At 59.3% G+C, this 57,671-nt stretch carries 46 protein-coding genes and 2 tRNA genes (2 of these 48 cut by a window edge); 20 read left to right on the top strand and 28 right to left on the bottom strand.

Annotation, left to right across the window (positions count from 1 at the left end; all coding sequences use genetic code 11):
• From ACR0DO_RS11195 to ACR0DO_RS11175, 5 genes are all read left to right on the top strand, one after another.
• On the top strand, window positions 1-1,165 hold the 3' portion of the coding sequence (locus ACR0DO_RS11195; RefSeq protein ID WP_480558737.1) for a beta-galactosidase. 800 nt of this gene lie to the left of the window's left edge; 1,165 of the gene's 1,965 nt are visible here — the last part of the coding sequence; its start codon lies beyond the left edge, outside the window; the stop codon is at window positions 1,163-1,165.
• Window positions 1,166-1,313: 148 nt separating this feature from the next.
• Entirely contained in the window at window positions 1,314-2,438 is a 1,125-nt protein-coding gene (locus ACR0DO_RS11190) for an extracellular solute-binding protein (protein ID WP_170673858.1), read from the top strand.
• Window positions 2,439-2,556: 118 nt separating this feature from the next.
• A complete protein-coding gene (locus tag ACR0DO_RS11185; RefSeq protein ID WP_480558735.1) occupies window positions 2,557-3,669 on the top strand; it encodes an ABC transporter ATP-binding protein in 1,113 nt (370 codons plus the stop codon).
• Between the two features lie 12 nt (window positions 3,670-3,681).
• Window positions 3,682-4,602, top strand: coding sequence for an ABC transporter permease (locus ACR0DO_RS11180; RefSeq protein WP_170446634.1), 921 nt, complete (start codon window positions 3,682-3,684; stop codon window positions 4,600-4,602).
• The gene (locus ACR0DO_RS11175; RefSeq protein ID WP_480558733.1) at window positions 4,599-5,906 is read left to right on the top strand and encodes an ABC transporter permease; all 1,308 of its coding nucleotides are present in this window, start codon (window positions 4,599-4,601) and stop codon (window positions 5,904-5,906) included. Before ACR0DO_RS11180 ends, ACR0DO_RS11175 begins: the two co-directional genes overlap by 4 nt.
• A 36-nt stretch (window positions 5,907-5,942) precedes the next feature.
• Here the strand turns inward: ACR0DO_RS11175 and ACR0DO_RS11170 are convergent, their stop codons facing one another.
• From ACR0DO_RS11170 to ACR0DO_RS11125, 10 genes are all read right to left on the bottom strand, one after another.
• Window positions 5,943-7,850: a beta-galactosidase gene (locus ACR0DO_RS11170; protein ID WP_480558731.1), complete on the bottom strand. Its 1,908-nt coding sequence runs from the start codon at window positions 7,848-7,850 to the stop codon at window positions 5,943-5,945.
• Entirely contained in the window at window positions 7,847-8,707 is an 861-nt protein-coding gene (locus ACR0DO_RS11165; RefSeq protein ID WP_480558729.1) for an SMP-30/gluconolactonase/LRE family protein, read from the bottom strand. The genes ACR0DO_RS11170 and ACR0DO_RS11165 overlap by 4 nt, the downstream gene beginning before the upstream one ends.
• Window positions 8,704-9,309 (bottom strand): 2-dehydro-3-deoxy-6-phosphogalactonate aldolase, encoded by a 606-nt coding sequence (locus ACR0DO_RS11160; protein ID WP_480558727.1) that lies wholly within the window; start codon window positions 9,307-9,309, stop codon window positions 8,704-8,706. Before ACR0DO_RS11160 ends, ACR0DO_RS11165 begins: the two co-directional genes overlap by 4 nt.
• Entirely contained in the window at window positions 9,306-10,199 is an 894-nt protein-coding gene (locus ACR0DO_RS11155; protein WP_480558725.1) for a 2-dehydro-3-deoxygalactonokinase, read from the bottom strand. The genes ACR0DO_RS11160 and ACR0DO_RS11155 overlap by 4 nt, the downstream gene beginning before the upstream one ends.
• A gap of 4 nt (window positions 10,200-10,203) precedes the next feature.
• On the bottom strand, window positions 10,204-10,971 hold the full coding sequence (locus ACR0DO_RS11150; RefSeq protein WP_480558723.1) for an SDR family NAD(P)-dependent oxidoreductase: 768 nt from the start codon (window positions 10,969-10,971) through the stop codon (window positions 10,204-10,206).
• The gene (locus ACR0DO_RS11145) at window positions 10,971-12,677 is read right to left on the bottom strand and encodes an IlvD/Edd family dehydratase (protein WP_480558721.1); all 1,707 of its coding nucleotides are present in this window, start codon (window positions 12,675-12,677) and stop codon (window positions 10,971-10,973) included. The genes ACR0DO_RS11150 and ACR0DO_RS11145 overlap by 1 nt, the downstream gene beginning before the upstream one ends.
• A 58-nt stretch (window positions 12,678-12,735) precedes the next feature.
• Window positions 12,736-14,076 (bottom strand): alpha-galactosidase, encoded by a 1,341-nt coding sequence (gene melA / locus ACR0DO_RS11140; protein ID WP_480558719.1) that lies wholly within the window; start codon window positions 14,074-14,076, stop codon window positions 12,736-12,738.
• Between the two features lie 23 nt (window positions 14,077-14,099).
• Window positions 14,100-14,948 (bottom strand): carbohydrate ABC transporter permease, encoded by an 849-nt coding sequence (locus ACR0DO_RS11135; protein WP_480558717.1) that lies wholly within the window; start codon window positions 14,946-14,948, stop codon window positions 14,100-14,102.
• A gap of 1 nt (window position 14,949) precedes the next feature.
• Window positions 14,950-15,873 (bottom strand): carbohydrate ABC transporter permease, encoded by a 924-nt coding sequence (locus tag ACR0DO_RS11130; RefSeq protein WP_480558715.1) that lies wholly within the window; start codon window positions 15,871-15,873, stop codon window positions 14,950-14,952.
• Between the two features lie 97 nt (window positions 15,874-15,970).
• On the bottom strand, window positions 15,971-17,230 hold the full coding sequence (locus ACR0DO_RS11125) for an ABC transporter substrate-binding protein (RefSeq protein ID WP_480558713.1): 1,260 nt from the start codon (window positions 17,228-17,230) through the stop codon (window positions 15,971-15,973).
• Between the two features lie 150 nt (window positions 17,231-17,380).
• Between ACR0DO_RS11125 and ACR0DO_RS11120 the strand changes: the two genes are divergently transcribed.
• The 8 genes from ACR0DO_RS11120 (at window position 17,381) to ACR0DO_RS11085 (ending at window position 27,208) form a co-directional block, all read left to right on the top strand.
• Window positions 17,381-18,187: an IclR family transcriptional regulator gene (locus ACR0DO_RS11120; RefSeq protein WP_170446610.1), complete on the top strand. Its 807-nt coding sequence runs from the start codon at window positions 17,381-17,383 to the stop codon at window positions 18,185-18,187.
• A complete protein-coding gene (locus ACR0DO_RS11115) occupies window positions 18,184-19,242 on the top strand; it encodes an ABC transporter ATP-binding protein (RefSeq protein ID WP_480558711.1) in 1,059 nt (352 codons plus the stop codon). Before ACR0DO_RS11120 ends, ACR0DO_RS11115 begins: the two co-directional genes overlap by 4 nt.
• 158 nt (window positions 19,243-19,400) lie before the next feature.
• On the top strand, window positions 19,401-20,360 hold the full coding sequence (locus tag ACR0DO_RS11110) for a dihydrodipicolinate synthase family protein (protein ID WP_480558709.1): 960 nt from the start codon (window positions 19,401-19,403) through the stop codon (window positions 20,358-20,360).
• Window positions 20,351-21,283: a 4-hydroxyproline epimerase gene (locus ACR0DO_RS11105; protein WP_480558707.1), complete on the top strand. Its 933-nt coding sequence runs from the start codon at window positions 20,351-20,353 to the stop codon at window positions 21,281-21,283. Before ACR0DO_RS11110 ends, ACR0DO_RS11105 begins: the two co-directional genes overlap by 10 nt.
• A complete protein-coding gene (locus ACR0DO_RS11100) occupies window positions 21,280-22,518 on the top strand; it encodes an NAD(P)/FAD-dependent oxidoreductase (protein WP_480558705.1) in 1,239 nt (412 codons plus the stop codon). The genes ACR0DO_RS11105 and ACR0DO_RS11100 overlap by 4 nt, the downstream gene beginning before the upstream one ends.
• A 9-nt stretch (window positions 22,519-22,527) precedes the next feature.
• A complete protein-coding gene (locus ACR0DO_RS11095) occupies window positions 22,528-23,553 on the top strand; it encodes a trans-3-hydroxy-L-proline dehydratase (protein ID WP_480558703.1) in 1,026 nt (341 codons plus the stop codon).
• Between the two features lie 73 nt (window positions 23,554-23,626).
• A complete protein-coding gene (locus ACR0DO_RS11090) occupies window positions 23,627-24,748 on the top strand; it encodes a tetratricopeptide repeat protein (protein ID WP_480558701.1) in 1,122 nt (373 codons plus the stop codon).
• A gap of 246 nt (window positions 24,749-24,994) precedes the next feature.
• Window positions 24,995-27,208 (top strand): NADP-dependent isocitrate dehydrogenase, encoded by a 2,214-nt coding sequence (locus ACR0DO_RS11085; protein ID WP_480558699.1) that lies wholly within the window; start codon window positions 24,995-24,997, stop codon window positions 27,206-27,208.
• 293 nt (window positions 27,209-27,501) lie between these two features.
• Here the strand turns inward: ACR0DO_RS11085 and ACR0DO_RS11080 are convergent, their stop codons facing one another.
• From ACR0DO_RS11080 to ACR0DO_RS11025, 12 genes are all read right to left on the bottom strand, one after another.
• On the bottom strand, window positions 27,502-28,611 hold the full coding sequence (locus tag ACR0DO_RS11080; protein WP_170446596.1) for a transporter substrate-binding domain-containing protein: 1,110 nt from the start codon (window positions 28,609-28,611) through the stop codon (window positions 27,502-27,504).
• A gap of 44 nt (window positions 28,612-28,655) precedes the next feature.
• The gene (locus ACR0DO_RS11075; RefSeq protein ID WP_170446594.1) at window positions 28,656-29,918 is read right to left on the bottom strand and encodes a transporter substrate-binding domain-containing protein; all 1,263 of its coding nucleotides are present in this window, start codon (window positions 29,916-29,918) and stop codon (window positions 28,656-28,658) included.
• 22 nt (window positions 29,919-29,940) lie between these two features.
• Window positions 29,941-30,726: a PP2C family protein-serine/threonine phosphatase gene (locus ACR0DO_RS11070; RefSeq protein WP_480558697.1), complete on the bottom strand. Its 786-nt coding sequence runs from the start codon at window positions 30,724-30,726 to the stop codon at window positions 29,941-29,943.
• Window positions 30,727-30,729: 3 nt separating this feature from the next.
• Entirely contained in the window at window positions 30,730-31,746 is a 1,017-nt protein-coding gene (locus ACR0DO_RS11065) for an FHA domain-containing protein (RefSeq protein ID WP_480558695.1), read from the bottom strand.
• A gap of 180 nt (window positions 31,747-31,926) precedes the next feature.
• Window positions 31,927-34,044 (bottom strand): protein kinase domain-containing protein, encoded by a 2,118-nt coding sequence (locus ACR0DO_RS11060; RefSeq protein WP_480558693.1) that lies wholly within the window; start codon window positions 34,042-34,044, stop codon window positions 31,927-31,929.
• A 339-nt stretch (window positions 34,045-34,383) separates the two neighbouring features.
• The gene (locus ACR0DO_RS11055) at window positions 34,384-35,670 is read right to left on the bottom strand and encodes a dynamin family protein (protein ID WP_480558690.1); all 1,287 of its coding nucleotides are present in this window, start codon (window positions 35,668-35,670) and stop codon (window positions 34,384-34,386) included.
• Window positions 35,667-37,709 carry a dynamin family protein gene (locus ACR0DO_RS11050; protein WP_480558688.1) on the bottom strand — a complete coding sequence of 681 codons (2,043 nt, stop codon included), beginning with the start codon at window positions 37,707-37,709 and terminating at the stop codon, window positions 35,667-35,669. The genes ACR0DO_RS11055 and ACR0DO_RS11050 overlap by 4 nt, the downstream gene beginning before the upstream one ends.
• 67 nt (window positions 37,710-37,776) lie before the next feature.
• The gene (locus ACR0DO_RS11045; protein ID WP_480558686.1) at window positions 37,777-38,646 is read right to left on the bottom strand and encodes a hypothetical protein; all 870 of its coding nucleotides are present in this window, start codon (window positions 38,644-38,646) and stop codon (window positions 37,777-37,779) included.
• A gap of 23 nt (window positions 38,647-38,669) precedes the next feature.
• Window positions 38,670-39,071, bottom strand: coding sequence for a hypothetical protein (locus ACR0DO_RS11040; RefSeq protein ID WP_480558684.1), 402 nt, complete (start codon window positions 39,069-39,071; stop codon window positions 38,670-38,672).
• A gap of 22 nt (window positions 39,072-39,093) precedes the next feature.
• Window positions 39,094-40,824, bottom strand: a complete 1,731-nt coding sequence (locus tag ACR0DO_RS11035; protein ID WP_480558682.1) for a dynamin family protein — start codon at window positions 40,822-40,824, stop codon at window positions 39,094-39,096.
• Between the two features lie 8 nt (window positions 40,825-40,832).
• Window positions 40,833-42,842 (bottom strand): dynamin family protein, encoded by a 2,010-nt coding sequence (locus tag ACR0DO_RS11030; RefSeq protein ID WP_480558680.1) that lies wholly within the window; start codon window positions 42,840-42,842, stop codon window positions 40,833-40,835.
• Window positions 42,843-42,844: 2 nt separating this feature from the next.
• A complete protein-coding gene (locus tag ACR0DO_RS11025) occupies window positions 42,845-43,252 on the bottom strand; it encodes a hypothetical protein (protein ID WP_480443092.1) in 408 nt (135 codons plus the stop codon).
• A 740-nt stretch (window positions 43,253-43,992) separates the two neighbouring features.
• On the opposite strand from ACR0DO_RS11025, the gene ACR0DO_RS11020 reads away from it, so the two are divergent.
• Window positions 43,993-44,077: transfer RNA gene (locus ACR0DO_RS11020), tRNA-Leu, on the top strand.
• Window positions 44,078-44,267: 190 nt separating this feature from the next.
• Window positions 44,268-44,465: a hypothetical protein gene (locus ACR0DO_RS11015; protein ID WP_170446574.1), complete on the top strand. Its 198-nt coding sequence runs from the start codon at window positions 44,268-44,270 to the stop codon at window positions 44,463-44,465.
• Window positions 44,466-44,512: 47 nt separating this feature from the next.
• Here ACR0DO_RS11015 and ACR0DO_RS11010 read toward each other — a convergent pair whose 3' ends face one another.
• Both ACR0DO_RS11010 and betI read right to left on the bottom strand, forming a co-directional pair.
• Window positions 44,513-45,616 (bottom strand): Hint domain-containing protein, encoded by a 1,104-nt coding sequence (locus ACR0DO_RS11010; protein ID WP_480558678.1) that lies wholly within the window; start codon window positions 45,614-45,616, stop codon window positions 44,513-44,515.
• Between the two features lie 171 nt (window positions 45,617-45,787).
• Window positions 45,788-46,519, bottom strand: a complete 732-nt coding sequence (gene betI / locus ACR0DO_RS11005) for a transcriptional regulator BetI (protein WP_480558676.1) — start codon at window positions 46,517-46,519, stop codon at window positions 45,788-45,790.
• Between the two features lie 126 nt (window positions 46,520-46,645).
• Between betI and ACR0DO_RS11000 the strand changes: the two genes are divergently transcribed.
• From ACR0DO_RS11000 to ACR0DO_RS10990, 3 genes are read left to right on the top strand one after another with little or no spacing between them, the layout of a single operon-like run.
• The gene (locus tag ACR0DO_RS11000) at window positions 46,646-47,551 is read left to right on the top strand and encodes an ABC transporter substrate-binding protein (RefSeq protein ID WP_480558674.1); all 906 of its coding nucleotides are present in this window, start codon (window positions 46,646-46,648) and stop codon (window positions 47,549-47,551) included.
• 59 nt (window positions 47,552-47,610) lie between these two features.
• On the top strand, window positions 47,611-48,690 hold the full coding sequence (locus ACR0DO_RS10995) for a quaternary amine ABC transporter ATP-binding protein (RefSeq protein WP_480558672.1): 1,080 nt from the start codon (window positions 47,611-47,613) through the stop codon (window positions 48,688-48,690).
• A gap of 4 nt (window positions 48,691-48,694) precedes the next feature.
• Window positions 48,695-50,758, top strand: coding sequence for an ABC transporter permease (locus ACR0DO_RS10990; RefSeq protein WP_480558670.1), 2,064 nt, complete (start codon window positions 48,695-48,697; stop codon window positions 50,756-50,758).
• A 423-nt stretch (window positions 50,759-51,181) separates the two neighbouring features.
• Here ACR0DO_RS10990 and ACR0DO_RS10985 read toward each other — a convergent pair whose 3' ends face one another.
• Entirely contained in the window at window positions 51,182-53,554 is a 2,373-nt protein-coding gene (locus ACR0DO_RS10985) for a 1-deoxy-D-xylulose-5-phosphate synthase N-terminal domain-containing protein (RefSeq protein ID WP_480558668.1), read from the bottom strand.
• 14 nt (window positions 53,555-53,568) lie between these two features.
• Window positions 53,569-54,768: a methionine gamma-lyase gene (locus ACR0DO_RS10980; protein ID WP_480558666.1), complete on the bottom strand. Its 1,200-nt coding sequence runs from the start codon at window positions 54,766-54,768 to the stop codon at window positions 53,569-53,571.
• Window positions 54,769-54,883: 115 nt separating this feature from the next.
• On the opposite strand from ACR0DO_RS10980, the gene ACR0DO_RS10975 reads away from it, so the two are divergent.
• A complete protein-coding gene (locus ACR0DO_RS10975; protein ID WP_170446559.1) occupies window positions 54,884-55,339 on the top strand; it encodes an Lrp/AsnC family transcriptional regulator in 456 nt (151 codons plus the stop codon).
• 385 nt (window positions 55,340-55,724) lie between these two features.
• Here the strand turns inward: ACR0DO_RS10975 and ACR0DO_RS10970 are convergent.
• Together ACR0DO_RS10970 and ACR0DO_RS10965 are read right to left on the bottom strand one after the other, a co-directional pair.
• Window positions 55,725-55,801 (bottom strand) — tRNA-Pro (locus tag ACR0DO_RS10970).
• A 99-nt stretch (window positions 55,802-55,900) separates the two neighbouring features.
• Window positions 55,901-57,016: a THUMP domain-containing class I SAM-dependent RNA methyltransferase gene (locus ACR0DO_RS10965; protein WP_480558664.1), complete on the bottom strand. Its 1,116-nt coding sequence runs from the start codon at window positions 57,014-57,016 to the stop codon at window positions 55,901-55,903.
• Window positions 57,017-57,304: 288 nt separating this feature from the next.
• Here ACR0DO_RS10965 and ACR0DO_RS10960 point away from each other — a divergent pair, with 288 nt between their 5' ends.
• On the top strand, window positions 57,305-57,671 hold the beginning of the coding sequence (locus tag ACR0DO_RS10960; RefSeq protein ID WP_480558662.1) for a Na(+)-translocating NADH-quinone reductase subunit A. 977 nt of this gene lie beyond the right edge of the window; 367 of the gene's 1,344 nt are visible here — the first part of the coding sequence; it begins with the start codon at window positions 57,305-57,307; its stop codon lies off the right edge, out of view.

Below are 57,671 nucleotides of genomic sequence, written 5' to 3'. Positions count from 1 at the left end.
CGACAGCTATCCGCTGGGCAATCTGCTGGGCTCGACCCTGTCTGATGAGGAGAAACACAGGTACCTGCGCACGGGCGCGCCGGACTATCAGGGGTTTCACTGCGATCTCTACCGGTCACAGGGCAGGGGCCGCATGTGGGTGCTGGAGCAGCAACCCGGCCCGGTGGACTGGGCGGAAAAGAACCCATCCCCTGCGGATGGCATGGTTCGGCTGTGGACATGGGCCGCCTATGCGCATGGGGCGCAGGCCGTGATGTTTTTCCGCTGGCGGCAGGCCAAGTTCGCGCAAGAACAGTTTCACACCGCCCTGTTGCGCTCGGATGGCAGCCTTGATCAGGCGGCGCTGGAACTTGCGCAGGTGGTTCAGGACCGGGCGGCATTGCCCCCGGCGGCGCGCCAACGGGCGTCGGTGGCCATCCTGCTGGATTACACGTCCATCTGGGCTGCGGATATTCTGCCACATGATGATGCGTTCCCGAATGCTCACGTATTCCGTGAATGGTATGCCGGGTTACGGTCCCTTGGTGTCGATTTGGATTTTGTCGGGCCAGAGGATGACCTGACCGGCTATGCGCTGATCGTTTTACCGCAAAGCATGATTGTCTCGCCGGGTCTTGCGAAACGGCTGCGGGACAGTCAGGCAAAGCTGCTGATCGGGGCTCGCGCGGGCAGCAAGACCGCCGATATGCACACGCCGCATAACCTTGCCCCCGGACATCTTGCCGATCTGGCCGGTGTCCGGGTTCTGAGGGTCGAATCATTGCCCGATCTGGCCCGGGAATCGGTGCGGCTGCAGGACGGCACCCAGCATGAATTCACCGGTTGGCGCGAAATCATCGAGACCACACATCCGGTAACAGCCCGTTTTTCCAGCGTTTACCGCGATGGCAGCCCGGCAATCGTGCAGTCGGATCGGGCGATGTACCTGGCGATGATCCCGCGCGGGCCATTGTTGCAGGCTGTTCTGGCCGAGGCGCTGAACTGGGCGGGCATCCCCGCAACGGAAAACAACCGGGATATGCGCGTCACGCGCCGGGGTGAGCTGTTTTTTGCCTTCAATTTCAGCGCAACGCTGCAGGTTTTGTCCAGTCCTGAAGAACGTCAATATCTGGTTGGTGGTTCTGAAATCCCGCCCTATGGTGTCTCAGTCTGGGCAGAAACGTGACCTGATCCCGGTTCTGACGGGCGTGATCGCAAACTGGACCTATTAAAACTGGTAACTGTCACTTTTGGACTGACAGCTCTGCATCGAAGGTCTAACCTGCAATTACAAAACAAAAAGAATACAAGTTCCAACAACGGGAGAAACGAAAATGGCTGAACGGAAAACGCTTTCCAGACGCTCTGTCCTGAAAGGCGCAGGTGCTGCGGCGCTGGCGGCACCGCTTTACAGCAAAACTGCGCTGGCGTCCTCGGGTGAGATCAACATTCTGATGTGGTCGGACTACCTGCCGCCCAGCTTCATTCAGGAGTTCGAGACCCTGACCGGGATCAAGGTGAACTATACCGGGATCGGGTCGAACGAAGAAATCATCAACAAGATGAAAGCGACCAAGGGTCAGGGTTTCGACATCGTGTCGCCGACCAACAACCGCTCGTTGCAGTGGGAGCCGCTGGAACTGCTGCAACCCTTCGACATGAACAAGGTTCCGATCGATCTGGTGAACCCGGCGATGGCTGCAATCGGTACGGATGCGTGGAACTTCGGTGACAGCGGCGTGCACTGGCTGCCGCATATCTGGGGCACCGAGGGTATCGCCTATCGCACCGACCTGTGGCTGCCCGAGGGCGACGCACCGTCTTATGGCGATGTTTGGTCCGAGGAAAACGCTGGCAAGACCATGGGCCGCGCGCATTCGATGATGCTGGGTGCGGGCCTCTATATGGAGCGCGCCGGAGAGATGGAGCCTGGCTCGGTCTGGGCCGCGTATGGCGACGAAGAGACCATGCGCAAGGTCTGGGGTCAGATCACCGACTGGTGCATCGAGCGCAAGAACCGGATCAAGCTGATCTGGAACGACGCCGACACTCAGAAGAACGGCCTGCTGAATGAAGGCGTTGTCGTTGGCCAGACGTGGGACGGCCCGCCGCTGGCGCTGAAATCGGCGGGTGAGCCGGTGCACTATCAAGCCCCGATCGAGGGTGCGATGGCGTGGGTCGACGGTATGGCAATGCCGACAGGCGCGGCCAATATCGATCAGGTCTATGCCTTCATCGATTTTGCCTTCCAGGCGAAACCGGCCGGTGTTGCGATTGACAGCCACGGCTACAACTCGCCGGTTCTGGGTGCCGACCAGTATTCCGGTGACACCTACAAAAAGAACTTTGCCGAGGCCTATCCGGGTGACTCGCTGGCGAACCTCAACCCGTGGCCGGCCGAAGCGCCATGGTATGCGGAAACCCGTACCGAGTTCGTCAACAAGTTCAAAAGCGCCTGATTGCTTTGAAACGCTGCCCTCCGCCACAGTGCGGGGGGTCATCCATCCGCGCGCCGTTCCGGCGTGACGGACCCTATTTTGGTGCGGTCGGCAGCCGTGCCTGACGGAGATACCAAAAATGAGTGCAGGGGTCGGTGTAGATCTTGAAAACCTGTGGATCCGTTTCGGTGACTTTGTCGCCGTGCGGGACGCCAATGTGAACATCAACGGGGGCGATTTCTTTTCGTTCCTGGGCCCCTCGGGCTGCGGTAAGACGACGATCCTGCGCGCGGTGTCGGGCTTTCTGGACCCAAGCGAGGGCCGGGTTCTGATCGGTGGCAACGACATGCAGGGCATCGGCCCGAACAAGCGTCCGACCGCTCTGATCTTTCAGAACCTGGCGCTGTTCCCGCTGATGAAAGTGTGGGAGAACATCACGTTCTCCATGGAAATCAAAGGCGCCAGCGCCGCTGAACGCCGTAAGCGTGCGGACGAGTTGCTGGACATGATCGCTCTGCCCGGACAGGGCGACAAGCTGCCCAGTGAACTGTCGGGCGGTCAGCGTCAGCGTGTCGCCATTGCGCGTGCTTTGTGCGCCGAGCCGGATGTGCTGTTGTTGGACGAGCCGCTGTCGGCGCTCGACCTCAAGCTGCGTCAGCACATGCGGACCGAGCTGCGGGAAATTCAGCAGCGGGTTGGCATCACCTTCATCTACATCACCCACGACCAGGGCGAAGCCCTGACCATGTCGGACAACATCGCCGTCATGCGAGCCGGAGTGATTGACCAGATCGCGGACGGCAAAACCATCTACAATGACCCGAATACGGCCTTTGCGGCCTCATTCGTGGGCGAAAACAACGTGTTCCGCGGCAGGATCAAGCAGGTCATGGGCGGTGAGGCGTTGATCGAGACCAACCGCTCGGGCGATCTGGTCGCGCGGGTTTCGACGGCCAATCAGGGCAAGATGAAAGTGGGCGACGACGCCATGATGTTCATCCGCCCCGAAGCCCTGGCCATCGCGCCCGATGGGGCCTCTGGCGACCACTTTGTCACCGCACGGGTGAACCACGAGGAATTCGAAGGCAACGTCTTCAACATCTTCACTGAAGGCGAGGGCGGTAAAGAGATCAAGGTGTCGATCCCGAACCATGGCCAGTCCTTCAAGGATCACACCGGTCAGAACATCACGCTGGAATACGAGACCCACAATGCGGTTCTGGTTCCGGCGGGTGAACTGGCCGCGGAATAAGGGGACGAACACATGCCCCGCTTTCTGAAAGAGTTTTTCAACCGCAACGGCACCGGCATGGGGCTGGCGATATTGGGTCTGGTCCTGTTCTGGACCATCGGCCTGATCATCCTGCCACAGCTGTCGATGCTGGATTTCTCATTCCGTCCGAACCTGCCGCCGCCTGAGATCGGCGGGCCAAAGGACGTCTACACGCTGGAGAACTACAAATACCTGATTTATGGCCCCGAAGGCGGCAGTCAGGACTATAACGCGGTCGATCTGCGGGTGTTTTTCCGCACGCTGCTCGCGGCGGTCTGCGTGACGATCTTCAACCTGATCCTCTGCTATCCGATCGCCTATTATCTGGGTCAGTCCAAGGGCAGCCATATCCGCATCTTTGCGATCATGCTGATCATCCCCTACTGGATCAACGAAATCCTGCGGGCCTTCGCGTTGCGGATCATCTTTGGTGAGACCGGCGTGCTGAACACCCTGTTCATGGGTTTGGGCATCTGGGACACACCGTTTGACTTCATTCGCAACGACATCGCGCTCTATGCGGGTCTGGGCTATGCCTACATCCTGCTGATGATCTTCCCGATCTATAACGTGATCGAAAGCCTGGACGGCAACCAGATCGAGGCCGCACGTGATCTGGGAGCGCCCTGGTGGCGAATTCACTGGCGGGTTGTCATTCCCTATGCCAAGCCGGGCATCAGCTCGGGCTGCACCATGGTCTTCATGCTATCCGCAGGTGCGTTGGCTGCACCGCAGATTCTGGGCGGGCCGTCCAGCTTGTGGTTCACGCAGCTGATCTATCAGCAGTTCAATGACAACAATGACTGGCCGCAGGGGGCCGCCTATGCCATCGTGTTGCTGGTGACCTGTATCCTGTTCGTGCTGGCGATGATGCGCCTGTTCAAGGTGAACATGGGGGATATCGGGAAATGAACAATTCCTTCCTTCGTGTAAGCATCTGGGTCTATCTGGTCATCTTCTTCCTGTACCTGCTGGGCCCGCTGGTGATCATGTCGGTCACGGCGTTCAACTCTTCAGCTTTCCCGAGGATGACGCCGTGGGAATGCCTGACCTTTCAATGGTTCGGAGAGCTGTTTCAGGATCAGCGTATTCTGAACGGCATCAAGAACTCGCTGATCATTGGTGCCGGGACGGTTGTGTTGTCGGTGGCGATGGGATTGGCGGGCGCGCTGATGCTGACGCAGATCTGGCCCAAGCTGCGCGCGACATACTATACGGTGATCATCGCGCCGATCCTGATCCCGGGCGTGGTACTGGGTATCTCGACGCTGGTGTTCTGGGACCGGATCAACCGGATGCTGGGGCTGGGCGCAGACAGTTTCCTGTCCAACGGCATCTTCCTGACGGTGATCGGCCAATCCACCTTTATCGCCAGCTATTGCATGCTGGTGCTGGTGGCGCGGCTGCAGCGTTATGATATAGCCCTGACCGAGGCGGCGCTGGATCTGGGTGCGACCCATGCGCAGGCATTCCGCAAGATCCTGCTGCCCTTCATGCGTCCGGCGATTGCGTCGGCGGCGGTGCTGGCGTTCCTCGCCTCGTTCGAGAACTACAACACCACCACCTTCACCTTTGGTGAATACCCGACGCTGACCATCGAACTGGCGCAAAAGGTGCGGTACGGCATCACGCCCTCGATCTCTGCCTTGGCCTTCATCATCGTGGCGCTGACCGTGTTCTTTGCCTTGCTGAACGAGGCCAAGCTGAAACGTCAGGAGCTGGTTGCCGCCGCGCGCAGGAATGCCACGGTTGAGGAACTGGCGGGCAAGATCAGACTGCCCAGCTTTTTCTCGGGCAACATGGCCGCGGTTCTGGTGGTTGTATTCGCCGTGGCCACGATCACTGTGATCGGCACCGCGACGGCTTACAACCCGGCGCAATGTATCGCCGACGTGCGAGAGCAAAAGCAACTGGAAGCTCAGCAGCGTATCGATGAACTGCGCAAGCAGCGCGAAGAACAGCGCAGACAGCGTGAGGAAGAACGCAAGCAGCGCTTTGAAGGCGTGTTTGAGCCCGGTGATCTGCAACCCGGATCATCCGAGGAGGAAGCAGAGCCAGACACCGGCACCAACAACTCTGGTTTCGGTAACGTGTTTGCACCGAACACCTTGGGTGGTGACGGTGAAGAGGGCGAACCGGAACCAGAAACGCCGCCTGCCGGCAATGGCGGTTTCGGCGGGGCTTTTGACCCAAACAGCTTGCAAAACGATCAGTAAGCTTAATGCCTGACTGAAACCTGCGCGCCCGAAGAGTTACCGCTCTTCGGGCGTGTGTTTTTTCAGGATCAACACATCGCAGGCGCCGATCTCATGCCCGTTCCACGACACGGGGACAGAATTGTAGTTGATCAAAAATACGTGCTTTTCGGTCTCGCGCCGCCGCAATCCTTCGGGCAGCGGATGCAAGGTCAGCCCGACCTCTTGCGCCGCCAGTGCGATCACCCGGTCCCACAGGGCCTCATCCGGGAAACCGGACAGATACCAGACCCCGTTCTCACCCTTCAGGGCAGATGTTCCGTCGGCATAGGTCAGCAGGTCCGGGGTGCTGCCGGACAGGCGATCGATCCAGTGCTGGGCCGCGCCGCCGCCAACGACCTCGCGGCGCACGTTCGGGGGCAGGGTTTCGACCAGGTCGACCTCGCAATCCAGTTCACGCAGGCCGGGGCGCGTTTCCGGAATCTGAAAATCTTGCGTGATGGCTCCGCTGCGGGGACCATAGAGTGTCAACTCGCCCGCGCGCCGTTCTATCTTATCGTCCAACGTGGCCAGGCCGGGTGCGAGGATCAGCTTGTACCCTGCGGTGGCTGGTTCGGACGCCGAGAGGATATCCACCGACAACCCGGCCCGTCGCAGCGCCCGATAAGCCGAGAAGACCAGCCGGAAATAGTTGAACCCGGCCCCTTGCGGCTGTGTGGTCCACGCCCAGTCCGACGCGTAATCGAACAGAATTGCCACGTCTGCCTGTGTCTGGGTGACCGCGCCCAGGTCAGCCAGATCATCGGCGGTCTGACGGGCCTCGGCCAAGGCCGGGGCGGGGGCATTGTTCGGGGTCAGTAGCCCTGCGTGCATCTGTTCCTGCCCGAACGGAGCCTGGCGCCAGCGGAAGTAGCTGACCACCTCGGCCCCATGCGCCACCGCCTCAAGCGACCAAAGGCGCACCATGCCGGGCAGGGGGGCGGGATTGTACGGGGCCCAGTTCACCGGACCGGGCTGTTGCTCCATCACCCACCAGCGACCGCGTCCAACGGCGCGGTAGAGGTCGTGGTGAAAGGCCTGCATGTCCGGGTCGCCCTGCTGCAGGAACGCGGATTTATGTGCCTCGTCGGCCTCAAGCCGGTCCGACAGGAACCCGATCGGATAGCTGTCCCATGTGGCGATATCCAGATCCTGGCCGACCTTGAAATGGTCGAAATCCAGTATCCGCCCCATATAGTTGTGCAACAGCGGCGCATCGGTCAGTGGCCGCAACACATCGACCTGCGCCTTGTTGAACACCGCCACCTGATCCGAGCTGAAGCGGCGAAAGGCCAGAACATGGGCGGGGTTGGGCTCGGTCACCGTCAGGTTAGGCAGGTCGATCTGATCAAAGCTGTCGTATTCCATCGCCCAGAACACATTGCCCCATGCCGCGTTCAGCGCCTCAACCGAGCCATACTGATCCGCCAGCCACCGCCGAAACGCCTGCAAGGCCGTTTGGCTGTAGCTGACCGTCGTTTCGTGGCAGCCGTATTCGTTGTCGATCTGCCACGCGGCTATATGTGGGTTGCGTCCGTAGCGTTCCCCCATGATCCGCGCGATGCGGGTGCACTCCTCGATATAGCCCTGATGGCTAAAGCAATAATGCCTGCGTGACCCGAACTTGCGCTGTTGCCCCTGAGTTTCCACGGCCAGCATGTCAGGGTGTTTGTCCAACATCCAACGTGGTGGCGTTGCCGTTGGCGTGCCCAGCACTACCTTCAATCCCGCAGCCCCCAGCACCTCGATCGCACGGTCCAGCCAGTCGAATTGCAGATCGCCCGGCGTGGGCTCCATCCGGCTCCAGGCAAATTCGCCGATCCGCACCCAGCTCAGACCGGTTTCCACCATGCGGGCGGCATCCTCGGCCCACATCTCTTCGGGCCAGTGTTCGGGGTAGTAGCAGACGCCAAGTTCGGGCTTCATAGAAGGACTCTGTGTTCGGCTTGCCCCTTGCCCGCGCCAGGGGCGGCAAAGGTCATGCCGTTGGTTGGATGTTTGGCCAAAGTCTCTGCATCCAGCCCCTCGCGTGCGGTGGTGCAGAACAAGGTTGTCAGGTCTTCGCCGCCGAATGCGGGGCAGGAAGTATGCGCGGCCTCAAAGACGACCGCCGTCAGGACCTGACCCGCAGGGGTATAGGCGGCCACACGGCTTGCGCCCCATTGGGCGATCCAGATGTTGCCGTCGATGTCAACGACCGCCCCATCCGGGTTCAGCCCATCGATGCGGAAGTCCAGAAAAACCGTGCTTTCGCCCTCGGGCCAGCCGGTTTCCGGGTTCAGAGGCCAGCGCATGACCTGTTTCGTGACCGTATCCGCGTAATAGGCGCAGGATCGATCCGGAGCGAAACAGATCGCATTCGAGATCGTGACGTTTGGCACCAGTTGCCGCAATTCGCCCCGCCAGTACCGATAGATCGCACCTGCGCCGGGTTCGGCGTTTTTGCCCATCGTTCCGATCCAGAACCCGCCCCAGGGGTCTGCACGCCCGTCGTTCGAGCGGGTGATCGGGTTGCCCGCCTCAAGTGGGGAGATCAGTTCTTTCTGCCCGGACTTCAGGCTGAATCGCCAAAGCCCGGATTCAGAGGCGATCAACAGGGTGTCCCGGTCGACCCAGCCTGCAGCCGAGACATGTTCGTCAAAATGCCAGCTTTGATGTTTGCCGTTTTCCCGCGTCATCAGGCGTTTGCCGACGATATCGAACCAGAAAAGCTGTTGCCGCTCAGGGTGCCAAAGCGGCCCCTCGCCCAGCTCGCAGGGGCGGTCGTCGTAGACAATGCTCATCCGGCGGCCTCATCATAGGCGGCCACGATCCGCGCAGCGAGATCTGCGATCTCAGAAATGGCCATGCCGGGCTTGAACAACGCCGATCCGATGCCGAACCCGTCGGCGCCGGCCTTGATCCATTGGTCGAAGTTCTCAGGCCCCGCGCCGCCGACGGCATAGACCAGCGTGCCCTTGGGCAACACCGCGCGCAAGGCGGACAGCCCCGCCGGACCGGCCAGCGCGCCGGGGAACAGTTTCAGGCCGGAGGCTCCGGCTTTGAGGGCCGCAAATGCTTCGGTCGGGGTGAAGATGCCGGGCCAGCTTTCCAGACCCAGCCGATGGGTGTGCGAGATGACATCAGGGTCGCAATTCGGCGACACGATCAGCCTGCCGCCAACGTTGGCCACCGCGTCCACCTGATCCGTGGTCAGAACGGTGCCTGCGCCGATCAGGGCGCGGTCACCGAATTCCGCGGCCAGAATACTAATCGACTCCAGCGGATTGGGTGAGTTCAACGGCACTTCGATTTTGTCGATCCCGGCGTTGATCAGGGCGTGACCGGTGGCGGCGGCATCAGACGGGTGCAGACCGCGCAGAATGGCGATGATGGGGCGGCTCATGCGGTTTGCCTCGTCAGGTTGCGGGCCTGTAGCAGGCCAGCCAATGTGCACTGCGTGCTGTTGGCAGTTTCGACAAACGCGCCCTGCTGTTGCAGGGCCTTGGTGTAGGTGCCGGACAAACCCTCGGCCCCGATGATCGCCAGTTGCTGGCCCAGCCAATAGGGGCGAGTCGCGGCCAGTTCCGCGCCGATCAGAAAGCCGGAAAGCTGTGCCCGTATGATACCGCCATCCTGACCCTGCAACAGATCGGCGGCGCGCAGGCCAAACAGCCGCGCAGCCAGTTGTTCGGGTTTGGACAGGGTATCTGCGGCAGCCTCGGCAAAGGCAGCGTCGTCCCACCCCTGACCAACCGAGTGTTTCAGCACTGAGTGACCGGCCAGCAGATCGAACATCTCTCCGGTCATGAAGGTGCGGAAACTGACGACCTCTCCGGCGCTGACCTGCACCCATTTGGTGTGGGTGCCGGGCAGGCAGATCACCCCGTCCCAGTTGTGATGTGTGGACAGAAAGCCCGCGATCTGGGTCTCCTCGCCACGCATGACATCCGGCGGTGCGGTCTGTTTCAGACCGGGCACCACGAAGGCGCGGATGCGGGGGTCGGTCCCCGGCACACGGAACGGGGCAACCGGCGTGGGTTCGCATGGAACGGCGGAGTAGGGGGCCTCGACCCAGCCTTGACGCGCGCCCACCATGCCGCAGGCGATCACTTCAATCGGAGCGCTGCCCAGCCAGCCTTCGATCAATTCGAACAAAGCGGGTTGGAACCCGTCCTTGTCCACCCGCGCCATGCCTTTGTCCGACTGCGCCTGATCCAACACGGTATCGCCCTGCATCGCCCAGGCCCGCAGATGGGACGTTCCCCAATCGACAGCAATCCATTCTGTATTCATGGCTTTACCCCGTTACGACGACGCCGCCATCGACGGCCATGCATTGCCCGGTCATCGCGCGGCTGGCGTCTGAGGCCAGGAACAAGGTCGGTGCGATCATGTCTTCGGGCGTCAGATGTTCTTTCAGGCATTGGCGATCCATATGCGCGGCCAGATCCTCGGGCGTGGCCCACATGTCCAGCTGTTTTTGGGTTAGAACCCAACCGGGGGCCAGCGCATTGACGCGAATGTTCTGCGGCCCCAACTCGCGGGCCAGAGACCGCGTCATCCCGGTGATTCCGGCATTCGAAGTGGTGTAAATCGGATAGCCCGCATTGCCCATCATATAGCTGATCGAACTGAAATTGACGATCGCCCCGCCTTTGCCCTGCATCTGCCGGGCGGCCTCCTGACAGGCGAAGTAATAGGCCTTTAGGTTCACTTCGACCATCCAGTCCCAGAATTCGGTCGTGGTTTCCTCAAGCGAGTGACGTTTGTCGTTGGCGGCGTTATTGATCAGTACCTTCAGGGGGCCATGCGCCTCGGCGGCCTTTTGCATGGTGGCGTGCAGCAGTTCGGTATCCGTCATGTCGCCCTGCATGAACAGCGGCGCGCGGCCGTGTTTGTCGCGCATCTGCTCGATAAACTCGCTGGCGTCCGAGCGGCCGATGAAGGCGACATTGGCGCCCTGGGCCAGGAATCCATCCGTCAGCGCAGCACCTACGCCCGAGCCGCCGCCGGTGATATAGACCGAAGCCCCGTTGAGATCGTGGAAAGTGGCTGGTTGATCCATCAGTGGCTCTCTCTGGTCACAAGGCGGGTGTCTTTGCCGACGAGGAAATCTAGGTCCGCGCCCTGGTCGGCTTGCAGCACGTGGTCGATATAGAGTTTCGCGTAACCCCGGGTGTAGTGCGGGTCGTCCGGTTGCCACGCGGCGCGGCGGGCGTCCAGTTCCTTTTCGTCTACCAACAGTTCCAGCTCGCCCTTGCCGGCCGACACGCGGATGCGATCACCAGTTTTGACCAGCGCCAGTGTGCCGCCGGCCTGCGCCTCGGGGCTGACATGTAGGATGACGGTGCCATAGGCGGTGCCGGACATACGCGCGTCCGAGATGCGGATCATGTCGCGGACGCCTTCTTTCACCAGCTTGGCCGGGATCGGCATGTTGCCGACCTCGGGCATCCCCGGATAACCCTTGGGACCACAGCCTTTGAGCACCAGTATCGTCTCGGGCGTGACCGGAAGGTCATCGCGGTCGATATTGGCCTTCAGGTCTTCGATGTTCTCAAAAACATACGCCTCGGCCTCGGTTTCCAGCAGAGCGTCCGTCGCCGCCGAGGGCTTCACGATGGCACCGTTGGGCGCAAGGTTGCCGCGCAGAACGCGTAGCCCGGCGGCGGGTTTCACCGGATCGTTGAAGGGGCGAATGACGTCGGTGTTGAAACACTCGGCTCCTTCGTAATGGGCCGAGATATCCTTGTTCAGCACGGTTTTTGCCGGGCGCAGGAAGGGTTTGAGTTCGTTCAGCACAACCGGCACGCCGCCTGCGTAGCAGAAATCTTCCATCAGGTATTTGCCCGAGGGCATACAGTTGACGAGTAGCGGGATTTCGGACCCGATTTCAAAATCCTTCAGCGTCAGGTCCACGCCGACGCGACCCGCCAACGCCAGAAGATGCACCACCGCATTGGTCGATCCTCCAACGGCTGCATTGGCGAGGATGGCATTCTCGAACGCTTCCTTGGTCAGAATGTCCGAAGGTTTGAGGTCCTCGTCCACCATCTCGACAATCCGTTTGCCGGTCAGATGCGCCAGTGCCATCCGGCGGGCGTCGACGGCGGGCAGGGCAGCGTTGGTGGGCAGGGACATGCCCATTGCCTCGACCAGCGAGGCCATGGTGCTGGCTGTCCCCATGGTCATGCAAACACCCGCGCTGCGGGACATGCCGGATTCGGCGTTCATGAAATCCTGCAGGGTCATTTCTCCGGCCCGCACGGCCTCGGAGAATTTCCAGACATCCGTGCCCGAGCCAATATCCTTGCCGCGGAATTTGCCGTTCAGCATCGGGCCGGAGCTGACAACGATGGATGGCAGATCGACCGAGGCTGCGCCCATCAGTTGTCCGGGAGTGGTCTTGTCACAGCCGCCCAGCAGAACCACGCCGTCGATCCCATAGGCGCGGATCGACTCCTCGACATCCATCGCCATAAGGTTGCGGAACAGCATGGCGGTCGGCTTCATCTGGGTCTCGCCCAGCGACATGACGGGGAATTCCACCGGGAAGCCGCCGGCCTCCCACACACCGCGTTTGACGCCCTCGGCCAGATCGCGCAGGCCCGAGTTGCAGGGGGTGAGTTCCGACCATGTGTTGCAGATGCCAATAATGGGTCGTCCGTCAAAGGCGTGATCGGGAAAGCCCTGGTTCTTCATCCACGAGCGGTGGATGAAGCCGTCTTTGTCGAGCTTTCCATACCAGTGTTGTGAGCGGCGTTTTTTCATTTCTGGCTGTGCTTTTCGTGGCTGGGGTTGCAATTGAGTATTTGAAAAAAGATGAAGATCAGGCGGCGCGGGCAGGTCGGCACCAGTCAGGCAGCCAGTCGGAATGTGCGGTCAGGAGGTCTGTCACCATACTGCGGATTTGGCGCAGATCCAGTTCGGCTGCGGTGTGCGGGTCCATCATGGCGGCGTGATAGATGTATTCCGGATTCTGGTCGACCAGCGCCCGAACGGTCAGTTCCTGCACGTTGATTTGGGTCCGCATCAGCGCAATCAGCTGGGGTGGAATGTTGGTGACGACCGAAGGCTGCACGCCGTTGCTGTCCACCAGGCAGGGGGTTTCAACCGCTGCGCCCAAGGGCAATTGCGGTATCTGTCCTGTATTCGGCAGGTTGCCATAGGCCACGTAGGGTGCGTCGGTCACGATGGCGTTCATCAGATCGGCGGCAAATTCGTGACTGTGGGTCACCTTGATATCGCGGCCGTCGGTCAGGGTCTTGGCCTGTTCTTTCCAACTGGTGACCTGTTCGATGCAGCGGGTGGGGTATTCATCCAGCGGGATCGAGAACTGCTCGATCAGGTCCTGCCGTCCGTCCTTGATGAACCAGGGGACATATTCCGCCAGATGTTCCGAGCTTTCAGTGCAGAAATAGCCCAGATGGTCCATGACCTCATAGCGGACTTTGTTGGGACAGCGTGGCATCAGCAGAGGGGCTTTGGGAAGCTGGCCGCTGGCATAGCCCTGCCGCAGCGCGGGGTAGAGGTCTTGGCCCTGATGTTCAAGCCGCAGAAAGAATGCGACGTGGTTGACGCCAGCGACCTTGTAACGAAAGTCGCCCTTGGGCAGGTCGAGGTCATGCGCCAGTTCCTCGACCGTGTTCTGGACCGAGTGGCACAGGCCCACATGTTTCAGCGTAGGGAACTGCTCGGCCAGCGCCCAGGTGTTGATCGCCATCGGGTTGACATATTGCAGCAGGGTCGCATTCGGGCAGAGCTGCATCATGTCCTGCGCGACATCCCACAGAACCGGAACCGTGCGCAGGCCGCGCATTATGCCTCCGATCCCCAACGTATCGGCGATGGTCTGGCGCAGGCCGTACTGTTTGGGGATTTCGAAATCAGTGACCGTGCAAGGTTGATAGCCACCGACCTGAAAGGCAGTAATGACGAAATCAGCCCCGTCCAGCGCTGCGCGGCGGTCGGTATGGGTGGACACGGTCGCACCCGTTCCAACCGAGCGGATCATGGCGCGGGCCACGGTCTCGCTTTCGGCAAGACGTTCGGGGTCGATATCCATCAGCGCAAAGTGGCTGCCTGCCAGCGAGGGTGTCAGCAGAGCGTCGCCCACGATGTTCTGCATGAAGATCGTGGAGCCTGCTCCGATAAAGGTGATCTTTGTCATTGAGGCAAACCTCTGGTTTGACGTTATTTTACGGCACCGAGGGTCAGGCCCGCGATGAAGTGCTTCTGCATGAGGAAGAACATGGCCACCGGTGGAAGCGCCGCGACGATGGAACCGGCGCTCATCAACTGATAGGCGGCGCGGAACTGGGCGTTGAAACTGGTGATCCCTGCGGTGACAGGTTGGCTTTCAGCGCCTTGGGTCAGGACCACGGCCCAGAAATAGTCGTTCCAGATGAAGGTGAAGATCAGCACGCTGAGCGCGGCGATGGCTGGCTTCATAAGCGGCAGGACGACGTACCAGAAGATGCGCCATTCGCTGATGCCTTCGACGCGGGCGGCCTCGATCAGTTCAAAAGGCAGCGCTCGGATGAAGTTGCGCATGAACAGCGTGCAGAACCCGGTCTGGAAGGCGATGTGGAACAGGACAAGGCCAGTTTTGGTGTTGTAGAGGCCAAGCTGCAGGGTCAGGTCGCGCACCGGCACCATCAGGATCTGGAAAGGCACGAAGTTGCCTGCCACGAACATGAAGAAGATCCAGAGGTTCGATTTGAACTTATAGATGCCAAGCGCGAAGCCAGTCATGCAGCTGAGCGCGACCGCTCCGATCACCGTGGGGATGGTGATCAGAAATGAATTCAGCAGATACCGCGGCATGTCCGAGTTGAAGAACACTTGGCCGTAGTTGAACGCGCCCTCAAAGCTGGACGGCATGCCCCAGTAGTTGGCGTTGGTGAAATCCGCCGCCGGTTTGACCGAGAACAGCGCCACCGCCAGCAGGGGGCCAAGCCACAGCAACAGCGCCAGCGGCAGCATGGCCTGATAGGTGATTTGCGCCGCACGGGGTTGTTTTTCGACGGGTTTGGGAAACATCTCAGTGCCCCCTTTCTTCGCGATACATCGACCACAGGAAATAGGCGATGAAGCAGAGCATGATCAGGAACAGAACCACCGCGATGGCGGCTCCATACCCCATGCGGAAACCGTATTCGGACAGGGCGACCTCGAACATGTAATAGGCCAGCACGCGGGATGAGCCGAACGGGCCACCTTGGGTCATGATCGAGATCAGGTCGAAGGACCGCAACGCACCGATGATGGTCACGACAAAGGCGATGAAGGTGGCAGGGCGCAGTTGCGGCAGAATGATGTGCCACAGCATCCGCAGGCCCTTGGCACCGTCCAGACGTCCGGCCTCGATCTGTTCGGGGTCCACCGCGTTCAGGCCGGTGAGGTAGAGGATCATGCAATAGGCTGTCTGCGGCCAGAGGCCCGCGAAGATGATGCCATAGGTGACGAAACGCTCGTCGCCGAGGACATTCAGCGGGCCCATGCCGAACAGGCCGAGGAATTCGTTCAGCAGGCCGAAGGTCGGGTCGTAGAACCAGGTGAACACGAGGCCGACAACGACCTGAGAAATAACGAAGGGGAAGAAAAACAGTGATTTATAGAGGCGAATCCCCCAGACCGTCTGGTTCAGGAACAGCGCGATAAAGAGGCCCGCCGGGATCGCGGCGAGGTAGAGGATCAGCCAGATCAGGTTGTTTTTCAGCGAGATGTAGAATGCATCCCGGTCCACCCATTCCCAATAGAGATCTTCGTAGTTGCGGACGCCGACATATTCGGCCGCGCCGAGCCCATCCCATTCGTAGAGCGACAGGTTGAAGGACTGGAACACCGGGATGATCACATAGACCATGAAGAACAGCAGGCCGGGGGCCAGAAACAGCCAGGGCGCGATACGCTGTTGGTTGCGGTGGAACCAGCTTTCGTGTTCGGGGGCTTCGACGGCTGACATGCGGACACTCGGGGTTCAGGTAAAAGGGGTAAGACGGGTTACCACCCGCCTTACGCAGGATGAGGTGCAGGCCGGGCTTGTGCCCGGCCTGACCGGCTTAGTTCTCGTAGATGCGCTGACGGGCGCGCTCGAGTTTGGACAGGATGCGATCCAGATTGTCGGGCTTGACCATGAACTCTTGGAAACCCTCCATCGACACTTTGGCCATTTCGGCGGGTGCGTCGCGGTCCCAGAACTGGGCGACGCCGCCGGGGCTGTTGGACGACAGCATTTCAAAACCCTGCTGGAGGAACTTGTCATCATCCACCGCAGATTGCGCATTCACGGGTAGTTGGCCGAGGCCATCGCCTGCGTTGGCCGCTGTCTGAACATCTGCGGACACAACAAATTTCAGAAATTCACGTGCTGCTTCTTTATTTTTTGCGCCAGACGGAATGTGGAACGTGTCGGTTGGCGCGTCCTCGGATTTTGGAACGTCGGGTGTGATTTCAACGAACTGGTAAAAGTCTATCTGATCCTCGGTCAAACCTGCGTCGCGCAACGACGGCACGATAAAGTTCCCAAGCAGATAGGCGGCAGCATCACCTTTGACCATGAAGGGAAGTGACTCTTGCCAGCTATACGTCTGGTGGTTGTCGATGAACGCACCCATGTCGATCAGCTGCTTCCAGTTGGCGAAGGTTTGTTTGACACGGTCGTCTTCCCAGCTAACCTCGCCGTTCGCAAGTTGCTGGTGGAACTCGAACCCGTTGGTGCGCATGTTCAAGTAGTCGAACCAGCCGCCTGCGGTCCACAGAAACTTGGTGCCGATCGTGTAACAGGCACGTCCAGAATCGACAATCTTCTGGCAGTTGGCCAGCTCTTCCTCCCAAGTGGTGGGTTCGCTCAGGCCCAACTCGTCGAAGATGTCTTTGCGGTAGTACACGCCCCACTGGTAGTATGTGTAGGGAACCCCCCATTGCTTGCCGTCGATGGTCATCGCGCCTTTGGTCGAAGCGAGGTTGTCGGCAATCGCGGGGTCGGTCCACAGATCGGAAACATCCTCGAACAAGCCGGCTTCTACGTATGGTTTCATGCGATTGGCAGCATACCAGTTCGCCACGTCGGGCGGATTGGCTCCGAGGAAGTTACGAATCTGAGTTTTGTACGCCTCGCGATCAATGATTGTGAGTTCGACAGTAAGATTTGGGTGCAGGTCATCGAACTGCTGGGCCAAGTTTTCCATAACAGCCCTAGGCGCAGGGTCGTGCATGTCCGAAAAAATGACGAGCTCGCCGGTCAGCTCGGCCGCAACAGGCGCGGCAAGTGCCACACTGGCCGCCAGCGCCGCCGCTGTGCGCTTGAACATGGAATGCATGGTTTCCTCCCTTAGCTTCCATTTGTAGCTTTTTAAGTTCCAAATAATGGAACAGTGTTTTACATATTGAAAACTACACATCGACTCGGTTAGTCTTGTCAAGACCCTCGTGCGGAAAGCGGCGGGTCAATGGGAGGAGAACAGGCACACGTGGCTGGTGACGGAACAATAGGAAAAGCATGTGACGTGCTGGACCAGGTGGCAGCTTTTGCCCGCCCGGTCCGATTCGCCGAATTGCTGGAAAGCAGCGATTTTCCCAAGGCGACGCTGTATCGGTTTCTGCAGACGCTGACCAATCAGGGGATGCTGTCTTATGATCCCGAGCGGCAGACATACGCACCGGGATTGCGGCTGGTGCGGTTGGCTCATGCGGCGTGGACACAAAGCTCGCTGGCGCCGATTGCGCGGCCGTTTCTGGATGCGCTCAGCCGCGAGACCGGGGAAACGGTGCATCTGGCACAGCTTGATTCCAGCCAGGTGCTGTATGTTGACAAGCGTAACGCCGCCCAGCCCATCGAGATGTACTCGCAGGCCGGAAAGGTTGGCCCGGCCTACTGCACAGGAGTGGGCAAGGCGATGATGGCGTTTCTGGATGAGGCGGCGCTGGACCGCGCCGTATCGCAGCAAAGCTACCACCGGTTTACCGACAAGACCCTGACGTCCGAAGCGGCGTTGCGGGCCGACCTCGAACTGATCCGCAGCCGCGGCTATGCCATCGATGACGAGGAACATGAACCCGGTATCATCTGTATTGCCTGTCCGATCCTGACCTCGGGCGGGCGGATGCTGGGGGCGATTTCCGTAACAGGATCGACCGAGCGGATGAATTTCGAACAATTGGAAACCTGGGTGCCCCGAGTTCGCCGCGTGGCCGAACAGATCGGAGCCGAAGCACAGGCGTGGCGGTTCCCCGAGACCCGTCCAAGCGCCGATACAGACAGGATGCAAGCAACATGACAGGTGTGACTCTGAACCAGGCAATCAAGCGGTACGGCGAGACGCAGGTGATTCACGGCATTGATCTGGAAATCGAGGATGGTGAGTTCTGCGTCTTCGTTGGCCCTTCGGGGTGCGGCAAGTCTACCTTGCTGCGGATGATTGCCGGGCTTGAAGAGACCACCGAAGGGCAGATTCATATCGGCGCGCGTGACGTGACTCATATGGACCCGGCCAAGCGTGGCGTGGCGATGGTTTTCCAGACCTATGCGCTGTACCCGCATATGACGGTGGCTGAAAACATGGGCTTTGGTCTGCGCATGAACGGTGTCGCAAAGTCCGAGATCGATCAGAAAGTGCAGCAAGCGTCGAATATCCTGAAGCTGGATCAGTATCTCAAGCGCAAACCCAAGGCACTGTCCGGGGGCCAGCGTCAGCGTGTGGCCATTGGGCGTGCTATCGTGCGGGGGCCTGAGGTGTTTCTGTTCGACGAACCTCTGTCCAATCTCGACGCTGAACTGCGTGTCGAGATGCGGGTTGAGATCGCGCGGCTGCACAATGAAATCGGTGCCACGATGATCTATGTGACCCATGATCAGGTCGAGGCGATGACCATGGCCGACAAGATCGTGGTGCTGCGGGATGGCCGGATTGAGCAGGTCGGTGCGCCGATGGATCTGTATCGTGATCCGGACAACCGGTTTGTGGCGGGTTTTATTGGCTCTCCGGCGATGAATTTCCTTGAATGCGACTATGCGGACGGCAAGGTCTCGCACCCGGCGCTTGGTGCACCGCTGGAAGTGACGGCCAACGTGCCGGCAGGGCAGAACAAGGTCACGCTGGGTATCCGGCCGGAACACATTGAGATCGACCGCACGGGTGACACCTGCACCGTTGATCTGACCGAGGCGCTTGGTGGGGTCAGCTATTCGTATCTGCTGACGCCGAATGGTGATAAGCTGATCGTCGAAGAACGCGAAGATCAACGCAGCAAGCAGGGCGAGCGGATCGGTCTTGTCATTCGCCCGGACCGCACAATGCTGTTCGATCCCGAAACCGGCCAGCGGTTCCGGTAGCCATCACGCAGCACCCCAAATCGAACGCGCCGATCCTGCGATTTGGCGCGTTTTTTTGTGGCATTATTTATTATGGATTTTGTATCCAATATCCGTTATGCGAAATCAAAGGGCTCGTTCCGCCCGCCGTGACTCCGCATTTTCAAAGGATAGATCCGATGTCGACCAATGTTTTCACCGGCACCATGCCTGCGCTCATGACCCCCTGCAAGACGGACCGTACCCCGGATTTTGACGCGTTGGTGCGCAAGGGGAAACAGATGATCGACGCGGGCATGTCGGCGGTTGTCTATTGCGGATCGATGGGCGACTGGCCGCTGCTGACGGATGAGCAGCGGATGGAAGGGGTTGAACGGCTGGTTGCTGCCGGGTTGCCCGTTGTGGTCGGCACCGGTGCCATCAACACCAAATCCGCCGTGGCCCATGCGGCACATGCACAGAAGGTCGGCGCGGTCGGCCTGATGGTGATACCGCGGGTGCTGTCGCGCGGTACGTCTCCGTCGGCACAAAAGAACCATTTCAAGGCGATCCTGTCCGCCGCGCCGGATGTACCTGCGATCATCTACAACAGCCCGTATTACGGTTTCGCCACCCGCGCTGATCTGTTCTTTGCCCTGCGCGCCGAGCATTCCAACCTGATCGGGTTCAAGGAGTTCGGCGGCAAGGACGACCTGCGTTATGCGGCCGAAAACATCACCAGTAAGGACGATCAGGTGACCCTGATGGTGGGCGTGGACACCGAGGTTTACCACGGCTTCGTCAATTGCGGTGCAACCGGGTCGATCACCGGCATCGGCACGGCCCTGCCGCGCGAGGCCCTGTTGCTGGCCACCCTGTCCCAAAAGGCAGCACAAGGCCATGCCGAGGCGCGTCAGCGGGCGCAGGAACTGACCGAGGCGATTCAAGTGCTTTCCAGCTTTGACGAAGGCCCCGATCTGGTGCTGTATTACAAGCATCTTCTGGTGCTGAACGGCGAACAGGAATACCGTCTGCACTTCAATGAAACCGATGAGCTGACCGACGCGCAGCGCAACTACTGCGAACAGCAATACGACCTGTTCCGCACATGGTTCGCCGATTGGTCAAAACAGGGTGGAGTGATCGCTGAATGCATGTGATCGACAGCCATACCGGGGGTGAGCCGACACGGGTCATCCTCGACGGCGCGCCGGATCTGGGCTCTGGCCCCTTGGCCGAGCGCGCCCGCAGGCTGGCGACCGAACATGAAGGGTTTTACCGGTCGATCATGTTGGAGCCCCGCGGCCAACCCGCCATGGTCGGCGCGCTGTTGGTCGAGCCGGTTGACCCGTCCTGCGTGACCGGTGTGGTTTATTTCGACGTGGACGCCGTGCTGGGCATGTGCGGCCACGGCACCATTGGCCTGACGGTCACGCTGGCGCATCTGGGGCGGATTGGCGTTGGTCGGCACAAGATCGAAACGCCTGCGGGCGTCGTGACGGTTGATCTGCACGATGCCAACACCGTCACCGTCACCAATATCGAAAGCCGACGGGTCCATAGCGATGTGACATTGGATGTGCCGGGCTATGGTGCGATAACCGGGGATGTTGCCTATGGCGGCAATTGGTTTTTCATCGTCGACCCCAGCCCAATCCCGGTCGAAACCCGCAATATCCAGCAGTTGACCGATATGACGGTTGCGATCCGCAAGGCCTCGATCGCGCAGGGCATCGGAGGAGAGCAGGGCGAGCCGATCGATCACGTGATCTTTCAGGATGCGTCTTCTGACCTGAAAATCCACAGCCGCAACTTTGTGTTGTGTCCGGACGACAACTACGACCGTTCGCCCTGTGGGACCGGCAGCTCAGCGCGGCTGGCCTGCCTGGCTGCGGATGGCGCGCTGACCCCTGGTGAGGAAATCGTCCAGCACAGCGTCATCGGCAGCGCCTATCGGCTGTCCTATCAGCCGGGCCCGAACGGAGGGGTCATCCCCTCGATCACCGGGCAGGCCCATATCATGGCCGAAGCTACGCTGATATTTGACGACACTGACCCATTCAAAGAGGGCATAGAACTATGACCAAACAGGTCGTTGTGATCGGCGCCGGTATCATCGGCATCACAACGGCGCTGGAACTGCAGCGCCGGGGCCATTCCGTTCTGGTGTTGGATCGAGAAGGTATCGCCGCGCAGGCCTCGGCCGGAAACGCCGGCGCTTTTGCCTTTTCCGAGGTGGAGCCGCTGGCAACCCCCGGCATCATGAAAAAGGCACCGAAATGGCTGCTGGACCCGCTGGGGCCGCTGTCCATCCCGCCCGCCTATGCGGTGAAGATCGCGCCTTGGATGTATCGGTTCTGGCGCGCCAGCCGTCCAGGCCGTTACAAAGACCTTCTACGCGCTCAAGCCAGTTTGATGGAACTGTCCAGCGCAGCCCTGACCCGGTTGCTCGCATCGGTGGACGGCGAGGCGATGATGCAGCGCGACGGCCAGATGCAGCTTTACGAAAGCGAGGCCGAGTATCGCGCCAGCCTGCCTACGTGGGAGCTGCGCCGACAGCATGGGATTGAATTTGACCTGTTGGAAAGCCGCGAAGCGATTGCCGAGAGACAACCCGGTCTCAGCCCCCGGTTCACCCATGCCGGGTTCACGCCCAACTGGATCAACACCGTCGACCCGAAAAAATGGGTCGAACACCTGGCGAAAACGTTTCAGGACCGGGGTGGCCGGATCGATCATCAGGAAATCCGCACACTGACTCCCATCGACAGCGGCGTGCGGATCACGATGGCAGGCCGTGAGATTGAGGCGGACAAGGTCGTGCTGTGCGCCGGTGCGTGGTCTCATCACCTTGCGCGGACACTCGGCGATCACATCCCGCTGGAAACCGAACGCGGCTATAACACGACCCTCCCTGAAGGCGCGTTTGACCTGCGAATGCACCTGACATTCTCGCGCCACGGTTTTGTGGCCAGCCGGATCAATGGCGGCGTCCGGATCGGCGGCGCGGTTGAGCTGGGGGGTCTGGAAATCCCCCCGTATTTCAAACGGGCTGATACGCTGTTGCAGAAAGCCACGCAGTTTCTGCCCGGCCTGAATACGGAGGGCGGCGCGCAATGGATGGGGTTTCGTCCGTCGCTGCCCGATAGCCTGCCGGTGATTGGGGCCTCGCCACAGGCAAGGGACGTGATCTACGCATTCGGCCACGGCCATCTGGGCCTGACCCAATCGGCAGGAACCGCGGAACTGGTTGGCGCTTTGATTGACGATCAACCGGCCCAGATTTCTCTGACCCCCTTCTCGGCGTCACGTTTTTGAGGACAGGTCATGCGCAGCATCAAAACCATTCACGTGATCTCGGCCCATGCCGAAGGTGAGGTGGGCGATGTCATCGTCGGGGGTGTTCAACCACCACCCGGCGCGACCATTTGGGAACAACGCGCCTTCATCGCGCAGGACCAGACCCTGCGAAACTTCTTGCTGAACGAGCCGCGCGGCGGCGTGTTCCGGCATGTCAACCTGCTGGTGTCGCCGAAACACCCCGAGGCCGACGCGGCCTTTATCATCATGGAGCCCGAAGACACACCGCCCATGTCCGGCTCAAACTCGATCTGCGTGTCCACGGTGTTGCTGGATGGCGGGATCATTCCGATGCAAGAGCCCGAGACCCTCATGACGCTTGAGGCGCCGGGCGGGTTGGTGAAGGTCCGGGCCGAATGCCGAAACGGCAAGGCCGAGCGCATTTTCGTGCAGAACCTGCCCAGCTTTGTTGATAAGATATCGGTCCCGCTGGAGGTCCCGGGCCTCGGCACCCTGACCGTGGATACGGCCTATGGTGGGGACAGTTTCGTGGTGGTCGATGCAGCGGCATTGGGGTTCGAGATCGTCGAGGCCGAAGCCCGCGACATTGCCCGCATGGGCGTGGCCATCACCAATGCGGCCAATGAACAGCTTGGATTTACCCACCCCGAGAACCCGGATTGGGATCACATCTCCTTCTGCGCCTTTTGCGGGCCGCTGGATAAAACCGAAACCGGCCTGACCGGCAAATCCGCGGTCGCCATACAGCCGGGCAAGGTTGACCGGTCCCCCACTGGCACGGCGGTCTCGGCCCGGATGGCCCTGATGGCCGCGAAAGGGCAAATGACGGTTGGTCAGACTTTCGAGGCGGTGTCGATCATCGGATCGCGCTTTACCGGACGTATTGTCGAGCAAGCCCAAGTCGGCGACCGCCCAGCCATCATCCCCGAAATCAGCGGCCGAGGCTGGATCACTGGAACGCATCAACACATGCTCGACCCGGATGACCCCTGGCCCGGCGGGTATCGTTTGAGCGACACGTGGGGCGTATAACCGGTTGGAAAAGCTTGAATTCGGGGACGGTGGTTTCTACCTATAGAAGAGCAGTTTTCGAAATAGAGGCTTTATGAAGATACGCCTTGCCGCCCTGATCATCGTGATTGCGACCGTGATATGGTCGCTGAACCCCAAGCCCGACTATACGGAAATGTCCGCGACCTGCATGGGGAACAAAGGCAGCATGGCCGACGTTGTTTCCACCTGCGCGGCGCTTATGAAGATCGACGACCTTAGCCCGGCGCAGCAGAGCAGGCTGATCTCTGCCCGCGGCTGGGTTTATTATTCCGGCAAACACTATGATGAAGCGATCGCGGATTACACTGCGGCGTCCGTCCTTCAGCCCCTGGATGCAACTCCGGTTTTAAGGCGTGCTTTGGCGCTGGAGGCCATGAAGGATGAGGCCGGCGCTGATACAGCCTATTCCAAAGCGGTCGCCCTTAATCCCAGCAGTGCGCCATCCCGGTACTACAAGGCGCGGTTCGATCAGCGTCAGGGCAATTTTGCGGATGCGATAGAGGGATATGAGAAAACTCTGGAGATTGATCCGGCTTATAAAGAAGCGGGTTGGAATCTGGCAAACACGCATTTCGAAGTGGATGGACTTGACGGAACGGAAAAGTTTCTGACTCAGGCGGAAAAACGTTGGCCCGATCAGATGTGGGTGCACCTTGGTCGATTATTGCTTCACCTGAACGGAACAGGTGACGCCGAAAAGGGTCTTGCGGCTGCGAACGGAGTGTCTCGTTTGGAGTCAAACGGAGTCACCAATCTGTTTTTCCCGGCCATGGTTCATCTGAAGATTGGTGATGAGGAGAAAGGCGTGGAATTCGTTGAAGACTACGCCCGATGGACCGCTCAAAGATCCTATGTCCGAAAGGGGATTGTCGAAAGATGGGGTCAGAGGGTCGATGAATGGTTGGGCCTGCGCGGGAATCAAGAATGGATAACCCGTGCCCAAACATATGCGGAATTAGGAAGAACTGATCTGGCTCAGCACGAGATTAACACCTTTCTGAAAGATGCCCGGCGTTTTGATCGAGAGTATTTCTTTTGCCTCATTCGAGAAACCGGTGTGTCAGTGCCGCCAGAGTCTGAGGCGGGTTCTGCCGATCATTTGAGTCAAACGATCACGGATTATGTCCAGCAGCTTGCGGCGTCCAGCGGGTATGCGGATTTTGGAGTCGAGTAGAAAAACCTGGACTGCGGTCGGAACAGCCTATCAAACTGGAATTGGCTTGACCTCAAACGCCAACCCCCGTGTCAATTTGCGCCCCCACTAGAGGATTGATCCGAAACGCATCCTGTTTTAAGGGAGGCCCTGTCAAATCAGAGTCACCCTTGGGGCGGTAGGATTCTCGCGCCCCATCCGCAGCCACGAAGACGTGGCACACTCTTGGATCGCACGCCCCGAAAGGCTTAAAAAAGGTAAAAGAATATGGCAGAAAAATCGAACTTCGATATATTGTATACCATTGTAGACGAAGCGCCCGAGCTGGCCAGCGCGTCGTTCCTGCCCATCATTCGCAAGTTCGCTGGCGCCGCGGGTGTCAGCGTTGGCACTAAGGATATTTCGCTGGCGGGCCGTATTCTGGCAACCTTCCCGGAGAACCTGACCGATGCACAGCGTATCACTGACGATTTGGCCGCACTGGGTGAGCTGGTGAAAACGCCCGAGGCCAACGTGATCAAACTGCCGAACATCTCGGCCTCGGTACCGCAGCTGGTTGCTGCGATCGAAGAGCTGCAGGCGCAGGGTTACGATATCCCGAACTATCCGGAAGAACCGGCAAACGACGCCGAAAAAGCGATCCGCGCGCGTTACGATGCCATCAAAGGCTCGGCCGTGAACCCGGTTCTGCGCGAAGGCAACAGCGACCGCCGCGCGGCAAAGGCCGTTAAAAACTACGCTCAGAACAACCCGCATTCGATGGGCGAGTGGTCCGCAGACAGCAAAACCAAAGTCTCGTCGATGTCGGATAACGATTTCTATGCAAATGAAAAATCGGCCACCATCACTGCCGCGCAAGCTGGTGATGCAAAGATCGAATTCGTCGGCAAAGACGGCAGCGTGACAGTTCTGAAAGACGGTTGGACGCTGGATGAAGGCACCGTGGCAGACGCGACCTTCATGTCCGTCAAAGCCCTGTCTTCCTTCCTGGCCGAGGCCATCGAAGACACCAAGAAAGACGGCACCATGTTCTCGCTGCACATGAAAGCGACCATGATGAAAGTGTCGGACCCGATCATCTTTGGCTATGCGGTCAAAGCCTGGCTGGCCCCGGTGTTCGAGAAATTCGGTGCCGAACTGGACGCGCTGGGTGTGAACCCGAACTCGGGTCTGGGTGACCTGCTGGACCGCATCAAGGGCAATGCCGAGATCGTGGCCGCCATCGACGCGCTGAAAGGCGACCGTCCGTCGATGTATATGGTCGACAGCGACAAGGGCATCACCAACCTGCACGTGCCGTCGGACGTGATCATCGACGCCTCGATGCCTGCCGTGATCCGCGCGGGCGGCAAGGGCTGGGATGAGACCGGTGCCAAGGGTGACACCAACTGTGTGATCCCCGACCGCTGCTATGCCGGTGTCTATGACGAGACCGTCAACTTCTTCAAAGCCAATGGCGCGCTGAACCCGGCCACCGCCGGTGCCGTCGCCAACGTTGGTCTGATGGCGCAGAAGGCCGAGGAATACGGCTCGCACCCGACCACGTTCCAGGCGCCTGCCGACGGGACTATCCGTGTCGTTCTGGCCAATGGCGAGACATTGCTCAGCCATGACGTTGAAAAGGGTGATATCTGGCGGTCCTGCACCGTCAAGAAAGCGCCGATCGAGAACTGGATTCAACTGGCGATGGACCGCCAGCGCCTGACCGGGTCCGAGGCGATCTTCTGGCTGGACGCAAACCGCGCCCATGACGCCGAGCTGATCAAATACGTCAAACCAGCGCTTGAGGCTGCAGGTGTGGCCGACAAGTTCCAGATCATGGCGCCGCGTGAGGCAACCCGTCAATCACTCGAGACCATCACGGCAGGCAAGGACAGCATTGCCATCACCGGCAATGTTCTGCGGGACTACCTGACCGACCTGTTCCCGATCCTGGAGCTGGGCACCTCGGCCAAGATGCTGTCCATCGTCAAACTGATGAATGGCGGCGGTCTGTTCGAAACCGGTGCGGGCGGTTCGGCCCCGAAACACGTGCAGCAGCTGGTCGAAGAAAGCCACCTGCGTTGGGACTCGATGGGTGAGTTCTGTGCGCTGGGTGAATCGCTGAACTTTTTGGCCGACAGCAAGGGCAACGCCAAGGCCGGTGTTCTGGGTGCCGCGGCCGAGGCCGCAACGCAGGGCATTCTGGACAACAACAAATCGCCCAGCCGCAAGGTAGGCCAGCCCGACAACCGCGACAGCCACTACTGGTTTGCACGTTACTGGGCGGAAGCTCTGGCGGCACAATCCGACGATGCGGACCTGGCGGCCGAATTCGCGCCCATCGCCAAGGAACTGGCCGATAAGGAAGAGCAGATCCTGGGTGAACTGGCCGCCGCACAAGGCGCGCCTGCTGATCTGGGCGGGTACTATCACACCGATCCCGCCAAGACCGCAGCAGTCATGCGCCCCAGCGCGACTCTGAACGCGATCATTGGCTGATCCGTCAAGGCCACGCCGAAAGGCGTGGCTTTTTGCATTTCAGATCAGTGTGTTGAATAGAAAAAGGGGCTGACCCCCAAAGTCAGCCCCTTTTTGAGTGAGTGGGGAGGCTGAGCCTCACCGGTGTTGTTAAATCCAGATTACCATTTTTGAAGTTCCGGAAAATTGGGGGATTCCCGTAATTTCAGTCGATGGACGAATAAATTGGACGGATTTGCACGGTTATACGTGCTGCGTCACAAAAAGGGGCCGGTCCTGAGACCAGCCCCTTAGTTGTCAGCTGAACCGAGGGATCAGTTCGACGCTGCCATCAGTTTCTCGTTATGCTCGCGCAGCGTGTCCGAAACGATGGCGTACCATTCGCCGGATTCCCGCATCTCGTTCAGGCCTTTGTTCAGCATCGCCAGATATTGTTTTCCGAACGGATTGCTGCGGTGGCTGATGAAGCGCAGAGAGGACAGCGAAGTCACAAACGGATTTTCCACCAGATCGTTCGAGGTGAGGCCCATTTCCACCATAGTGTCGGAGAACAGCTGAACCTCGAAGGTTGCAACATCAGCGGTGCCGGTCAGAACAGCGTCAAGGCATTCACGCGCAGTGATCGGCTGCATCAGGGTCATGGTGTCGCCGTTGTGCAGACCTTCTTGCTCGAGGTCGTGGATGAACCATCCATCCATACGGCAGATCGTTGCGCCTTCCAACTGAGTGAACGTGGTGGCGTTTGCGTATTCGCTTTCTGGCAGGGTGTAGAAACCCACAACGATGTCATAGACGGGTACGGATGCGTCGAACTGGGTGCAGCGTACTTCGGTTTCCCATGACCATTCGTAGGTGCGGTTGGTGCAGTCCGGCATGTTCCACGCCATCGACACGTCAAACGCGCCCAACGGCAGCAGCGTTTCCAGGTGCGAGTTCCAATCGTCCACGAAGCTGATCGAATAGTCGCGCGCGTTGCCACCGCGCTGCAGCGCTGTTGTGCCCAGACGGGTGATCGCGCCGCCGCCATTCAGCGATTCATCGGCGAACGGCGCCCAGCCATTGCCGGTCACCAGCTTGATCGGCGGCTCGTAAACGCTCGACCGCTTGACGCTGGCGGCGCGTGCTTCCTCGGCCGCGATAATTTCCTGTGCGGACTGGCCATTCGGCAGGCTGCCGTCTTCACAGGGCAGGGCCAGCACAAGACCGGGGGCCAGGGCGTTCGGGTTGGTGATGACGTTGCGGTTTGCGTTGAAGATCGGCTGGTAGTTCGAGGTGCCATAGGCCGCGATTGCGATGGTGGCCATCGTATCGCCGTCTTCGACGGTATAGTTCGTACAGGCTTCCTGCGCGGCAGCGGCTCCGGCGCTAAGGGCGGTGACGGCTGTGGCCGACATCACGACTTTCTTCAGGTTGAATTCTAACATGTCCACTTCCTCCAGACATTTTTGTTGTCAGGCCGGTTTGGGCCTTAGCCATTTTCCATTTGATGACGCAGAGCGGTTGAAACGATGTCTCGCCACTCTCCAGATTGCTGCATGATCGCCAGACCCTGGTTGAGCGTCTCAAGGATCGCTTCCCCATCCGGATTGTCTTTGTGGGTCATGACGTTAAGCGACTTGATCGCCGCCAGGTTGGGGTTTTCGATGATGCGGTGTTCGTATCCCAGCCGCCCGATTGCCTCGACCGCCAGATGGGCCTCGATCGCCACGATATCGGCCGTGCCGTCCATGACCGCGTGAAAGCAGTCATCCGGCGAAACGGGGCGCATCAGAGTGATCGCAGGTTCGTAAAGGCCCACGGCGTCCATATGCGACAGCGACCAGCCCTCGGGGCGGCAGATCGTGGTGCCGGCAAAATCGGCATAGGTCAGGGTCTGTTCATAGCCCGAGCCATCCCGGGCAAAGAACGTGTCCACAACCTCGTAGAACGGGTTCGAGAAGTTGTAGGTTTCACAGCGTTCGCGGTCCTTTTCGGACAGTGCTGCGGCCTCTTCGCATTTCGGGCGCGACCAGGGGAAAGTGGCGTCAAAGGCCAGTGTCGGCATCAGCAAGTCCAGATGCGAGGACCAGTCATTGACGAACTGGATCTTGTAGTTCTGTTCGGGCGCGGCGCGCAGCATCGCGGTTTCCACCAGATTGGTGTAGAGGCCGCGATGGGGCAGACCCTCGTCGGTGAAGGGCGCATAGTTGCCGCCAGTGATCAGCAGCAATTGGCGATCCCGGATCTTCGGACGTTCACCTTCATCCGCGTTGCGGATCAGGGCGGCCCCTTCGGCACGGGCGGCTTCGATTTCCTTTTTGGCCTCGGCCCTGGCTGCGATCACGGCGTCTTCGCTGGCCTTTCTGGCTTCGGCTTCGGCCTCGGCAACCCGGGCTTCAGCGTCGGCGATGGCTTTTTCGGCGCGTTTTTCCGCAGCCTTGACCAGCTCTGCTGCCATTTCGGCGGCCATTGCTTCGGCTTCTGTCTGCGGTGCAGCCGGCGCGCGCCCGATCTCTTCGAGACAGGGCAGGGTCAGCACATCACCCACCCGGATGACGTTCGGGTTGTTGCCGATCACATCGCGGTTGGCGTCAAAGATGATGCGGAAATCTTCGGTCGAATATACTTCGATGGCCAGCTCGCGCAGGCTGTCGCCGCGCTGGATTTCATAGGTCGAGCATGCCTCTTGCGCCGAGGCGGTACCGGCCGCGGCAGCAAGTGCCAGGCTGGATATGAACAGATGGGGTTTCATGGGTCCTGTAGCTTTGCCTTGGTTAGTTTCTTGTAAGTTTCACAACGCTGATCGAGGTATTGTCCTGATCCGGATCGCCCTTGGCCCGGAGGGCCTGCCACAGCGCGTCGGCGATATCCTGCGCCCAGGCCTGTGCGTTGCCCTGAACGATGGTCTGAATTTCGGCGTCGCTGAGGTATTGCAGCCCGTCACTGCCCAGGATCAATACGTCTGATGCGGTCAGTTCCAGCGGTTCTTCGGGGCAATCGACCTTGGGGATCGCGGCCCCCATGACAACCGAAGTCAGCTGGTTGCGGTCGGGATGCACCTGTGCTTCGGCCTCGGTCAGTTTGCCCTGTGTCACCTGTGCGTCGATCACCGGTGCCATCGAGTGATCTTCGTTGATCTGGCGCAGAACCCCGTCGCGGAACAGGTACAGCGGGCTGTCACCGATCGAGATCCAGAATGCACGGCGACCAAGCAGCAGAAGCCCCAGCAGGGTCGACCCCATGTTGAACTTGGCGCCCTTGTCTTCGCAATGGGCCGCGATTGCTGCGTTGGCCTGCATCGCCGCCAGCGGCAATGCGTCGACCGCTGCGGCCTCAGACAGGGGGGTATTTTCAAGTTCGGCGTCCAGGGATTCACGCCAGGCTGCGACGACAAGATCCGAGGCTATCTCGCCTGCTGCGTGGCCGCCCATACCGTCTGCAATCACGACATAGCCTGCATCCGCTGCATCGAACATGCGCGCGGCAATCGCGTCTTCCTGCGTGTCGCGCTGACCCTGATCCAGGATCAGCGCAATATCATATGCCGGTTGCGCCAGCATCTATCAGGCATCCCGCCAGTCAAAGCCGTCATCGCAGAACGCGGCAAAGCGGATCGAGGTTTCGCTGATGCGGATCAGGTCGCCGCTGGACAGCGCAACGGTGCTGAGAACCGGTTTGCCGTTCAGGCGCACCAGATTGGCCTTACCGCCGTGCCCCAGATAGCATTTGCGATCCTCGGGGTCATAGGCGATCACCGCATGGTTGCTGCGCGAGATACCCGTGTCGCCAAAGTCCAGCTGAATGGCCTGATCATCGTTGCGGCCAATCTGCATCAGACCCTCGGTCAGCGTGATGCATGCGCCTCGGCCTGGGCCGGCGGTGACAACCAGCCAGCCAACCGGGAAGGTCTCTTGCGCGGTCTCGGTCTTGGCGACCGGTTCGGTGCTCTCGATCAGGTCCTGAACATGTGTGTCCGCGCGCTCGAACCCCAGGAAGGTGGTCTTGACGCGACCGCGACGGTCCTCGGCAGGGGCTGGGTCTGCGACTGGCTGTTGCGGCTCGGGCTGCGCTTCGGGTGCGGGCTCGGCCTGTGCCACAGGTTCGGATTCAACGGTTTCAACGACCACCTCGACAACCGCTTCGTCCTGAGCGGGCGGTTCCACCGCAGCGTCTTCCTCGGTGGCGAAGTGCAGGGTCACGACAGGCTCTTCCGGTTCGGGCTGCGCTTCGGGGGCCTCGAAAATATTGTCGTGATCTTCGGCAACGACCTCGGTCAGAACAACCTCGTCTTCTGCGTCGTCGGTTACATCCTCCGAAAACTCGGGCATCTCCTCTTCGGGGATCAGGTCATCACTGTCCTCAAAACTCTCGGAAGACATGTTGCTGCCGCCCAGGGCCGCGCGCAGCGCGTTGAAATCGGCAATCGGCTGGGGCTTTTCAGCCTCAGGCGCGGCGGCGTCTTCGGCCTCGGTCTCGGTGATTTCGGTTTCGGCTTCCTTGGCTTTGCCAGCACCTTCGAGAAGCCGGCTGAGAGGGCTTTTGTACTTAAACATGATGTCGATACCTTTGCTGTCTTTCACGGAACCTGCGTCCTGCGGGGCTGCTATTCACCTCTGCGCGCATCGGCACAACGGCACTTATGATACGGAAATCAAACCAACTTTTATCTTCCGCGGCGGGCCGGTCCCCGTCAGGGTGGCGGATTTCCAGGCACCACCCTCAGCTTTCACATAGCGGCAGATCACTTGCGACCGGTCAGATTACTCCTGCGTCAGCGGCATCACGGCATCCGTCCGGGCGCCGTCGCGCATCACGGTCAGGCGGGCCTCGGATTGTTTCTCCGCAACCAAAGCGTTCAGCATGGCATCCAGGCTTTCCTGGCCGTCGAGGCTCGTCCCGGTTTGCGCTTCCGAGATCAGAACATCGCCCCGCTTCAGACCACCGGCCGCATCGGCAGGCACGGAGGTGACAAGAGTTGTCCAGCTCTGACCATCCTCATTGCGAACGGTAAAGCCGTAGCCGTTTTCCAGCCCGACAACGCGGATGGCAGGCAGCGCCAGCAACCCGTTCTGCGCAAGTGTTTTGCCCAGCGGGCGGTAGCGGGCCGTCACACGGATATAGCCGTCGGGATCAATTGCCAGATCGTCCAGCACCTGTGCCGCAAAGCTGGTGTTTTCGCGGATGGGTTCACCGTTCAGGGTATAGATCGCGTCGCCGCGTTTGACCCAGTCACCGATCACCGACATGTCCTGCGCCGGATTAACACCGGTTATGGCGATGATGCTGCCGGTCGATGCACGACGTCTGGAGGTCTGGAACGGAATTTCGACATCCCAATGCGAGAATGCAACCTGTGTCTCGGCCGGCAGTGCTGCTGCCGCCGGGGTTGGCAGAGTTTCGGCTGTCCGGGCCTGTTCCGGATCAGCCGACTGGCCCTGTGTCTGCTCGACAGGCGCCTGAGTTGGTTCTGCCTTGACTGGTGCCGGATCAGCCTGTTCCGGCGTGTTTTCGGTGGCGGCGACCTGCTCGACAGGTTCTTGCGTTACTGCCACCTGTTCTTCTGTTTCCGGGACTGCAGGTGCTGATGCAACTGCAACATCCTGTGCCGGTTCGTTCGTTTCGCCGGACATCAGGAAATAACCGCCCGCCGCCAGACCAACGGCGATGACAGCTGCGCCGGCAATCAGTTTGCCGCTGCCACCCGATCCGCTTTTGACCACGGTGTCGACCGCAACAGCGGCTTCTTCCTTGGCCGTGAACTTGGCGAGTTCATCGTCATTCTTGTCTTCATTGCCCAAGGCAAGATCGGCATTTCCGGCCAACAGGGCGGTGACCACGGCTTCGGCGTTTTCGCTTTCGGCCTTGATCCGGGCCTTTTCGGCCTCTTCATCCTTGCGGTCCATGCCTACGATGACCGAGACCGGGCGATAGTCGAACGTATCGAACATGACGCTGGGGCCGCGGAACATGCGCAGCCAGTCCAGCGCGCTTTGCAGGCGGTCGGTGACGTGCACCTCCATCGCCTTGTCGATCGCCGCCAGGAACCCTTCGGGATAACCTTTGAACTGTCCGGCCAGCGGGGCGTAAGGGTCTTGCTGACCGTTGTTGAAGGCGTTCAGGCGGGTCTGACCGTCTATTGGACGCTCGCCGCTGATGGCGTGATACAGCGTCGCGGCCAGCACATAGAGGTCGCTGCTCGGGCCTTGCTCGGCCCCGCGCACATAGAATTCGTGCGGCGAATATCCGTCTTTGATCACGCGTAGGGTCAACAGCGCAGCGGATTGGTTCGCGGCCTGTTCGCGCGCGGCACCAAAGTCGATCAGAACCGGATCACCGTTTTCATCAATCAGGATGTTGTCGGGCGAGATATCCCGGTGCAGCATTCCGCTCTGGTGGATGAAAGACACTGCCGACAGCATCTTTTCGGTGACCTGAACGATGAACTCGGGGCCGGTTTTGTTGTCGGTGTTTTCGACATAGTCCAGCAGGTCGCAGCCCTTGATGAAATCCATCGCGATATAGGCTGTGTCGTTATCCTCGAACACCTGATGGACGTCGACGATATTCGGGTGGACCAGGCGCGCGTGGTTGCGCGCCTCTTGAATGAACAGATCGATGATCGCGCGCAGATCGTCCTTGTGGTCGGGATCGGTGGCCTCAACCAGATCGCCATTACGGTGGCATAGCGCCCCTGGGAAGCACTCTTTGATCACCACCTCGCGGTCCAGGCTGTTGCGGGCCAGATAGGTAATTCCGAAACCGCCATTGCTGAGGAAACGCAGGATTTCGTACTGTCCGCGCAGCAGCTTGGCGCCGGGTTGAAGTCCTTCGATTTTCGGTTCGTCGTGCGATGCACCGACCGCCTGGTTGTGGCTCATTTCTTTCCGCCCGTTCTGATCGTTTTGCGGTTTTCTTAACTGGGCCAATTCGCCCCTGAACTCGCAACCAAACACAACCGCAGGACACTTGAGACGGTTAGACGTTTCAATTTTGACTTTATTGGGGCCGCCTGATGGCTTCACTATGGATCGTTTTTATGGAATGACTATATATTGTGTTTTTATCCTGCACTGCATCTAAATATTGAAAAACGCCCTGCACAAAATACAGAGGGAACGACTCTTTGTCTCTGCTTGGTCAACGGAGTCGACACGTTCGAGCCCCGATTCCACGGGACTCGAATCGCAGCGTCGCGGCGCAATCTTAACGAGAAGTTGTCAGGTTCCGGTTTTTGGCTGAACCGAATCCACCCGGCTGCCCGCCCAGGCAAGGTTGTCACTGAGCTGCGCCAGAATGCTGATCGCATCTTTCAGGGGGGCGTCGCCGCTTTCGAATTGCAGCAGCAACAGCAGGTCCGTGGCTTTTTCGAATTCGCCCGGTATCCAATCGGCCTTGGGGTCGATCTCTCCGCCTTGCTCAAGACGCTCGGCAAAATCCTCGACGATTTCCTGACACGAGTGCAGGAAGGCCGAAGGTTCGATATCTGACGACTCGCGCAGGTCTTCGTAGATGCTGGCAATCGCGGCCAGCCAGTCTTCGAGGATCGGATTTTCCAACGGCGGCAAGGCGGATTCCAGCGCGGCGTGCATGGAACCGGTTTCCGGCTGCTGCAGTTCGACTTCGGGTCCAGTCACTGTCTCCAGAAACGGCAGGAATTCCTGCTTCAGATCGGTGCGCGCGGCTTCCAGATCGGCCAGGCGGCGGTCGGATGCGACCTGCAGGACCTGTTCGGCCAGATTCTGGCCGCCGCAGGTTTCCCAAAGGGTGAAATCCGGCTCGGGCTCTTGCGCCATGGCGCGCACAGCCACCGGAGTGCCGATCGGCACGACCGTGCGGAACAGGTCTCCCTTTTCCTTGTTGAGTCGCGAAACAACTCGGTCCAGCGCATCGCGAACCGGTGGCAGGTCGGCATGGGTGACGGCCAGCAGGCTGTTGGTGCGCAGCTCCTGCGGGACCTGGGACCAGAGATGCCGTTCGGTTTCGCGCCAGGCATTGGTGCCGTTGGTGCACCAGATCGCGCAATCCACGAATTTCAGCAGATCGAGCGTTTCCTTGTAAGTATCATCCAGCGCCCCGGTTCCGGGCAGGTCGAACAGCGAGATTTCCTGCAGGGCAGGGGTGTTCAGCCCGACCGAGATGAAATCGGGCGCATCAGCCGCGGCTTTTTCCAGCGCGATGCCGGAATAGGTCTTGGGCTCTTTGTCCCACCAGCCGACGGTGGTTTCCGGCGTCTCGGAATAGGCGACGATCACCAATGGCAGTTTCAGGTGCTGCGGTCCGGTGGGCAGAATGTCCGCGCCGGCCAGCATGTTGGCGAGGCTGGATTTGCCAGCCCCGAATTCCCCGGCGAAACCGATATTGACCGCGTTGGACAGCCGTCCGGCATGGGCAAGGGCGCGCTCACGCATCTCGTCCAGCGCCGTATCGGCCGGCAGGTTTTCGGTCGCGGTCAGAAAGCGCTCAAGTTGTCTAACTTCCTGTTCGGTTCCGGGAAATTCGATCATTCCGCAGCCTCTGTTAATCGTTTGTCTAGTTCATCCGGGCCAAAGATGGCGCCCAGCTCTTCGGTGATGCGCTGCGCGTGGTCAAAGGCCTCTTGTGCCTGTGCGCGCTCATTGGTTTCGCCGCTTCCGGCCCGATGTTCAAGATGCCCGGCGAGCAGGGCCAAATAGTGATCCAGAACCGTGTTCAGACGTTCCAGCAGATCGCTGCGCGCGGTGTCCACCAGATCGTCGCCGATCATCTCGAATTCCTGCACGATCATGCGTTCGGCCCGGCTCACAACGCTCTTGCGCGAGATCAGGCGCGACAGCCAGGTGACCCGCAGTTCCACCGTTATGCCGCGGGTCAGCGCCGTGGTGTCCGGGCGGAACCAGCGCACGGCGCTGGTGTTCATCCGGTTGTCGGTCGGGTCCTGCCAACCGGGAAGGGCGCGCAGGGCCGCGTTGCTTTGCATATCGACCGAATACAGCTCGCTCAGCATGCGTTGGCGCACGACCTGCGTGGCGCCTTGAACAAGCTCGCGCATACGGTCGCGCAGCGGGGTGAAGTTCAGTTCGGTTTCGCCGCCTTTGGCCAGCAACGGAGAATCCCCGTTCGGACCCCGCACCACGGCCGATACGGACTCGGCCACAGTGTCGTCCATGACACCGCGCAGATTGGCCAGAATATCGTCCATGTCGTTGACGATTCCGCCCATCTTCTCGGCGACAAGCGCGCGCAGATCCGCCAGGGTCTTGTCATTCTCGTCATTGTTTTCGGCGGTGGGCGTGGATTCGTCCTCGATTGCGCGCAGATGTGCCCTGCTACGCTCGACCTCGCCTTGCGCAAACGTGTTGAGGTGCTGCCACGCCATCCGCAGCTGTTCGTTGCGCGGGCCCTCGGTCAGGGCGCTGGTCACGTGGCGGCGCAGGTCCGGCAAACCCGAGGCGATCATTGCGGCAAAGCGCAACACGCCTTCGCGGCTGATCGGGCCGGGGCCCTGTTTGATCTCTTCCACCCCGTCCAGATATTGCTTCATCTGCGCCGGATGCGCCCGCAGCCAAGCCAGGACTTCGTCGTGATTGATGCCGGTTTCGTCACCGGTCAGGGCGTAATGCGCCCATTGCGCGCTGCCCATCAATACGTCGATATCCGAGTTTCCAAGGGCTTTTTCCAGGCCGTCCATAACATCGGCCCGGACTTTGCCAGCATCCTCGGGACCACCTCCCAGCTCATCGACGCGGTTGATGAAGACCACGATCTGACCCAGTTCCAGCGCCTGCATCAGGCGGAACAGTTTCAGGTCGGCCCGCGACAGGGCCTGATGCGCCGACAGAACCACCACAAAGAAATCGGATTCCTTGAGGTACTGGCGCGAGATCTCTTCGCGGATCAGCAGCGGGTCGTTGACGCCCGGCGTGTCGGTCACCGTCAGCGGATACGGGAAATGGCCGATGTCGAAATAGACCTCGGCCTTGCGGGTGATGTCGCTATAAAGGCCACGATCCGAACCCGGATCGTGCTCGCCTGCTTCGGTGGGATCATCCCCGGCACAGACATAGCGCGCCAGATCGTCCGAGGTCAGCTCGTCAAGGTCGTGATGCTGCCCCAGCAGGTGCTTGTAGCTTTCGCCCAGACGCAGCTTGGCGCGGGTTTTCATCGCCTCGACCTGCTCTTCGATCATCTCGCGCTTATAGCTGTCCTCGTCATCGGGGAACATGTTGCGCAGCTCTTCGCCCTCGGCGATCAGCGCCTGCCACTGGCGGTTGTCGAAGAAATGGAACTCGGCCCCCGAGATCCGCCCCGAAGGGTGGCCGAAGTGCATGTCGGTAATCACCGTTGTCCAGGGGTTCACGTCCGACGGCAGGTATTCGGCCTGACCGGTGAATCCATTGATCAGACGGGACTTGCCCGCCTTGATCTGCCCGACAAAGGCGATCGAAGGTTTCAGGTTCGTCAGATCGCTGACGATGCGTGAGATGAACTGGCGGGTCTCATCATTCGAGGCGCCGTTCATGTCTTCGGCAATACGGATTAACTCGCGACGATTGTTTTCACTCATAAACCTTACCCTGGTAACCTGTAATCACGGATCGAATTCATCGAAAAATTGAACGAAAGGGGCGCAATCATCCATCCGGCCTTTTCAGTGTGGCCCACAGATTGACAACGGCGCCCAGCTTGCGCGCCTCGTGTACGGCGATGGCAAAACTCTTACCATCGTTCAGAATGGCCAGCCCGGCGCCCTTGCCGCCAGAGGGCCGCATGACAATCAACTGCGGGTGGTCCATCACGTTGGCCGAGTCGCCATCCCAACCCGCAAGGTCGCGGGCGAACCGGGCCAGCAGATCGGAATTCGGGTACAGCGGTTCCCCTTCGTCACAGGTGCCGTCCATGCGCGACGACGCCCCATCTGCGCCCTGCGCCAGAACCCGGCCCTGGGCAAACCGTTCCGAACCGTCATAGAACCGCTGCGCCAGAGAGTCGGCGGGTTCTTCTGCCGCTTCTTCCTTGGAGGGGTCGGAGCCCTCGGGCTCGTCCGGGACGATGGAAATGACCGGGTCCGCAGGCAGTTCGATTTTCCCGCAAGCGCTTTCAAGCTCGCTGTAGGTGATGCCCACATCGTCGGCCTCAAGCGCATTGTCGGGCTGTAGCGAAATCATCTCCAACGGTGCAGGGGCCGCCGCAATGTCGGTCACAAGCTGTGCCAGCTTGGCGGCCAGTTCCTCGCGGGGTTCGGTTTCGAAATCCGGAGCGATGCCGGACTGAACCCGGAACACATCGGTGATCCGGGAACTGTTGACCTCAATGGCGAGGCAATCGCCATTGGCGGCAGTGAATTCCAAACGGCGCGGCAGGATCGTGCCGCGAATGGTGTCCAATACCTTATCGCGCCGACCCCGGGACGTTTCCCCGGGAACCGTGACCGCCGGGTTCAGGCGCGCCACAGACAAGCGCCCGATGTCGTCGAGCATCTCGAGTATGTTCGTATCCACCATGCCGTGACCCCCTCTGGTCCCGTCTAAACTGCGGCCGCGACCGGCCCCAGGCTGAGATGCGATTTTGTCAGCGCCAACCCGACATTGGCGCTGCTGCGACAGATGTAGCAGACCACATGATCGGGATATTCCCGGGTCCGCAGAAAGATATTCAGCCGATCATTCGAAAACACCGCGATTTCCCCAAATCCCGGATTGTCGACCTCTTCGGCGCCAGCTTCGCGCAGCAATTGCTCAAAGGCTTTGACACCGCGACCCTGAAACAGGTTAGCCACGGCAAGGGCGAGACTGTCCAGAACGTCGGCGCTGTCTTGGTCCTGGGTGTTGGTCCCAAGCAACATCCCGGTTTCCATATCGACATACCCGGCTGCAATACAGTCGGGTATGGTTTCCATCGCGGTGTTCAGTGCGGCTTCGATCGTCATCGCTTGCTACCTGAGGTTCTGGTCATAACACACGGAATTCTGCCCCGCCGTTTTTCGCTGCATTCGGCACCGGGCGAACCGCCCCCTTGGCATAGCGCGCGAAATGCTCGGCTGCGATCTGGTCGAATTCCTCAAGGAACGCCCCGAACACTCTGGTCATGCCTTCGACATCGTCCGGCAAATCCTCACCGGCGGTGATGTCGCGCCACATCGAGGCCGCGCTGAGCGGTGCGTCGGTCGGAACGTTCACCAAGATTTCCTGGCTTTCATCCGTGTCGCCCGGCGAGGCGGGCTCGTCGCTGGCGGTGCCATTGGACATGGGCACAACCTGCATGTTCACGAGGCCGCTGGATTCCGGTTCCGGTTCGTATTCATCCTGAGCGCCACTCGACTGTTCAGACAGCAAGGCGGCGATCGAGGATACCGAAACTTCGGCGCGTTGGTCTTCCGGCTCTTCGAGCGGTGCCTGATCCTGTTCGGGCGTGTCTGCCAGCTTGCCTTCCAGCGACGCCATGAACGGGTCAGATTCTGCAGCGGCAGGTTCTTCCAATGTCTCAACGGGTTCTGCCGTCAGGCTGACATCGTCGTCGTCCATTTCATCATCGTCCAGCAGGTCGAAATGATCTTCGCCTGTCGACTCGTCCGTGTAGTCCGCCAGATTCAGACTGTTGCTTTCCGTATCCCGGAAAAAGGCGCGCAGATCGTCGCCTTCGGCCTCTGGTTGCGGTTCCGACACCGGCGTTTCGGTGCCCATCTCGGCGCGCAGACGCTCGGCCTCTGCCGCGTCAATGCGTTCTTCGCGGTCGGCGTCCTCAGAGCGACGCTCGACGCGGGTCGGGCGCACGGGGAAGCTGGTGACGACCTCGTCTTCGCGGCTGGCTTCGGGAACGGGGTTGACCAATTTCAGGGGGGCCGGTTCCTCGGCCTGCTCCACCATGCGTTTCGGGCGGATCGGTTGCACGGGTGCGCCCCCGGCCAGGCCGTTGTCGATCTGATAGCGCGTCAACATATCGGCGCGGTTGTCCATGATCTGTTCGGTGATCTGCAGGAAGCTGTCGACCATTTTGCCGCCGCCGCTGCGCGCCCACTGTTCCGCATCGCCGCTCTTGTCCCGGGCAATGATTGCGTCACGGGCCGAGAACAGGATCGACCGGTTGAACAGGTGGCCCGCTTCGCGGTTGACCCGGCGCAGCACCTTTTGCCGGTCTTTCGGACCCAGCACATCGGCCCGGGTCACCAGCAGCAGAGAGTTATGCTGCAACCGTTCCGGCAGAGATACCCATGTCGCACGTTCGGTCTCGCGCCAGGCCTGGGTCGCATGGGTGCACCACAGAACCCCGTTGGCCTGTCCAACCGCACGGCGCCAGACGTCGTTTGAGATCTTCGGATCAGAGATACCGGGGGTGTCGATCAGGTCCACCGCTTCCAGAATGTCGGCCTCAAGGAAAATGCGCACGAATTGGGCGTCGTTGACACCGACAGATTCCAGCTGATCCAGAGTAATGTTCTCGCGGGTCCCATCGGGGCGCTGCACATAGGCCGATTTCTTGCCCCAGCTGAACCAGACGGGCGGCAACTGCGTGGCCGTTACCTGCGTCGGCAGCGCCTGCGAGCGCAGCAGAAAGTTCATCAGCGTCGATTTCCCGGCACTGAACTCTCCCATCAGCGCAAAGATCGGCTTGCGCCGGGACCACTGCTCGATGCGTTCCCAAGCCTTAGGAGAGACGAAGCGGGTTTGTGTATCTTTTGCCATGTCGCTACTTATGCTGCCTCGTTACTAAGATCTTTCAGGATGTCGCCCAGAATATCGTCACGCGATTTCTTGGGGGTCATGCCCGCCATCAGGGCCGCCTGACCCGGATCCTGCTCGGCCGAGGCCGAAATGTTCAGCAGGGTCTCTTTCTGCTCGCGCAGGAAGTCGGACAGGCCCGCCCGAACGTTTTCCAGAACGGCTGCGATCTGGTTTTCCTCAAGGTCCTTGGTGATCGAGTTCGCCTCGGACGCGATCAGGCGCGTGTAGTCCGCGGCATAGGCCTCGAACCCTTTGCGGCGTTGCCACCAGCGGCGCCACCAGGTGCTTTGCAAGTCCAGCGCGATGGTGCGGCCAATGCCCAATGGCGGCGGCACACGGGGCACGATGGGGGCCTCGATGCTGAACTCACCCAGATGGTTGCCCAGCAGCTTTTGATACAGCGCTTCGACATCCGCCGCAGCAGCGCTGTAGAGCGCCCCGGCGTCTTTGCGCATTGCACGGGCAAAGCTGAAATAGGCGGCCTTTTGCAGGGTACGCAGACCCGCCGGGTCATACTGCCAGGTGCCTTGCTCGCCATTCTGTTCCAGATGCGAAATCAACGAGTCCGTGGCCCGTTTGACAAAATTCCTCTCGGCCGAATTCAACCGATCCAACACCTTGTCACGCAGAGAGGTGGCCAGTTCGGCGGCCTTCTTTTCATATTCTTCGGTCACCTTGGCGATGGCCTCTTCTGGCGAAACACCGTCGAGATCGCGCACCACGCCCTGACCGTCGGACAGGTTCTTGGCCACCGCGGTTGCTCGAATCTGGCTGGCAATGTTGCGGGCCCGGTGACGGACGCGGTCCAGCAGGCGATTGCCCGCCCCTTCGGCGATACGCTCATTCATGGCCAGCAGCAGGTCAGGCAGACCCGACAGTGCCCAGATCTTGTCGAGCGAGGGCGCCTGATCGCCAAACCCGGCGGCCAGATAGAAGGTGTTCAGGGCCTGACGGGATTCTTCCGACAGGATATCGGGGTTCCCGGTCAGGGCTGCCTCGGCCCAGAGTGCGCTGCCGAACACGACGCTGGTATTGGTGTCGATATTGTTCTGCTTGAGCGTGTCCTGAATCCGGTCACGAATCTCGGGCACCTGGTTCACCGGATCGGACAGCTCGTCGATCCGATTCACAAACAGGATGATCTGGCGGTTTTCGAACTGCGCGATGATTCGCATCAGCGCCATGTCCATGGTGGTCAGCGCCTGGCTCGCCGCCAGCACCACAACGCAAACTTCGGACCCGCGCAGACTGCGCAGGGTGATCTGTTCACGCACCATGAAGGTATCGTTGACGCCGGGCGTGTCACACAGCTTCAGCGAGATCGGATATTGCGGAATGTCCATGAACAATTCCGCCGACTTGGTGACATCGGCAAAGCGCCCGGTTTTCGGGTTGATATCCGGGTCGTCTTCGTCGCCCAGGCAGACATAGCGCTGGATCAGCTCGTCGTCGAAATAGTCGTACTGGTGGCTTTGCCCAAGGATCAGGTCAAAATGCTGACCCAGCCGGGCTTCGGACTTGGCCTTCATCTCACCGATCTGACGGCGGATGTCTTCCATCTCGTCATCGGCACCGGCCCGGTTGGCCAGTTCGCCCAGACGGCCACCGCCGACCATCAGATTGTCCCATTCTTCCTGTTCGAAAAAGGTGAACTTGGCCTTTTTGTCGCCTTCGGTGCGGGTGTTGATGTTCAGCGTGGTCACCACCGAGGTCCACGGGTTCACATCCGAGGGCAACAGGGCAGGACGCCCGGCCAGAATGTTCACGATCGAGGATTTGCCAGCCTTGACCTGCCCGACCAAGGTCACGCTGGCCGTGAAGTTCTCCATGCGTGTCTTGAGCGTTGCAAGCCGCGCCGAGGACCGCGCATCTGCCACCTCTGTCAGCTGGTCGATCTGCGTGGTCAGCGCCGTCATTGCCGAGGTCATCGGCGTCAGTGCTTCGTTCCCTACGGACAGAAGGTGGTCGTTACGGGCCATGCTCAGCCTCCGGTTCCAGTAGCGGCGATGTGGGGTTGCACCTGACCGTCAGCAGAGCTGGTCAGGATATCGATCCGGGCGATCAGGTTCAGCGCATTGCCCAGAATCGCAGCCTCGGCGCCCGGCGAAATTTCTTCGTAGGCGCCGGAATCGGCAAGCACTTCGATTGAACTGAACTGTTCACTGTTTTCCAGCAGGGCCAAACGGCGTCCGGTCGGAAAGCCTTGGGATTTGGATTTCGGCAGTGGCATCCGGGAATTGGCGAGCAGATAGTGGCCCCCCGAATGCGTGCGTAAAGAAACGCCAAAGCCCGTGTTCGGGTGGTCCTGATTCAAGGACTTCAGTTCACCAAGGAAACTTTCACGTGCAAGACCAACAGCGTCTTGCTCAGCAGCAGCAGAGTTCATCATATTGGTCACGGCTAAGACCCCTGTGTTCGAGTTGAGCAAAAAACTCTTACGGCGCCCGAAGGCAGGAAAGACTCATTAATTCCCGCTCTCCATAAATTACTGGCAAGGCGGTGTTATTTTGACGCGAATAAGATATTTTGGCGTTTGAAATGTGGCGCAAATATGGTCTGAGCCCTGCGGCGGCTTTCAACCCATGGTCGCAAGATCAGAGTTCCGGCAATTCACGATCCCGAGTGATGAGTGATTGATCTGCGTTTCTGAGGCGCGGTTTTGATCGAAAGCCGTGTTGTAATGTTATGAATAGTAAGCAAAAATACCAAGCTTGTAAGAATTGCGCTGAGCCGAAGGGGTGGGCTCTCTGATGTGCGGAGCGCAATAGGCGGTTTCGGCGTTATTTTCGAAGCAGCACGTTACTCAACGTAGACGCGTTTAACGTGTAGTGGGTTTTTCCGTGACGTGCAGAGCTAAAAAATCATGCGCTAGGCGACGTAATTCGAGCATAACACCTCAACGTCGAAATGGTGGCGGACACGGTTCAGGCGGAATCGGGGCAAGGGCGCTGGTCAAAAATTCGGTCGCGATTCCGGTGCCTGATGCTGCGGGTCGGTCGCCACCAATACGTCAGGTTCGATTGCCATGGGGCCGCGCTCAATAATCTTGCGCGCAAGTGAATTTCCCTCTCGCACTCGACCACAGGCTTTGTTATTGAGCACGTCATTCCGGTACTCAGGGCCGGTACTGCGGGTGTGGCGAAATTGGTAGACGCACCAGATTTAGGTTCTGGCGCCGCAAGGCGTGGGGGTTCAAGTCCCTCCACCCGCACCACTATGATTTTCAGCGGAAAAACTGATATTGAAACGGATGCAGGCTTGGCGCTCTCCGGGGTTTCTGTTTGGTCGCGGCTCTCACTGTTTTTTGCCGCCATCCGGCTGCGCATCGGCAAGAACTTGGCAAATAGGGGGAAATTTCCGGAAACTCGGCTATACTCCTGGTCATCAGTAGACAGGAGATTGCCATGCTTTACCCACTTGCAACGCTTGAGGCCGACAAGCTCAACGCGGTTCAGGCGCTTGAACAGGAAATCGGACGCCCGGTTGTCGCGCTTGCCGCAGTTGACGCCGATACGGCCAACCTGCCGAAAGAAGACCTGAAAAAGTTGCAGGCCCTGGAAGATAAGCTTGACGTCGTTCTTGTCGCAATGCGGCCAAGCTAGGGGGTCCGAAGAACCTGAACGCTTGCGGCCCAAATCGTTGCGGTGCCTTAGGCGGCCTCGACCAATGTGTCAGGTTTCTTGGCCGCCGGTTGTGTGACCAACAGGGACGCCTCAAATGATTTGAGAACCGGGCGGGCTGACTCATAGCCTTGCCCCGAGGCGAGATCGAGTTCCGGGAACATGGTCTGAATCTCGGCGATGCTGTCATCATCAAGTGAGGCCATGCCCGTTTTCCCCAAAAAGAGGCTTTCAGACGCGACGCCATTGGCCCAGACGATCTGATGCTCGTCAAAAAGCAAATGGAAATACTCGACTTCTCCACCTTCCCGCACGGACACCCCGTCACCGTCAACCAGATGAGTGGCGGCGGCGAAAACCTGCGGGCAGGCGAATTGCAACTCGACCTCGGCCCCCTGTAACAGGATGCGATGCTGCGGGCTGACTTCCAGCGTCTCTTGCGCGCCAAGAACACCCGCCCGAATTCTGACCGGCGCAAATTTCCCAATGGCGGCCATGGTGCGACGACCAATCCAGCGGATCGGTTGCGCGCCATTATCCATGGTCAGCACCAGATCTCCGGCTTGCAGGTTTTCGATTGCTCGCGGACCGTCGGGGCAGGCGATCATTGCGCCCCGTGCAAAACACAGTGGATTGGAATCGACCCTTACCCCGGTCAGCGAATATCCGGTGTTGAAACCGTTCGCATAAATCGGCGACACCAGTTGAATCGACTGGATCGCGCTTTCCTCGATCGCGTCCTGGTCAGCGTTTTCCTCGAATTCCGGTGCCCAATAGGTGTTGCCGTTGGTGTCCTGGAAAACAACGGCCGTTATGTTGGCGGTGGTGCCGTCGTTATATGTGATGACCGCGTTGAAAATCATCGAGGCATCAAAGGTCTGGGGAGGGCCTCCATCGATGCTGAACTGATCGTTCGAGTTATTGTTGTTCAGATCATAGGTGTTCGCGTCTCCGCCGCCGAAACCCGCACCCGCCTCGGCAAAGGTCTGCCTGCTGTCATAGAGCGGATCGCCAGCAGAGCCATAGGTGCCAAGGGCCGCATTAACATTACCGGTCGCAAGGGTTTGGTTGCCTTCGACAGTATCCCAGATCGGCAGGGATCCGAGAGAGAAAACGGTAAAACTGGTCGCCATTTTTTACTCTTGAAACAGGAAAATCGTACGGCGTGCACTTAGCCGTCAAGTTCCGGGAATTTCAAGTTTAAATTAGAATATAGGCACTTGGCAGGGCAAAAGACCCCATGCGATCAGCAATCGCGGCGCCTGATTACGGGCGAAACTGCCGCGACCCCTTGCTGTCTTTCCTCAAATTTTAAACAGGATTCCGCTGACTTGCGCAATTTTTTCGCGCGCCGCCTGCAGGTTCGCACTGTCGACCGCCGTATTGCGAAACAACCGGTTCAGTGCAAACTCCATATGAGACACGGCCTCGGCCGGGGAAATTGGTTTTGCCTGCAAGGCGGCCCGCATCCATATCCCGTCGATCAGCGTTGTCAGGTTAAAGGCAATCTGTTCGGCCAAGGCCGGTTCAACCATATGGCGCAAGGCGCTCATCAGGTTGCTGCGCATTCGGGAATGGATGGCATTTTGTATGCGTAAATATTGGGCGTTCTGCGGCACCTCTGCGCATAAACTGACCCAGGCACAGCAGAATTCATGCTGAAAAAGCGGCGGAGCGAAATTGCCGTATAAGATTGCGTATAACCGCTCTGACGGTGTGTCACTATGGGCAAGTAACGCGGTCACACAGCGGCGGGTTTTGGCGTTGGCTTCACGCAAAACAGCCTCGAACAAGGCTTCTTTTCCTGGGAAATAGTGCTGCACCACGCCTTTGGAGACACCTGCTTCTTTGGCAACCTTGTCAAAAGTCGTCCCCGCGATTCCATGAGTTTTGAGAATTTCAAACGCCGCCTCGGTCAATTGCTTGCGACGCATGTTCTTGATGGTCTGCTTTCTCATGTTAGGATCGCTTTCATGCTCAGCGTAATGGATACGAAAGTACCATTCGGGAAGGTGAAAAACAAACGCAGTTGACATAAAATGATCCAATGCATCAAATTACCTGCAGCTGTACTGTTTTTCGATGCGGGCACAAAAGGCCGAAAACGGCCAACGCACCAACGGAGGTTAACCATGAAATTCTCACGCAAAATGAGGCCCGCTTTGCTGGCTTCCGCTACGCTTATGTTGACGCAGGGCGCGGCGCTTGCTGATCCGATCAAGATTGCCGTCAACGAATGGACGGGCCAGCATATCTCGGCCCATTTCGCGGGCGCACTGTTCGAAGAGCTGGGCCACGAGGTCGAATACGTTACCGCCGGTGCCGTGCCACAGCTGGCTGCGATTGCCGAAGGCAGCCTGCATTATCAGCCCGAACTGTGGACCAATAACGTGGGCGACATCTACCCCAAGGCTGTCGAAGCCGGGGACATCATTGTTGTCGGCGGGCTGGGGCTCGAGCCGCAGGAAGGTTGGATTTACCCCCCGTACATGGCCGATCTCTGCCCGGGTCTGCCCGCCTATGAGGCGCTTTATGACTGCGCGCAGGCCTTCGCCGCCGCAGACACCTTCCCCGATGGCCGTCTGATCACCTATCCGGCGGACTGGGGAACCCGTTCAGCCGATCTGGTCAAACTGATCGACCTGCCGTTCAAGCCGGTACCCGGTGGCTCGGAGGGCGCGATGCTGGCCGAACTCAAAAGTGCCGTTGCCGCAGAGCAGCCGATTCTGATGATGATGTGGCAACCGCATTGGGTATTCGCGGATACCGAGGTTGAATGGGTCGAATGGGACACGCCGCACGGCACCTGCGACGAGGCCAGCCAGAAACGCGGTGAGGCCTGTGGCTTTCAGCAGGCGACCGTCGACAAGATCGTCGCCAAGGATTTCGCGTCGACCTATCCGGATGCGATGAAGATGGTCGAACTGATGAGCATGACCAACGATGTGCAAAACGCCCTGATCCTGGAAGTGGATCAGAACGGGCGCGAAGTGAAAGAGGTCGTGGCCGAATGGATGGGTGCAAACCAGGACGTCTGGCAGCCCTGGGTTGAAGCCGCAAAGCAATAAACACCAACGCTTCCGGTGGAGCGCCATATGCGTGCTCCACCTTTTTCAAGGCTGCCGAAATGACCACACCCTCCCCGACCACCACCCCGAAACTGTCCTGCAAGCATGTCTGGAAGCTCTACGGCAAAGGGACGGACCAGCATCTGAGCACCGTCGACGTCGCCGGGCAGGAGCCCGACGAAGCCAAGGCGATAGCGCAACGTATTCGGGACAATGGTGGTATCGTTGCGTCGACCGACGTCAGTTTTGACGTCATGCCGGGCGAGATTTTCGTGATCATGGGGCTGTCGGGCTCGGGCAAGTCCACCATCGTGCGCTGCCTGTCCCGTCTGGTCGAACCCACTGCCGGAGAGATTCTGCTGGACGGAGAGGACCTGCTGAAAGTGTCCTCGAAGGAGCTGATCGACATTCGTCGGCACAAGATGGGGATGGTGTTCCAGAGCTTTGGCCTGATGCCGCATCTGAACGTTCTGGAGAACGTGGCCTTTCCGCTGAAACTGCAGGGTCTGGATGACAAGGAACGCCTGGAGAGGGCCCAGCGGGTGATCTCGCTGGTCGGTCTGGAGGGGCGGGAAAGCAGCTTCCCCAGCCAATTGTCCGGTGGACAGCAACAGCGTGTCGGTATTGCCCGGTCGCTGGCGGTAGAGCCCGAGGTCTGGTTCCTTGATGAGCCCTTCAGTGCGCTGGACCCTTTGATCCGCCGCCAGATGCAGGACGAATTCCTGCGGCTGCAGCAAGAACTGCACAAATCCATCGTCTTCATCACCCATGATTTCCTTGAGGCGCTGCGCATCGCCGACCGGATGGCCATCATGAAGGACGGCGCGGTTGTTCAGATCGGACGTCCGGTGGACCTGATCCTGAACCCGGTCGATGATTATGTCCGCGAATTCACCAATGATGTCCCGTGGGAGCTGATCTTGACCGCAGGCGATGTGGCCTCGGACAACGCGCCGCCCGCCGGGATCAAAGAGGTTCCGGCCTCGACCAACGTGGCCGACCTGCTGCCCTATCTGGCCTCGCATGACACCGGTGTTGCGGTGCGCCGGGACGACAATGCGCTGGTGCACATGACCAGCCAGAACGTGATTGCCGCTTTGGCCAGCGGTGTCTCGGATGCCTCTGCGGTCAAGGACTGACACTATGGACGCAGCTTCGAACAGATCGCTGGTGGTCTGGCTTGTGGTCACGATTCTGGTGGCGGTTTGTGTTGTTTTTGCCAAAAACCTCGGGCCGCTGGTGACCTATCCCGACGCACTGGTTCTGCCGGTGACCGATCCGATGAACACCGCGATGCGGTGGTTCGTTGTGACCTTCGGGTGGTTCTTCAAGGCCATTTCATGGCTTTTGGACTGGCCGATCCTGCTGGCCAAGACGGTTCTGCACGCGGTGCCCTGGGCGGCCTGGTTTGTTCTGTGGGTTTTTCTGGCCTTGCGCGCCGGGGGCAAGGGGCTGGCGGTCTTCACCGCGGCCAGCCTGCTTTACATGGTGACGTTCGGGTTCTGGACCCAGTCGATGAACTCTTTCGCTCTGGTGTGTGTATCGATCCCGATGGCGGTTGTTTTGGGCTTTGCGCTGGGAACGTGGGGGTTCATGTCAGAGCGGGCTTATCGGATCATCATGCCCGTTTTGGACCTGATGCAGACAGTGCCCGCCTTTGCATACCTGCTGCCGATCCTCTTGCTGTTCGGCTTTGGCACAACGGTCGGTCTGGTCGCCTCGATCCTGTTTGCCTTCCCTCCGATGGTGCGCAACACCATCGTCGGCCTGCGCGGTGTCCCGGATGAGGTGATCGAGTCCGGCCTGATGAGCGGTGCCACCCCGTCGCAACTGTTCTGGCGCGTGCGGGTGCCAACGGCGCAGCGGCAAGTTCTGCTGGGCGTAAACCAGACAACGATGGCGTCCCTGTCGATGGTCATCATCGCCTCGATCATCGGGGGCACCAACGATATCGGTTGGGAAGTGCTGTCGACCATGCGCAAGGCACAGTTCGGAGAAAGCCTGCTGGCCGGGATCGTGATTGCGCTGATGGCGATGGTGCTGGACCGGATCACCTGGGGATTTGCGGTGCAATCCAATTCGACTCAGCGCAAGGCGTCAGGGTGGATCACATGCGCCGTTCTGTTTGGAGCGGCCTGGCTGCTGGCTCTGGTCCTTTCGCCGCTCAAGGACTGGCCCGAGGCATGGGTCCTGAACCCGGCCCCGGCAATGAATGCGGGTCTGGAATGGGTGTTTGTCGAATTCCGCACTGTGCTTGAGGCGATCAAGCGGGCGGCGCTGTTCTACCTCATGCTGCCGATCAAGATCGGCCTGGTAAAGGCCGTCAGCCCGTTCACCTGGGGCTTTGCCATGACCCCGGCTGTGACTGTGGGCTATGCGTTGATTGTTGCGGCGGTGGCGGGGTATCTGGCCATCAAGGGGCGGTTGCTGCCGGCGCTTTGGGTCATCCTGTTCGCTCTGGTTCTGTATTCCGGGTTGACCGGTCTGGCCTGGATTGCACTCTGCGCAATCATCATCGCCCTGGCTTGGCAGGCCGGTGGCACGAACCTCGCCCTATGGGCGCTGGCCGGGGTCGCTTTCCTGTTGCTGACCGGGATATGGGAACCTTCGGTCATCTCTCTGTATCTTTGTGGGGTCGGGGTTCTGCTGTCCTTCCTGTTCGGCAGCGCAATCGGCATCTGGGCGTCCGAGAATGACACCGTCTCGCGCATGGTGCGGCCTGTCATCGACACGCTGCAGACCATGCCTCTGTTCGTGATCCTCATCCCCTTTGTGATGGTGTTCAAGATCGGTGAGTTTACCGCTCTGCTGGCCATCATCGTTTATGCGATCGTCCCCGCGATCCGATACACCGAGCACGGTCTGCGCAATCTGCCCCATGACGTGATCGAGGCTGCGACGGCCATCGGGACAACACCCCAACAATCACTGTGGCAGGTAAAGCTGCCGCTGGCGGTGCCGTCGATCATGCTGGGGCTGAACCAGACGATCATGTTCGGTATTTCGATGCTGGTGATCACCGCGTTGGTGGGCACGGATGATCTGGGTCAGCAGATTTACATCGGGCTTGGGGACGGTGACTTCGGGGTTGGCATGACCGCCGGGATCGGTATGGCCATCATCGCCATGATTGCCGACCGCATCACGCAAGGCTTCAGCCACCAGATTCAGGCCCGCCACGGTGTGAAACTGGACAACACCATCTGACAATAGGGTAACGCCACGGCTTATCTCGCTACTTAACAAGAAACGCCGGAAAGAGGTTGCCGGTCCGGTAGTTCCGACGCGCTAAAGAAAGCTGTCGGGATTATGGGCTGGGAGGTTTGAGGTGGGGTTGCGGTGTTTGGATTCAATGGGTGGGAACGAAATGAGCGCGCGGGCGATTTAAACGTTGCGAAGATCAATGCGTTCAAAAATCCAAAAAAAACAACAAAGGCGTCCTCGGGCACCTTGTTTTATTGGTCGGAGTGAGAGGATTCGAACCTCCGCCCCATGCCTCCCGAAGATCGGTGCTGGCAGCCAAGTTATTGGTTTTCGTCTATGGAGCATTGTCTACATACCCCTGTAGCTGCTTTGGTCTAAGTTCAGAGCTGGTTTGATCTCTGTTTTCTCTACCCAAATCCAACCCACTTATGCACGGTGAAGAGTCCGGCCATGGGTCAGGCCATTCACTTTCTCCAGAATAGCGTCTGCATCGATGCAGTGGTGGCGATATAGATCGCCGATTGTTCCGGTCTGACCAAAATGCTCAACGCCCATTGGAATAGTCTGATGTCCAAGCACTGCCCCGAGCCAGGAGAGAGTTGCAGGATGACCATCGATGACGGTGACGAGCTTACAGTGCGGCGGAAGGTCGGACATCAGGGTTTCGATGTGGGAGCGTGCCGCTTGGTTACCGCGAGAACGCGCTCGTTGGGCGGCAGTCCAACCGGCATTCAGGCGATCTGCCGATGTCACGGCCAAAACACCTATGTCGCGACGGCCCTCGCCAATCATACCAGCGGCTTTGATTGCCTCTGGCGCGACTGCTCCTTGATAGGCGATTACCACTTCGCAATTGGGTCCCGGTTTTCGCAACCAATAGGCCCCATCAATGGCACCTTGGTGGAACTCATCGTCGACACGTTTTCCAGGCTGTTCAATCGGGTTGGTGGTCAGGCGCAGATAGACGGACCCTCCGGTTTCATCGCGCAGCCAGGTGCGCTCGTCCGGCTGCCCTTCGCCGTCGCGCTGAATGTAATCAAAGGCCCACTCCATGATCACCGCTAGCTCGTCGGCAAAGGCGGGTTCAAAAGCGGCCAGCCCGTCCTGGCTCATCCCGATCAGCGGTGTTCCAACGGATTGGTGTGCTCCACCTTCGGGGGCCAGTGTAACGCCCGAAGGTGTGCCAACCAGCATGAAGCGCGCGTCCTGATAACAGGCGTAATTCAGCGCATCGAGGCCGCGGCTGACAAATGGATCATAGACGGTGCCAATTGGGATCAGCCGCTTACCGAACAGGGAATGCGACAGACCCGCCGCTCCCAGAAGCAACATGAGGTTCATTTCGGCGATACCAAGCTCGATATGCTGCCCTTCCGGCGTGAATTCCCATTTCGCCGTCGAAGGGATCCGGTGTTCGATGAAAGCATCGGATTGTTCGGATCGGGCAAATAGCTTGCGTCGGTTCACCCAAGGACCAAGGCTTGTCGTGCCTGTCACATCTGGGGAGGTCGTCACTATGCGTTCGGCCAATGGGCTGTCGCCTTTTGATAGATCGTCTAGGATCTTGCCAAACGCCATCTGTGTCGAGATTTCGCGGCTGGTGTCGATTTCGATTGGCGGCACATCCAGCTTGTCATCAAAATAGCGGCGCGGACCTTTGGCAAAGAACGGTGTTTTGGCCAGAAAATCCTTGAGGGCGTCTGGGTCCTGCACTGTCGCGAGTGGCTCCCATTCTTCGCCCTTCGGCACACCCATATGCGACTGCCACGCGGCGAACTGGCTATTGTTCATCAGCCCGCCGTGATTGTCCTTGTGGCCTGCGATGGGGGTGCCCCATCCTTTGACGGTGTAGGCCAGGAAACATGTTGGGCGATCATGATCAATGTCGGCAAATGTCTGGGCCATGGTCTCGACGCAGTTGCCGCCGAGGTTCTCCATAAGTGCAGCGAGCTCTGCATCCGTGCGCCGTTCGATCAGAGCGGTTACATCCCCCTGATCCCCCAGATCGTCCATGAGACGCTGTCGCCAATTCGCACCACCCATGAAAGTCAAAGCGGAGTAATCCTGGTTGGGGCAGGCGTCGATCCAATCACGCAGGCGGCCGCCGCCGGGCTCTTCAAAGGCCGCGCGTTGAAGTACGCCATATTTAACACGCACGACATCCCAACTGAACGCATCGAAGATTTTCTCGATCCGTTCAAACAGTCCTTCCCGGACGATACCGTCCAGCGACTGTCGGTTGTAATCGATGATCCACCACGTGTTTCGCAGGTCGTTCTTCCAGCCTTCCTGTAATGCCTCATAGACGTTGCCTTCATCCAGTTCGGCATCGCCCACTAGGGCTACCATACGTCCCATTGGCGCGTCTGAGCCCCAGCTTTTGGCCTTGATGTAATCCTGAATGATCGAGGCAAACGAGGTGATCGCGACACCCAGACCCACCGACCCGGTCGAGAAATCAACATCATCAATGTCCTTGGTCCGGCTGGGATAACTTTGCACACCTCCAAATCCGCGAAAATTCTCCATCTTCTCGCGCGTTTGATTGCCCATGAGATACTGCATCGCGTGAAAAACCGGCGAGGCATGGGGTTTGACTGCAACCCGGTCCTCAGGCCGCAAGGCCGAGAAATAGAGCGCGGTCATAATCGATACCATCGAAGCGGACGAAGCCTGATGGCCACCGATCTTGATCCCATCCACCTTTGGTCGGACATGGTTGGCATGGTGGATCATCCAATGCGACAACCACAGCAGGCGCTGTTCGACGATCTTCAGTTGGGTGGGATCAATGTGCATGGCGATCTCCGGGTTCAGGCGGCGCTGCGGGCAGGGTAGGGCAAAGCTTGCTCCAAATCTGCAAGGATATCGTCGACATCCTCCAGCCCGACGGACAGACGGATCAGGCCATCGCTGATGCCATGCTCGGCCCGCTCTTCCGGGGTATACGTCGAATGAGTCATGGATGCGGGGTGCTGGATCAGTGTTTCCGCGTCGCCCAGGGAAACCGCGCGCTGGATCATGTTCAGACGGTTCATGAATTCAATCCCACCGGACAGGCCGGACTTGATCTCGAACGCTATCATAGCACCCGGTTGGGACATCTGTCGCTGCGCGACATCGTGCTGGGCGAAACTCTCAAGACCGGGGAAATAAACTTCGCCGACAGCGGGATGTGCTTCGAGAAAATCTGCGACGATCTTGGCGGACGCACAGTGACGATCCAGACGCAGGTTCAGTGTCTTCAGACCACGCAGGATCAGCATCGCGTTGAAAGGGGCCATTACCGCGCCAGTCATGTCCTTCATCCCAACAAGGCGGATCTCAGCAATCTGTTCGGCGGTTCCTACAACCAGACCGGCAACCACATCGCCATGCCCACCCAGGTATTTGGTAGCGGAGTGCAGAACGATATCTGCCCCGTGCTCGATCGGGCGGGTCAGATACGGGCTGGCATAGGTGTTATCAACGACAACCGTTGCACCGACCGAGTGCGCAATTTTGGCGCTGGCGGCGATGTCCACCAAGCGCATGTTCGGATTGGCCGGAGTTTCGAAATAGACAACGCGGGTTTTGTCAGAAACGGCCGCTTTCAGGTTCTCGGGGTCTGTCATGTCGACGTGCGTGATCGTGACCCCCCATTTCGCCAAACCATGACGCATAAAGGCGAAGGTGCAGCCATAGAGTGTTTTGTCCACGATGACTTCGTCACCTGGCGACAGCAGGGTCCAAAGCACTGCCGTGATCGCCCCCATGCCGCTTGAGAGAGCTAGCCCGGCCTCGGCTCCTTCAAGCACGGCAATGCGTTGTTCTAGAAGGTCGCATGTGGGGTTTGAAATACGGCTGTAGATATGACCTTCACGTTCGCCCGCGAACATCTCTCCGCCAGCCTCTGCGGTTTCAAAGGTAAACGTGGACGTCAAATGCAGAGGTGGTGTCAGCGCGCCGTCATTTTCCAGAGGGTTGTAAGCGTGGTGAATGGCGCGGGTGGCAAATCCGGTTGAACGAGTCATTGCAAGCTCCTGATGCATGTTGGAGCCAGATTGCGCCTTTACTTTGGGCTAATGGTTGCCAATTATACCAAATTGAATGGTAATATTGGCATATTCTGCCAAGCAAGAGGGTGAAATGGACGCCAAGGACAGGCAAATCATTCGAGCGCTGCAGCGGGACGGGCGCATGACGAACCAGAATCTTGCCGACGAAGTGAACTTGTCCCCCTCGCCGTGTTTGCGCCGGGTCAAAAACCTCGAAGCCAACGGAGTGATAAAGGGATACAGCGCCGACGTTGACGCTGCCGCGTATGGGATGGCCATTACCGTCTTCGTGCGTATCCGGTTAGAGAGGCACAATGAAACGGACGTTCAGAACTTTGAAAAGCGTGTTCGGATGATCGATGAAGTTCTTGAATGCCACGTGCTGACCGGGGCAATGGACTATCAGTTGCGGGTTTTGGTATCGGACCTCGAGGCCTATGAGGAATTTATTCGTCACCGAATTCATCCGATCGGCGGGATAGCCTCGATCGATACCAGCTTTGTCTATGGAACAGTAAAAAAGACCGCCGTTTTTCCGCCCGGATAGATGAACCGAGTTAGAATGGGTCGTTACCAAACAGCTAAACACTTCCGCTGATAGATTTTTCCCGCTGCAATTTCCCATTGTCACCAACGCTACAGAGAAGACATGCAGCACGTGCTGCATCACTTTTGAGAAGATTGGGATGACCAAGAAACCATACGAAAATACAAGGTCGGCAAAATACGTTGAGTTCGGGGTGCGAGCACTGAAATCGACTAAGAGCCAGGCCGAGATTGCAGCATAGGTCAGGCATGTTAACCAGAACATGATCACGATGATCAAACCGGGTCTGGTGCGCGGAATCGGACATGTTACCGCAAACCATTACGCGTAACGAAAACAGGGAAATTTTGAGAGGCGAGAAATCAGCGTAAGTGTCTGATTTTATTGGTCGGAGTGAGAGGATTCGAACCTCCGACCCCTGCCTCCCGAAGACAGTGCTCTACCAGGCTGAGCTACACTCCGACCGTGGCGGGTGATCTATACCCGGGGATTTGGATGTGCAAGAGGGTTTTTGACGTCCCGCGCAGGATTTCCAGGCGGGCGGGCGACACGGATTTCCCGTCAGGGCAAGGGATCGGTTCGGTATAGCCGGATTTTCGTGCCGCCATGATCCACTACGGGTCCCAGGGGCAGCAAAGGCAGCCGTGTTGCGCGGGCGAGCGACTGGTTGCTGGTCACTATTCCAACACGCCAGCCGCTGAATCGTGACATTAGAACTTTGCCCAGACTGCCGTACAGAGAGCGCAGGCGCTTTTCGTCTCCGATTCTGGCGCCATAGGGCGGGTTGACGATGACCAAACCTGCAGGACCCGCCGGAGGTTTGATGTCACTGACCGACTTGCACTGAAACCGGGTGTGTGCGGCAACTCCGGCCCGGTCGGCATTGGTGGTGGCCGCGTCCGCAGCGCCGGCGTTTCGGTCTGAGCCATGAAACACCATGTCCGTTTCCGACCGCGCGTCAGTCTGTTGCATTGCGGCCCAGGCTTTCGATTCGAACCCGTGCAGGTCTTCGAAAGCAAAATGGCGGGATCGACCGGGGTTCAGGTCTAGGGCGATCTCGGCGGCTTCGATGACAAATGTGCCCGAACCGCACATCGGGTCCAGAACGGGTTCTGAGCCGTCAAAGCCGCATTCACGCAGAAACATCGCCGCCATCGTTTCGCGCATCGGAGCCTTGGCCACTGCCGGTTTATGGCCGCGTTTGTGCAATGGCTCGCCCGAGGTGTCGACGGACAAGGTACAGATATCCTTTTCGATGCGCAGCAAGACGCGCAGGCCCGCATCAGATGAAATCGGTGCCCCCAGCGTTTCCGAGATCGCCCGCTCGATCCTCTGGCGGGCGGCGCCTGCGTGATAGATACGCGACTTGCGGCTGGTGGCTTCGACCTTGACCGGAACGTCAGGGCGCAGGATATCGGACCACGGAAACTTGCGCGCCCGCTTGTCGAGCTGCGCCAGATGAACTGCGGGAAAGCTGCCCAATCTGACAAGAACCTTGTTTGCCCCGCGCAGACACAGGTTCGCGCGCCAGACCTCGGGCCAGTCTCCACGGCAACTGACCCCGCCGGGTACGATTTTGGCGGCTGCGAATCCCTTCTCGACGGTCTCGGCGTGCAATGGCGCCTCAAGCCCGGGGGTGGCCACCAGAAAAATCTCAAGATCGCTCGTCTGTTCCATTGGATTTGCTTACACTGGAAGCTTTCCGGGTGCGACACGCAAATTGAGCTGCGACAAAACGTAAATCTTCCGCGGAAAGTGCCATTCAAAGTGCAGTTTTGACGGTAACAGGTTTGCTTTTAGCATCATCCCCGCGTAAAGGGGCCACAATCAGAATTACGCCCGCGGAATTCGGACGCATTTCGACGCTTTTGCGACGACGGTCTGGAAATCCCGCGTTATTGTCTGACCCTGAAAAGGTGTCGGCATGGCTGGCGCAGGTAAAGAGGCTTGGAAGACAGTAGCGACATGCAAACTTTCAAACTGAAAAAAGGGTTGGAGTTGCCGGTGCAGGGCGCGCCGGAACAAACCATCCATCCGGGACCAGAATTCAAAACTGTCGGAGTGTTGGGGGGCGATTACCTCGGCCTGAAACCGCGTATGCTGGTTCAGGAAGGTGACACGGTTCAGCGCGGTACACCGCTGTTCTGTCACAAGGATGTGCCTCAGGCGATGATGGTGGCTCCGCTTAGCGGCAAAGTCGTGGCGATCAATCGCGGCGCCCGCCGCGTGCTGCAGAGCGTCGTGATCGAGGTTTCGGACCCGAACGACACAGGTGTTGATTTCTCGGGTGTCGGCAGCGGTGACAGCGCCGAAGGTGTGGCCGATAAGCTGT

The sequence above is a fragment of the Ruegeria sp. AM9 genome, assembly GCF_056540565.1.
This window is presented reverse-complemented; position numbering and strand designations above follow the sequence as displayed.

What these genes read in the sequence shown, in the direction of transcription:
- ACR0DO_RS11190 (WP_170673858.1), top strand. Translation starts at nt 1,314, where the DNA reads ATGGCTGAACGGAAAACGCTTTCCAGACGCTCTGTCCTGAAAGGCGCA.
- ACR0DO_RS11185 (WP_480558735.1), top strand. Translation starts at nt 2,557, where the DNA reads ATGAGTGCAGGGGTCGGTGTAGATCTTGAAAACCTGTGGATCCGTTTC.
- ACR0DO_RS11180 (WP_170446634.1), top strand. Translation starts at nt 3,682, where the DNA reads ATGCCCCGCTTTCTGAAAGAGTTTTTCAACCGCAACGGCACCGGCATG.
- ACR0DO_RS11175 (WP_480558733.1), top strand. Translation starts at nt 4,599, where the DNA reads ATGAACAATTCCTTCCTTCGTGTAAGCATCTGGGTCTATCTGGTCATC.
- ACR0DO_RS11170 (WP_480558731.1), bottom strand. Translation starts at nt 7,850, where the DNA reads ATGAAGCCCGAACTTGGCGTCTGCTACTACCCCGAACACTGGCCCGAA.
- ACR0DO_RS11165 (WP_480558729.1), bottom strand. Translation starts at nt 8,707, where the DNA reads ATGAGCATTGTCTACGACGACCGCCCCTGCGAGCTGGGCGAGGGGCCG.
- ACR0DO_RS11160 (WP_480558727.1), bottom strand. Translation starts at nt 9,309, where the DNA reads ATGAGCCGCCCCATCATCGCCATTCTGCGCGGTCTGCACCCGTCTGAT.
- ACR0DO_RS11155 (WP_480558725.1), bottom strand. Translation starts at nt 10,199, where the DNA reads ATGAATACAGAATGGATTGCTGTCGATTGGGGAACGTCCCATCTGCGG.
- ACR0DO_RS11150 (WP_480558723.1), bottom strand. Translation starts at nt 10,971, where the DNA reads ATGGATCAACCAGCCACTTTCCACGATCTCAACGGGGCTTCGGTCTAT.
- ACR0DO_RS11145 (WP_480558721.1), bottom strand. Translation starts at nt 12,677, where the DNA reads ATGAAAAAACGCCGCTCACAACACTGGTATGGAAAGCTCGACAAAGAC.
- melA (WP_480558719.1), bottom strand. Translation starts at nt 14,076, where the DNA reads ATGACAAAGATCACCTTTATCGGAGCAGGCTCCACGATCTTCATGCAG.
- ACR0DO_RS11135 (WP_480558717.1), bottom strand. Translation starts at nt 14,948, where the DNA reads ATGTTTCCCAAACCCGTCGAAAAACAACCCCGTGCGGCGCAAATCACC.
- ACR0DO_RS11130 (WP_480558715.1), bottom strand. Translation starts at nt 15,873, where the DNA reads ATGTCAGCCGTCGAAGCCCCCGAACACGAAAGCTGGTTCCACCGCAAC.
- ACR0DO_RS11125 (WP_480558713.1), bottom strand. Translation starts at nt 17,230, where the DNA reads ATGCATTCCATGTTCAAGCGCACAGCGGCGGCGCTGGCGGCCAGTGTG.
- ACR0DO_RS11115 (WP_480558711.1), top strand. Translation starts at nt 18,184, where the DNA reads ATGACAGGTGTGACTCTGAACCAGGCAATCAAGCGGTACGGCGAGACG.
- ACR0DO_RS11110 (WP_480558709.1), top strand. Translation starts at nt 19,401, where the DNA reads ATGTCGACCAATGTTTTCACCGGCACCATGCCTGCGCTCATGACCCCC.
- ACR0DO_RS11105 (WP_480558707.1), top strand. Translation starts at nt 20,351, where the DNA reads ATGCATGTGATCGACAGCCATACCGGGGGTGAGCCGACACGGGTCATC.
- ACR0DO_RS11100 (WP_480558705.1), top strand. Translation starts at nt 21,280, where the DNA reads ATGACCAAACAGGTCGTTGTGATCGGCGCCGGTATCATCGGCATCACA.
- ACR0DO_RS11095 (WP_480558703.1), top strand. Translation starts at nt 22,528, where the DNA reads ATGCGCAGCATCAAAACCATTCACGTGATCTCGGCCCATGCCGAAGGT.
- ACR0DO_RS11090 (WP_480558701.1), top strand. Translation starts at nt 23,627, where the DNA reads ATGAAGATACGCCTTGCCGCCCTGATCATCGTGATTGCGACCGTGATA.
- ACR0DO_RS11085 (WP_480558699.1), top strand. Translation starts at nt 24,995, where the DNA reads ATGGCAGAAAAATCGAACTTCGATATATTGTATACCATTGTAGACGAA.
- ACR0DO_RS11080 (WP_170446596.1), bottom strand. Translation starts at nt 28,611, where the DNA reads ATGTTAGAATTCAACCTGAAGAAAGTCGTGATGTCGGCCACAGCCGTC.
- ACR0DO_RS11075 (WP_170446594.1), bottom strand. Translation starts at nt 29,918, where the DNA reads ATGAAACCCCATCTGTTCATATCCAGCCTGGCACTTGCTGCCGCGGCC.
- ACR0DO_RS11070 (WP_480558697.1), bottom strand. Translation starts at nt 30,726, where the DNA reads ATGCTGGCGCAACCGGCATATGATATTGCGCTGATCCTGGATCAGGGT.
- ACR0DO_RS11060 (WP_480558693.1), bottom strand. Translation starts at nt 34,044, where the DNA reads ATGAGCCACAACCAGGCGGTCGGTGCATCGCACGACGAACCGAAAATC.
- ACR0DO_RS11055 (WP_480558690.1), bottom strand. Translation starts at nt 35,670, where the DNA reads ATGATCGAATTTCCCGGAACCGAACAGGAAGTTAGACAACTTGAGCGC.
- ACR0DO_RS11050 (WP_480558688.1), bottom strand. Translation starts at nt 37,709, where the DNA reads ATGAGTGAAAACAATCGTCGCGAGTTAATCCGTATTGCCGAAGACATG.
- ACR0DO_RS11045 (WP_480558686.1), bottom strand. Translation starts at nt 38,646, where the DNA reads ATGGTGGATACGAACATACTCGAGATGCTCGACGACATCGGGCGCTTG.
- ACR0DO_RS11040 (WP_480558684.1), bottom strand. Translation starts at nt 39,071, where the DNA reads ATGACGATCGAAGCCGCACTGAACACCGCGATGGAAACCATACCCGAC.
- ACR0DO_RS11035 (WP_480558682.1), bottom strand. Translation starts at nt 40,824, where the DNA reads ATGGCAAAAGATACACAAACCCGCTTCGTCTCTCCTAAGGCTTGGGAA.
- ACR0DO_RS11030 (WP_480558680.1), bottom strand. Translation starts at nt 42,842, where the DNA reads ATGGCCCGTAACGACCACCTTCTGTCCGTAGGGAACGAAGCACTGACG.
- ACR0DO_RS11025 (WP_480443092.1), bottom strand. Translation starts at nt 43,252, where the DNA reads ATGATGAACTCTGCTGCTGCTGAGCAAGACGCTGTTGGTCTTGCACGT.
- ACR0DO_RS11015 (WP_170446574.1), top strand. Translation starts at nt 44,268, where the DNA reads ATGCTTTACCCACTTGCAACGCTTGAGGCCGACAAGCTCAACGCGGTT.
- ACR0DO_RS11010 (WP_480558678.1), bottom strand. Translation starts at nt 45,616, where the DNA reads ATGGCGACCAGTTTTACCGTTTTCTCTCTCGGATCCCTGCCGATCTGG.
- betI (WP_480558676.1), bottom strand. Translation starts at nt 46,519, where the DNA reads ATGTCAACTGCGTTTGTTTTTCACCTTCCCGAATGGTACTTTCGTATC.
- ACR0DO_RS10995 (WP_480558672.1), top strand. Translation starts at nt 47,611, where the DNA reads ATGACCACACCCTCCCCGACCACCACCCCGAAACTGTCCTGCAAGCAT.
- ACR0DO_RS10990 (WP_480558670.1), top strand. Translation starts at nt 48,695, where the DNA reads ATGGACGCAGCTTCGAACAGATCGCTGGTGGTCTGGCTTGTGGTCACG.
- ACR0DO_RS10985 (WP_480558668.1), bottom strand. Translation starts at nt 53,554, where the DNA reads ATGCACATTGATCCCACCCAACTGAAGATCGTCGAACAGCGCCTGCTG.
- ACR0DO_RS10980 (WP_480558666.1), bottom strand. Translation starts at nt 54,768, where the DNA reads ATGACTCGTTCAACCGGATTTGCCACCCGCGCCATTCACCACGCTTAC.
- ACR0DO_RS10975 (WP_170446559.1), top strand. Translation starts at nt 54,884, where the DNA reads ATGGACGCCAAGGACAGGCAAATCATTCGAGCGCTGCAGCGGGACGGG.
- ACR0DO_RS10965 (WP_480558664.1), bottom strand. Translation starts at nt 57,016, where the DNA reads ATGGAACAGACGAGCGATCTTGAGATTTTTCTGGTGGCCACCCCCGGG.